The sequence below is a fragment of the Frankia canadensis genome (assembly GCF_900197875.1).
Lineage (GTDB): Bacteria > Actinomycetota > Actinomycetes > Frankiales > Frankiaceae > Frankia > Frankia canadensis.
In genome coordinates this window covers 1-43,644 of sequence record NZ_FZMO01000257.1, presented here as the reverse complement: position 1 = coordinate 43,644, position 43,644 = coordinate 1, and the positions used below count along the sequence as shown (strand labels likewise).

The 43,644-nt window shown below is 72.2% G+C and carries 34 protein-coding genes and 2 pseudogenes; 19 read left to right on the top strand and 17 right to left on the bottom strand.

Annotated features, from left to right (window positions below):
* Positions 1-56 precede the first annotated feature (56 nt).
* Complete coding sequence (locus C1A33_RS19740) at positions 57-755, top strand: NADPH-dependent F420 reductase (protein ID WP_101832926.1); 699 nt, start codon at positions 57-59, stop codon at positions 753-755.
* Positions 756-993: 238 nt separating this feature from the next.
* On the opposite strand, the gene C1A33_RS19735 is transcribed toward C1A33_RS19740, so the two are convergent.
* On the bottom strand, positions 994-1,269 hold the full coding sequence (locus C1A33_RS19735; protein WP_133150742.1) for a hypothetical protein: 276 nt from the start codon (positions 1,267-1,269) through the stop codon (positions 994-996).
* Positions 1,270-1,400: 131 nt separating this feature from the next.
* Between C1A33_RS19735 and C1A33_RS19730 the strand changes: the two genes are divergently transcribed.
* Complete coding sequence (locus tag C1A33_RS19730) at positions 1,401-2,213, top strand: Fpg/Nei family DNA glycosylase (protein ID WP_101832919.1); 813 nt, start codon at positions 1,401-1,403, stop codon at positions 2,211-2,213.
* Positions 2,214-2,375: 162 nt separating this feature from the next.
* Here C1A33_RS19730 and mptB read toward each other — a convergent pair whose 3' ends face one another.
* Positions 2,376-3,941, bottom strand: coding sequence for a polyprenol phosphomannose-dependent alpha 1,6 mannosyltransferase MptB (mptB, locus tag C1A33_RS19725; RefSeq protein ID WP_133150741.1), 1,566 nt, complete (start codon positions 3,939-3,941; stop codon positions 2,376-2,378).
* Positions 3,942-4,391: 450 nt separating this feature from the next.
* Between mptB and C1A33_RS37495 the strand changes: the two genes are divergently transcribed.
* Positions 4,392-4,520 carry a hypothetical protein gene (locus tag C1A33_RS37495; protein WP_279354667.1) on the top strand — a complete coding sequence of 43 codons (129 nt, stop codon included), beginning with the start codon at positions 4,392-4,394 and terminating at the stop codon, positions 4,518-4,520.
* Positions 4,521-4,549: 29 nt separating this feature from the next.
* On the opposite strand, the gene C1A33_RS19720 is transcribed toward C1A33_RS37495, so the two are convergent.
* Positions 4,550-4,942, bottom strand: a complete 393-nt coding sequence (locus C1A33_RS19720) for a hypothetical protein (RefSeq protein WP_101832917.1) — start codon at positions 4,940-4,942, stop codon at positions 4,550-4,552.
* Between the two features lie 572 nt (positions 4,943-5,514).
* Here C1A33_RS19720 and C1A33_RS19715 point away from each other — a divergent pair.
* From C1A33_RS19715 to C1A33_RS19700, 4 genes and pseudogenes are all read left to right on the top strand, one after another.
* Positions 5,515-6,567: pseudogene (locus C1A33_RS19715) on the top strand (ABC transporter substrate-binding protein); the annotation flags it as partial.
* Positions 6,568-6,621: 54 nt separating this feature from the next.
* On the top strand, positions 6,622-7,584 hold the full coding sequence (locus C1A33_RS19710; protein WP_101832915.1) for an LLM class flavin-dependent oxidoreductase: 963 nt from the start codon (positions 6,622-6,624) through the stop codon (positions 7,582-7,584).
* 58 nt (positions 7,585-7,642) lie between these two features.
* A complete protein-coding gene (locus C1A33_RS19705) occupies positions 7,643-9,172 on the top strand; it encodes a class I adenylate-forming enzyme family protein (protein ID WP_101832914.1) in 1,530 nt (509 codons plus the stop codon).
* A 263-nt stretch (positions 9,173-9,435) separates the two neighbouring features.
* Complete coding sequence (locus C1A33_RS19700; protein WP_101832913.1) at positions 9,436-11,220, top strand: serine/threonine-protein kinase; 1,785 nt, start codon at positions 9,436-9,438, stop codon at positions 11,218-11,220.
* A 69-nt stretch (positions 11,221-11,289) separates the two neighbouring features.
* Here the strand turns inward: C1A33_RS19700 and C1A33_RS19695 are convergent, their stop codons facing one another.
* The 3 genes from C1A33_RS19695 to C1A33_RS19685 are packed head-to-tail and all read right to left on the bottom strand — an operon-like array spanning position 11,290 to position 18,197.
* Entirely contained in the window at positions 11,290-12,204 is a 915-nt protein-coding gene (locus tag C1A33_RS19695) for a toll/interleukin-1 receptor domain-containing protein (RefSeq protein ID WP_165818476.1), read from the bottom strand.
* Position 12,205: 1 nt separating this feature from the next.
* The gene (locus C1A33_RS19690) at positions 12,206-15,025 is read right to left on the bottom strand and encodes a CHAT domain-containing protein (protein WP_101832911.1); all 2,820 of its coding nucleotides are present in this window, start codon (positions 15,023-15,025) and stop codon (positions 12,206-12,208) included.
* Positions 15,015-18,197 (bottom strand): hypothetical protein, encoded by a 3,183-nt coding sequence (locus C1A33_RS19685; protein ID WP_101832910.1) that lies wholly within the window; start codon positions 18,195-18,197, stop codon positions 15,015-15,017. The genes C1A33_RS19690 and C1A33_RS19685 overlap by 11 nt, the downstream gene beginning before the upstream one ends.
* Before the next feature lie 522 nt (positions 18,198-18,719).
* On the opposite strand from C1A33_RS19685, the gene C1A33_RS19680 reads away from it, so the two are divergent.
* A complete protein-coding gene (locus C1A33_RS19680; RefSeq protein ID WP_101832909.1) occupies positions 18,720-19,766 on the top strand; it encodes a CobW family GTP-binding protein in 1,047 nt (348 codons plus the stop codon).
* Here the strand turns inward: C1A33_RS19680 and C1A33_RS19675 are convergent.
* A complete protein-coding gene (locus tag C1A33_RS19675) occupies positions 19,736-20,326 on the bottom strand; it encodes a DUF2231 domain-containing protein (protein ID WP_101832908.1) in 591 nt (196 codons plus the stop codon). The two genes, C1A33_RS19680 and C1A33_RS19675, sit on opposite strands and share 31 nt — an antisense overlap.
* 94 nt (positions 20,327-20,420) lie before the next feature.
* Here C1A33_RS19675 and C1A33_RS19670 point away from each other — a divergent pair, with 94 nt between their 5' ends.
* Positions 20,421-20,891 (top strand): BlaI/MecI/CopY family transcriptional regulator, encoded by a 471-nt coding sequence (locus C1A33_RS19670; protein WP_101832907.1) that lies wholly within the window; start codon positions 20,421-20,423, stop codon positions 20,889-20,891.
* Positions 20,892-20,896: 5 nt separating this feature from the next.
* On the top strand, positions 20,897-21,895 hold the full coding sequence (locus C1A33_RS19665; protein ID WP_165818475.1) for a M56 family metallopeptidase: 999 nt from the start codon (positions 20,897-20,899) through the stop codon (positions 21,893-21,895).
* Here the strand turns inward: C1A33_RS19665 and C1A33_RS19660 are convergent.
* The 4 genes from C1A33_RS19660 to C1A33_RS19645 are packed head-to-tail and all read right to left on the bottom strand — an operon-like array spanning position 21,873 to position 26,172.
* Positions 21,873-23,114 carry an ABC transporter ATP-binding protein gene (locus tag C1A33_RS19660; protein WP_243407737.1) on the bottom strand — a complete coding sequence of 414 codons (1,242 nt, stop codon included), beginning with the start codon at positions 23,112-23,114 and terminating at the stop codon, positions 21,873-21,875. The genes C1A33_RS19665 and C1A33_RS19660 overlap by 23 nt on opposite strands.
* A 9-nt stretch (positions 23,115-23,123) precedes the next feature.
* Positions 23,124-24,038 (bottom strand): carbohydrate ABC transporter permease, encoded by a 915-nt coding sequence (locus tag C1A33_RS19655; protein ID WP_279354666.1) that lies wholly within the window; start codon positions 24,036-24,038, stop codon positions 23,124-23,126.
* Positions 24,038-24,934 carry a carbohydrate ABC transporter permease gene (locus C1A33_RS19650; RefSeq protein WP_101832905.1) on the bottom strand — a complete coding sequence of 299 codons (897 nt, stop codon included), beginning with the start codon at positions 24,932-24,934 and terminating at the stop codon, positions 24,038-24,040. Before C1A33_RS19650 ends, C1A33_RS19655 begins: the two co-directional genes overlap by 1 nt.
* The gene (locus tag C1A33_RS19645; RefSeq protein WP_101832924.1) at positions 24,931-26,172 is read right to left on the bottom strand and encodes an ABC transporter substrate-binding protein; all 1,242 of its coding nucleotides are present in this window, start codon (positions 26,170-26,172) and stop codon (positions 24,931-24,933) included. The genes C1A33_RS19650 and C1A33_RS19645 overlap by 4 nt, the downstream gene beginning before the upstream one ends.
* Positions 26,173-26,839: 667 nt before the next feature.
* Between C1A33_RS19645 and C1A33_RS19640 the strand changes: the two genes are divergently transcribed.
* The 4 genes from C1A33_RS19640 (at position 26,840) to C1A33_RS19625 (ending at position 30,740) form a co-directional block, all read left to right on the top strand.
* Positions 26,840-27,364 (top strand): PaaI family thioesterase, encoded by a 525-nt coding sequence (locus C1A33_RS19640; protein WP_243407736.1) that lies wholly within the window; start codon positions 26,840-26,842, stop codon positions 27,362-27,364.
* A 312-nt stretch (positions 27,365-27,676) separates the two neighbouring features.
* The gene (locus tag C1A33_RS19635) at positions 27,677-28,456 is read left to right on the top strand and encodes an SAM-dependent methyltransferase (protein ID WP_101832903.1); all 780 of its coding nucleotides are present in this window, start codon (positions 27,677-27,679) and stop codon (positions 28,454-28,456) included.
* A 539-nt stretch (positions 28,457-28,995) separates the two neighbouring features.
* A complete protein-coding gene (locus tag C1A33_RS19630; protein WP_101832923.1) occupies positions 28,996-29,967 on the top strand; it encodes an epimerase in 972 nt (323 codons plus the stop codon).
* Positions 29,968-30,104: 137 nt separating this feature from the next.
* Positions 30,105-30,740, top strand: a complete 636-nt coding sequence (locus C1A33_RS19625) for a hypothetical protein (protein ID WP_207770390.1) — start codon at positions 30,105-30,107, stop codon at positions 30,738-30,740.
* Between the two features lie 30 nt (positions 30,741-30,770).
* Here the strand turns inward: C1A33_RS19625 and C1A33_RS19620 are convergent, their stop codons facing one another.
* Together C1A33_RS19620 and C1A33_RS19615 are read right to left on the bottom strand one after the other, a co-directional pair.
* Positions 30,771-31,604 (bottom strand): response regulator transcription factor, encoded by an 834-nt coding sequence (locus tag C1A33_RS19620; protein ID WP_101832902.1) that lies wholly within the window; start codon positions 31,602-31,604, stop codon positions 30,771-30,773.
* Entirely contained in the window at positions 31,601-32,680 is a 1,080-nt protein-coding gene (locus tag C1A33_RS19615; RefSeq protein ID WP_243407735.1) for a sensor histidine kinase, read from the bottom strand. Before C1A33_RS19615 ends, C1A33_RS19620 begins: the two co-directional genes overlap by 4 nt.
* Positions 32,681-32,919: 239 nt before the next feature.
* Between C1A33_RS19615 and C1A33_RS19610 the strand changes: the two genes are divergently transcribed.
* The gene (locus C1A33_RS19610; protein WP_207770389.1) at positions 32,920-33,615 is read left to right on the top strand and encodes a hypothetical protein; all 696 of its coding nucleotides are present in this window, start codon (positions 32,920-32,922) and stop codon (positions 33,613-33,615) included.
* 156 nt (positions 33,616-33,771) lie between these two features.
* Here the strand turns inward: C1A33_RS19610 and C1A33_RS34265 are convergent, their stop codons facing one another.
* On the bottom strand, positions 33,772-34,173 hold the full coding sequence (locus C1A33_RS34265) for a hypothetical protein (protein ID WP_133150739.1): 402 nt from the start codon (positions 34,171-34,173) through the stop codon (positions 33,772-33,774).
* A 158-nt stretch (positions 34,174-34,331) separates the two neighbouring features.
* Between C1A33_RS34265 and C1A33_RS19605 the strand changes: the two genes are divergently transcribed.
* Positions 34,332-36,359 (top strand): serine/threonine-protein kinase, encoded by a 2,028-nt coding sequence (locus C1A33_RS19605; protein ID WP_101832901.1) that lies wholly within the window; start codon positions 34,332-34,334, stop codon positions 36,357-36,359.
* 1,384 nt (positions 36,360-37,743) lie between these two features.
* Here the strand turns inward: C1A33_RS19605 and C1A33_RS19590 are convergent.
* From C1A33_RS19590 to C1A33_RS19580, 3 genes are read right to left on the bottom strand one after another with little or no spacing between them, the layout of a single operon-like run.
* Positions 37,744-38,532, bottom strand: coding sequence for a MerR family transcriptional regulator (locus C1A33_RS19590; RefSeq protein ID WP_101832898.1), 789 nt, complete (start codon positions 38,530-38,532; stop codon positions 37,744-37,746).
* A 29-nt stretch (positions 38,533-38,561) separates the two neighbouring features.
* Positions 38,562-39,356: an ABC transporter permease gene (locus C1A33_RS19585; protein ID WP_101832897.1), complete on the bottom strand. Its 795-nt coding sequence runs from the start codon at positions 39,354-39,356 to the stop codon at positions 38,562-38,564.
* Positions 39,353-40,309, bottom strand: coding sequence for an ABC transporter ATP-binding protein (locus C1A33_RS19580; protein ID WP_101832896.1), 957 nt, complete (start codon positions 40,307-40,309; stop codon positions 39,353-39,355). Before C1A33_RS19580 ends, C1A33_RS19585 begins: the two co-directional genes overlap by 4 nt.
* A gap of 893 nt (positions 40,310-41,202) precedes the next feature.
* On the opposite strand from C1A33_RS19580, the pseudogene C1A33_RS36800 reads away from it, so the two are divergent.
* The 3 genes and pseudogenes from C1A33_RS36800 to C1A33_RS19565 all read left to right on the top strand — a co-directional run.
* A pseudogene (locus C1A33_RS36800) lies at positions 41,203-41,528 on the top strand (FtsK/SpoIIIE domain-containing protein); the annotation flags it as partial.
* On the top strand, positions 41,525-41,965 hold the full coding sequence (locus tag C1A33_RS38405; RefSeq protein WP_480014587.1) for a replication initiator: 441 nt from the start codon (positions 41,525-41,527) through the stop codon (positions 41,963-41,965). The pseudogene C1A33_RS36800 and the gene C1A33_RS38405, both read left to right, overlap by 4 nt.
* A gap of 101 nt (positions 41,966-42,066) precedes the next feature.
* Positions 42,067-43,644, top strand: a 1,578-nt coding sequence (locus C1A33_RS19565; protein WP_243407734.1) for an ATP-binding protein, incomplete at its 3' end; no start/stop codon positions are given.

The following is a 43,644-nucleotide window of genomic DNA, read 5'->3' as shown; positions in this document are numbered from 1 at the left end:
GAGCAGGGGAGACGGGGCGGGGAATGTCGACCGTGCCGCTCGGAGTTGTCGACGGCATGACGACCCTTGGACTGATCGGCAGCGGGAACATCGGCGGAACGGTCGCGAAACTCGCCGTCGCCGCCGGATATGACGTCGTGCTGAGCAACTCGCGCGGCCCGGAGACCTTGCAGGATCTGGTGGCGGAGCTGGGGCCGCGGGCCCGGGCCGCCACCGCGGCTCAGGCCGCCGCCGCGGGTGACCTCGTCGTCGTGACCGTGCCGCTGCGCGCCTACCGCGAGGTTCCGGTCGAACCGCTGGTCGGGAAGGTGGTACTCGACACCAACAACTACTACCCGCAGCGGGACGGCGTCTTCCCCGAGCTGGAGAACGAGTCGACCACGACGAGCGAGCTGCTCGCCGCGCACCTGCCAACCTCGAAGGTGGTCAAGGTCTTCAACAACATCTACTACAAGCACCTGCTGTCGCTGGCCCGGCCCGCCGGCGCCCCGGACCGCTCGGCGCTGGCGATCGCCGGTGATGACGCGACCGCCAAGGCAACGGCTACCGACGTTCTCGACGCCCTCGGCTACGACGCCGTCGACGCCGGACCGCTGGCGGAGGGCTGGCGCTACCAGCGAGACACCGCCGCCTACGCCAACCTGTACTTCGGCGCCGATGGCACCGCCGGGGACGCCGGTGCGCAGGTGGACGCCGCGACCCTGCGCGCCGCGCTCGCCTCCGCCCGCCGCTACGCCGACACCCCGGCCGGCTGACCTACCTGCCCACCCGCCGTTCGCTGGCAGGGCGGTCCGTCGGCGCCGGCGGGTCATGACCGTCATCCGACCTTTGTTCCGCCAGGAGCATGCCTGTCGGCGCGGCGCCTCGCGGCGTCATCGTGAGCCACTCCCGGACTGGGCCTTCCGGGGCACAGGAGGCGACCACGATGTCGACCGACCAACACCAGCACCAGCACCAGCACCAGCACGCAGACGACATCCCGCCGGCCGCGCGTCAGAACCGCCAGCAGGCGCCGTGGCTGCGCCCCTCGCGGGGCGCCGGGAAGGTCAGCAGGCTCTCTCCGACCGCGTCCAGGTTGAGGGATGGCAGGCCGGCGGGGTCGTCGTCGGCAGTGCGGGGCGGTACGCCGTCAAGCAGCCAGACGCCGGCGGGCGGCCGCGTCGGCGAGAACCGCAGCCGCAGGTGGAACAGCTCGCATCGGGTCAACGGGATGAAGCCGTAGTGGTCGGCCATCACCTGGCCGGCGCCGAGGGTGAGCCGTAAGGCCATCCGATGCCGGCCCCCCGCACGCAGCGGCGCCGGCGGCCGCACGACGAAGCGGAACAGACTCTCGCTCGGCCGCTCCCGGGCCTGATCCCTGCGATCTCGCGATGCCGGGCCGCCGGTATGATCGGCCCACCATGCCCGAGGGTCACACCGTGCACCGGCTGGCCGCCGCACACGGGCGCATGTTCGGCGGCGTCGCGGTCGGCGCGTCAAGCCCGCAGGGCCGGTTCGCCGACGGCGCCCGGCGCCTGGACGGGCGGGTGCTGACCACCGCCGAGGCGCACGGCAAGCACCTGCTGCTCGGCTTCGACGACGACCAGATGCTGCACGTCCATCTCGGTATCTACGGGACAAGCACGCTCGCGGCCGGTCCGCCGCCCGCGCCGACGGGTGCCGTCCGGTTGCGGCTGACCGCCCCCGCCGGCTACGCCGACCTGCGCGGGCCTAGCGCCTGCGAGCTGCTGGGTCCCGGCGAGGTGAAAGCGCTGCGCGACCGGCTGGGCCCCGACCCGCTGCGCGCCGACGCCGATCCGGAGCTGGCCCGGCGGCGCGTGGGCCGCAGCCGCACGACGATCGCCGCGCTGCTGATGGACCAGGCGGTGGTCGCCGGCCCGGGCAACATCTACCGGGCCGAGGTGCTCTTCCGCGCAGGCATCGACCCGATGCTGCCCGGCCGCGACCTGACCGACGAGCAGTGGGCCATCCTGTGGGCCGATCTGGCCGCGCTGATGGCCGACGGGGTGCGCACAGGCCGGATCGACACCGTCCGCCCCGCGCACACTCCCGAGGCGATGGGCCGTCCGCCCCGCGTCGACGACCATGGCGGCGAGGTCTACGTCTACCGCCGTGCCGGCCTGCCCTGCCTTGTCTGCGCGACCGAGGTCCGCTCGACCACCCTGGCGGGCCGCAACCTGTTCTGGTGCCCCACCTGCCAGCCCACCCGCTGAACCCGCCCGCCACCCCGACGCCCAGGCCTGGCGCGTGCGGGCGCTTGCGAGTGGAAGCTCCGGCGGCGAGTGGAAGCTCCGACCGCGAGTGCAGGCTCCGACCGCGAGTGCGCAGGCCGCGGCCGCGAGTGGAGACTCCGGCGGGGGCCGGTAGATGGGCCGTCAGGCGCGTCGGGACGCGGCGACGGCAGCCCGCCTGGACGCGGTGACAGCCGCCCCACGGCTCACCGCCGCGCACAGGGCCGCGGCCGCCACGTAACCCGCCAGGGCCACGAGGCCGCCATGTTCGCGCAGCCACCGCAGCGCGGCGGGATGGTCGGCGACGAGCAGGGAGCAGTGCTGCAGGCCGAGGAACGAGCCGGCCGAGGCGATCGCCAGGACGGCCATCCGTGCCGGGCCGCCGGGCCGCACCGCCAGCGGCACGAGACCCCAGGTGAGGTACCAGGGGTGCAGCACGGGCCCGAGGGCGGCGAGCGCGAGCAGCATGGCCCCCGCGCTGGCGGTGAGTGGCCGGGCCCGGATGGTGGCCAGTGTCCACAGGCACACGGCGCCTGTCGCCGCGAGCCCCGCGTGCTGGGTGAAGGTCAGGATGCCGGCGGGTGAGGGATCGAGATCGAGCAGGCCCGCGCCCCAGCCGAGCAGATCGGCGGCGATGCTGGTCGGCGTGTAACCCGTCAGCACGGTCGCGGGAGTCGTCGCCGTGCGTACCCACCCGAGCCCGTCCGGGACGAGCGCCGCCAGCCCCGCGAAGGCCGCCCCGGCGACGATCGCATCGCGTGCGGCCCCAGCGACCCGGGCCGGCGCCCGCCGCCGCCAGCCCGCCGCGAGCTCGCCACCACCATGCCCGTCACCGCGCGATGCGTTGCGAGCGTCTTCGCAGCTCGGCCGGGACGGTGCGCCGGCACGCCAGGCGATGGCGGCGGCGACGGCGAGGACGGCCGGCCATTTGATCGCCGCGGCCGCGGTCAGCAGAACGAGTCCCGTCACCGCCCGGCCACGCTGGACGGCGAGCAGGCCCGCGACCACCAGGCCCATCATGATCGCCTCAAGGTGGGCGGCGCCGAGGAGCTGGAACAGCACGATCGGGTTGAGCGCGGCGAGCACGAGGGCGTCGGCACGCCGATGCCTGGGGGCGCCGGCGACCGCGCAGGCGGCGATCAGCACCACGCCCGCGAGCGCCAGCAACCGCAGCAGCACGATCACCCCGATGAGGCTTCCCCCGGCGACCAGGTGAGCCAGCCGGAACAAGGTCACCGCCAGCGGGCCGTACGGCGCGTTCGCTGACCGCCAGAGCGGGTCGACCGCGGCGAGCTGCGGACTTCCGGCGGCGAGCGCGGTGGGGGCGGCGTGGTAAGGATCGAAGCCGGTGGCCAGCAGCATCCCCTGCGCCGCGTAGCTGTAGACGTCGAGGCTGAGGATCGGCGGCCCCAGGCAGACGGGTATCGACCACACGGCGAGCAGCCCGACGGCCTGCCGCGGCGACAGGATGCCGCGGTGGGCACGCATGCCGGCGCGCAGCCACGCGAGCAGCGTCAGTGCCACCCCGCCGACCAGCAGGGCCGGCAGGCCGGAGGACTCGGTGAGGTTCACCGGGTTGAGCAGGCCCAGCCAGGACGTCGGCGGGCTGGCGAGGGACTGCCGGGCAAGCCGCCCGCCGGTGGCCACCACCAGAACCACGCCGACGAACCCGGCGGCACCGATCAGCACCACCTCAGGTGGCGTCCACATCCGCCGGAACCGGCCGGAAGGGAGGTACATGCCAGGAGAACGGGACAGGCCGGGAAGTCGGATGCCTGGAAAGCGCGCGGCCACGAGCAACGGAGGCTATGGGCCGGCGGATCGCGCATCTCCCCCGGCAAGCCGAATATCCGATGAACATCCCCGGGAATCCGGCGACGCCTGGGACGCCAGCGGGCTTGGGCCGTCGCCTGGTCCGAGAAGATCGACTGTGACCGGGAGATCCGCCGGGGCCAGGGAAGCGCCGAGGCCACGTCGGCGGAGCGGGCAGGGGGAAACTGGGGCATGGAGCTGCGGACGTTCGAGGCGGTCGCCCGGACGGGCAGTGTCACACAGGCGGCCCAGGAATTGGGCCACGCTGACCGTCGGCGCGTTGGAGACGGTGAGCGTGCATGTCCTGCCCGCGGTGCTCGCCGTGCGCCCGCATGCCGACGAGGCGAGGTGGCCGCCGTCGAGGTGACGGATGCCGATCTGCACACGGCGCTCGCCATGACCTGGCTCGACCGCGGCTCCGAGGATCCGCGCCTGACCGGCTTCCAGTCGGCGCTGCGTCAGCACCTGGCGGCCTGACGCGAGGCGTCCGCCAGCGCGGCCTCGGCTCAGCGCACAGCCACACGCACCGCGGCCGGCCGGTTCGTGCTGAACTCGGTGCGGTGTGCGCCGACCCGCTGCCGACGGCGGGCGAGCAGGACGTCCGCGAGGGCGTCCGCGCGCTCCATGTCGTCGAGAGTGGCGCGGGAGCGGCCGTCCACCGTGAGGATGGCCGCGAGCAGTTCCGCGGACAGCCTCGTGCGCGCGGCGACACGGGCTACGCTCGGCGGCAGGCACGGTGCCCCCGAAGCGGATGACGAGGCCGGCGCGGTGGAAGCCGCCGGAACGGGCCGAGGACGCGCCTCGGCACCACCCAGCGGCGAATGGACCTGCGTGCGCGACGCATGATGGTCCTGATGCGCGATCCGCGGGTGGGGTCGGAGACCGAGGAGATCGAACATACATTCGATCCTGCCGGCTCCGGATCAACCTGTCAAGGGAGCGCCCCGCCCGCGCCGCATCACCCCGGCCCGCCGGCACACCACATCACCGACCATCCGTGCCGGTGGGCGGCGCGAGGCGGTCGAGGAAGCGGTCGAGCTGGGCCAGTCCGACAATCAGGGGGATCACCCTTGCTCGGATGCCAGACCAAAGGACGAAGCTGCGTGAATCGGCGGTGACGTTCGTGGCGACGTTCGCGGCCAGGACTCCTGGGATGGCCTCCCGGTAGATCGGGTTCGCGCATCCGGAAGGATCAAGTACTTCCCGTCGCGCATCCCTCCGGGACGGATACGCGAGCAGTACGAATCGGTGGTGGGCACGGCTCGCGAGGTGCCGGTCTCCGGCGGCCAGGCGTAGGTATCGGGCGGCGGACACCGCCCGATACCGCGCCGGGCGGCGGGCGGCGGCTACGCGGAGGTGGCCTGACGGTCCCTGGTGGTGGGGGTGAGGCCGCGTTCGCGGAGCTGGTACTTCTGGACGCGGCCAGTGGCCGTGAACTGCTGGCCTAGCGGCGCTCGAGAACCTCGCCGCCGCCAAGGCCGCCGCACGCGCCATCAACGCGTCGGGCGGCGTGGGCGGCAAGCAGATCGAGATCCGCTGGTGCGAGGACAACAACAACCCCAACGACGCGGTCAAGTGCGCCCGGGCCGCCACCCGTGACGGCACCGTCGCGGTCGTCGGGTCGAACTCGCAGTTCTCGCAGCCGCTGACCGAGGTCCTGGCCGCGGCCAAGGTGCCCTGTGTCGGCTCGGTCGGCGCGACCGCGGCGGAGAGCAAGTGCGCCGTCTGCTACCGCTTCGACGCCGGCGCCCAGCTGATCTTCGGCGGTCTGGCTCCGCAGATGAAGGCCGACGGCGTGAAGTCGGTGTCCATGATCCGCCGTGACATCGCCATCGCCGCCGAGACCTCGAAGAGCGCCAGCACCGCGGCCCGCGCCAGCGGTCTCGATGTCAAGGAGGACATCAAGATCGGTGCGTCCACCACGGACCTCGCCCCCGCCGTCGCGACCCTGGAAGCCTCCGGCGCCGACGGCGGAATGCTGCTCGTTCCGAACGAGGCCGCGCTCGCCTTCATCAAGGCCGCCGGCCAGGCCGGCTACAAGGGCCCGCTCGGCGCGGTCGACTCGCAGATCCAGACCGGCCTCGCCGACCTCGGCCCGGCCGCGCCCCAGTTGCGCGTGGTGAGCGCCCAGCCGCCGGTCACGGCGGTCAAGGAGTACCCGGGCCTCGCGCGTTACGCGAAGGAGCTCGACGCCGAGAAGGCCAGCGGCGACAGCGCCGCCGGCATCCGCAACTCGACCAGCCTGCGGGCCTGGCTGTCCGTGCACGTCGCGGCCCAGGTCGCGGCCAAGGTCACCGGCAAGCTGACCGCGACAAGCATGAACGACTTCTTCGGCACCGCGACGAACATCGACCTGTTCGGGATCCTGCCGACGTGGACGCCGTCCGCGAAGGGCACGGTCAAGGGCTTCGAGCGGCTCAGCAACGCGCAGGTCTTCTTCCTGCGCGTCGAGAACGGCCAGTTCGTCCTCGCGCCCGGCGCCATGCACGGACTCGACCTGAACACCCGCAGGCCGCTGACGTAAGACGTACACGGAGCGCGCCCGCGCGCGAAGTCATGACAGAACAAGGAGCGACAGGTGACGGTGAACGGCGACATTCCTGCGGCGGGACGGCCCGGGATCGGCTTTCTCGCCGCGCCGGGAGAATCCGGGAGTCTGTCGGACTTCGCGCGCACGCTCGAGGACGCCGGTGCCGACTCGCTGTGGGCGTCCGGGCACATCACGATCGGCCGGCCGGTCCCGGAGCCGCTGACCAGCCTGGCCCACATCGCGGCCGTCACCACCCGGGTCCGGGTGGGGTCGGCCGTGTTCCCTCTGCCGCTCTACAACCCGATGGTGCTTGCCAAACAGCTCGCCGAGATCGACCGCCTGTCCGGGGGACGGGTCAGCGTCGGGGTCGGCACCGGCGGCGAGTACCAGCGGGAGTTCGACGCCGTCGGCGTTCCCCGGACGGGGCTCGGCCCCCGCCTCGACGAGCAGATCGGTCTTCTGCGCGCCGCCTGGGCGGACCGGTCGACCCCGTTCCGCGGCGCGCTGTGGCAGGTCGACGACGCGCGGGTGGAGCCGTCGCCGGCCCACCCGCAGGGCCCGCCGATCCTCGTCGCGGGCCGCAAGAACCCGGCGATGCGGCGCGCCGCCCGGCTCGGCGACGGCTGGATGCCGTTCCTTTACACCCCGGAGCAGTACGCCCGCTCGGTCGCCGCGATCCACCGGCTGGCCGGGCCGGACCGCGATCTGACCAGCGGATTCGAGTGGCTGGTCTTCGTCTACGTGAGCCTCGACGACGACGCCGAGACGGCGCTGTCACGCGCGATCAGCTACGTCGGCGCCGGTCAGGCCGGTGATCCGGAGCGGTTCACGACCTTCGTCGAACGGGTGGCCGCGTTCGGGCCGCCGAAGCTGGTCGCCGCCCGGCTGCAGGAGTTCCTCGACGCCGGCGCCCGCCACCTGATCCTCGCCCCGACCGACGGCGTCGACCCGGCGGCGATGGCCGCCGACGTCCTGTCCCGGGTCGCGCCGCTGCTCCGCGTCCCCGCCTGACCCGCGCGTCGGCGTCCTGACCGTGCCAGAAGGCCTGACCGTGCCAGAAAGGAAGTCCATGTTGTTCGACCTGCTGCTTCGCAACGCGCGGCTCGCCCCTGATGCGGAGGCGCTCGTCGACGGCGACCGAGTGCTGACCTTCGGCGACCTCCTCGGCCGGGTCAGCCGTCTCGGCGGCGCGCTCGACGGCGTGAGCGCTCCCGGCGACCGGGTCGCCCTGCTCTCGACGAACCGCGCCGAGTTCGTCGAGGCGCAGTACGCGGTCCCCTGCGCCGGACGGACCCTCGTCCTGCTCAACTACCGGCTACATCCCCGGGAGTGGGCGGGCATCCTGCGGGACTGCGGCGCCGGCGTGCTGATCGCCGAGCCGGCGCTGTGGTCGACCCTCTCGCCCCTGGCCGACGAGCTCCCCGCCACCACAACTGTCCTGTTCCTCGACGACCCGGCCGCCGCCGACGCCCACTCCACCACCCCGCCGTCCCCCTACGCCTGGCCGACCCTGGCCGACGACGACCCGGCGTTCATCATCTACACCAGCGGCACGACCGGCTTCCCCAAGGGCGCCGTACTCACCCACCGCAACGTCGTGTCCGCCGCGATGATGTCGGCGCTCGACTGGGACCTGCGCGACGACGAGCGTTTCCTCATGGCGCTGCCGATGTGCCACGCCTCCGGCCTGCAGACCTTCTGCTACCACCTGCGCGGCGCCCTCATCGTGCTGATGCCGCGTTACGATTCCGGCCCCTTCCTCGACCTGGTCGACCGCCACCAGATCACCCAGATCTCGCTCGCGCCGACCATGCTCGCCTTCCTGCTCGACGACCCGTCCCTGCCCGACCGGGATCTCAGCCGCATCCGCCGCGTCGGCTACGGCGGCATGATCATGTCCCCGGACCTGGCCCGTCGCGTCATGCGCCGTATCCCGAAGCCGACCTCGGGCTTCGGCCAGTCCGAGTCGACCATGATGTTCACCCGGCTGTCCGCCGAGGACCACCAGCGGGCACTGGACGGCGAGGAGAAGCTGCTCACCTCCGTCGGCCGGCCGTCCCCGACCGTCCGGGTCGAGATCCTCGACGAGGACGACCGCCCCTGCCCGCCGGGCGAGATCGGCGAACTGTGCCTCGCCGGCGACACCGTGATGCGCGGCTACTGGAAGGACGAGGAACGCACCGCCCAGGCGCTGCGCGGCGGCTGGCTGCACACCGGCGACCTCGCCCGCCAGGAGGACGGTTACATCTACCTGGTCGACCGCAAGAAGGACATGCTCATCTCCGGCGGCCAGAACATCTACCCTCGCGAGCTGGAACTGGTGATGCTGTCCCATCCCGCCATCCGGGACGTCGCGGTCATCGGCGTGCCGGACGACGTGTGGGGCGAGAGCGTCGCCGCCTACATCGTCCCCGAGCCCGGCGCCGCGCTGACCGAGGCCGACGTCATCGCGCACACCCAGGCCTCGCTCGCCGGCTACAAGAAGCCCAAGCACGTGGTCATCGTCAACGACCTCCCCCGCAACCAGATGGGCAAGGTCGTCAAGAACACCCTCCGCCAGGCCTTCGCCGACCAGTCCACCCCGCCCAGCCCGCGCTAGCCCGGGTATGGACCGCGACGTCGCCGGCGGGAGTCGGGCAGACGACCCGCGAGCCGCGGCACACCGGAGGGATACGGCATCGACACGACTGGACTGACCAGCGCCTTTTCGCCGCGCAACAATGCCCGCAGAGCACGTTGCTGTTTCACGATGAGCCGGTAGGGCGCCCTCAGATCATCCCAGGCCCGGCTTGGGACACCGCGACACTGGATACAATCGCCGCACCCATCAGATGATCAACGTTGAGGTGGCGGAAGATCACGGTGTCGAGACGGCTGGGAAGCTCATACACCCTGGATACCAGGGTCGGCCGGGGCAGTATGGGGGAGGTCTGGTCCGGCCACGACGGCGACGGGAATGTCTTCGCCTTCAAGATGCTGCTACCGGAGTTCGCCGCGAATCCGGTAATCATCACCCGGTTCATGCGGGAACGCGACATCCTGCTGCGGGTGCGGTCCCCGTTCGTCGTCGCCCTGCATGACCTGGTCGCCGAGGGCGGCGATCTGGCCATTGTGATGGATTTCGTTTCCGGTCCCAACCTGCGGGCCGAACTGACCCGGCGCGGCACCCTTCCGCCGGCCGAGGCGGCCACCCTGATCCTGGAGATCATGACCGGGCTCGCCAGCGCGCACGCGCTCGGCGTGGTGCATCGTGATCTGAAGCCGGAGAACGTGCTGCTGGCCCACGGCGACGGAACCCACGGCAGCGGCACCGGCGCGGGCGAGGGCGGCCTCTACCGGCCCAAGGTCTCGGACTTCGGCATCGCCTCCGTCGTGGAGGCCGGCACGCGGCTGACGGAGCCGATGAGCATCCTCGGCACGCCGCACTACATGGCTCCCGAGGTGATCGAGGGCCGGTCCGTCAGTCCGGCGACGGACACCTACGCGGCCGGCATCATGCTCTACGAGATGCTGTGCGGCGTCACGCCGTTCACCGGACGCCCGCCGCTGTCCGTCCTGCACGCCCACCTCAACCAGCGTCCGGGCCGGCCGGCGGGCCTGCGCGACGAGGTGTGGGCCGTCGTGGCGTCGATGCTCGCCAAGGATCCGGTCGAGCGGCCCGGCATGGACAGCCTGCGTGCCCTCCTGCCGAGTCTGGCCGGCCAGAAGGCGCTGCCGCGGCTCACCCGGCCGCCCTTCGCCGGGGACGGCCAGGTCGACCTGCCGACCGTGCTCAGCACCCGCCCCGACGACGATGCCGCCACAGCCCACGCGGCAGCGGTCCACAGCGCCGCTGCCGCCGCGGCGGCCGGGCCGACACAGGTCCTCTCCGGCCTGACGCCCCCACCAGCACAGGTCCACCCCTCGGCGCCGTCTCTCGGACCGCCGTCCGCCGGCCGTCTCCCGTTCACCGACGCGGCCCACCCGGCCAGCACGCGCGGCGCGGGCGGCGCGGGCGGCGCGGGCGGCGCGGGCGGCGCGGGCGGCGCGGGCGGCGGAGGTCAGCGCGGGCGGCGGACCTGGGCCGTCGCGGGCCTGGTGGCCGCCGCCGTCATCGGCATCGTCGTCGCCGTCTCCCTCGTGGTGACGGGCGGCTCGGGCGCGGCGGGATCGCCGTCGGCCGTGGCCTCGCTGACGGGCGTTCTGTCACGTCCACCGGCGACGCCGTCGGCGCGGCCCACCCCCAGCCAGTCCCCGGCCGGCCCGAGCACCTATGTCAACACGTCCACGCTGCTCTGCCTGGACGGCAACGAGGACGGCTCGGCGTACACGCTGGGCTGCAACAACGGCCTCTACCAGCACTGGCGTGCGGTGCCGGCCGCCACCGGCGCCGGCTACCGGCTCCGGAACGTACAGACGGGCCGCTGTCTGGGCGCGAAGGCAAATCCGGCTCCGGACGGAACCAGGTACCGCGGCTCCGTGTTCACCAGGACCTGCTCGGACGCCGTGGACCAGGTGTGGCTCCCGACGCGCTCGCCGAACTTCGGCTGGCAGTTCGAGAACCGTTCGACCACCGAGTGCCTGGACAGCAACCCCGACGGCGACGTCTACACCCAGGACTGCAACGGCGGGAACTTCCAGCACTGGCAGCTCACCACCGCCGACTGATCCCTCCCCGGCCGGTCACGCGACCCTGGCCGGTCACGCGACCCTGGCCGGTCACGCGACCTTGGCCGGTCACCTCGTTCCGGCCCGCGAGGACGCGGTCGGCGGCGCGAGATGACGGAAGGCCGAGCGGACGAGAGCCCGCTGTGCCGCCGGCGGCACCGCGGCCTGGACCTGCGCGCCCGAGGTCGCCGGCCGGTAGGACGTGGTTCCGGCCATCGGGCCGACGGGGCCGAAGGGCTCGACCACGACCTCGAGGTCGACGAGGGCTCCGTCGCTCAGATGGAGCAGGGCGGCCGGGTCCTCCGGCAGCGGCTCTCCCGCGATGCCGAGCCGGTACCGGAACCGCAGGCCGACCTGGCCGGCGAACCGGGTCTGCTCGTCGGGCAGCGCGAGCCTGGCGCGGATGAGGCTCAGCAGCTCCCAGCCGGTCATCGTCTCCGCCACCGCGAGCACGACCGCGAAGCCGAGAACCTGGTTGCGGACCCGGATCATCCTGGTCGGAGCGGTCACGCCGGTGGCCTCGGGAGCCACCGGATCGCCCGCGACGGCCGGCGGCGCGCCGCCCGCCCGGTCCCGCCGCCAGATGCCGGCGAGGTCGCGCACGACCTCGCTCCACCGGCCGTGGGTGCCGTCGAGGCTGTGCCGGGGCGCCAGCACCGGGGGCAGCGCGCTGTCGTCGAGGCGGACGACGAGCAGGTAGGAGCTCCGCTCGGCCAGCTCGCGGACCAGCGCCGCCGACCACAGGGCCGCCACCACCGCCTGGTCGCGGGCCGCCGCCGACCACAGCAGTATGTAGAAATCGGCCGCGGCCATCGCATCGTTGATCCACAGCACCCAGTTGGCGCCGGGCGGACACCAGTGGTCGACGGTCGCGTCGATGCCGTGCCGGCCCAGCTCACTCGCCATCCGCTCCGCGACGTCCCGGTCGGATCCGGCGCAGGACAGAAACAGCCGCGGCGCGGCCAGGGGCCCGTGGACCGACATGTCACCTCCGCCTGATCGGGGCATGGTCCGCGGCGCGGCGCAGCCCCCGGCGCGCCACGCCCGCACCGGTCTGCCACCCGGCGTCCCCGTACAGGGTCCAGCATGCCCACCGGGCCGGATGGTCGGGCGCGCAGTCCAGCACCTGCCGGTCCGGCGCGGCGCGGCACACGTCGAGCTGCGCCTGCCACAGGGCGACGTCGCGTGTCCGACGGCGCAGGTGGTGGTGGAAGCGGTCGAGCACCGCGGCGGCCACCGGGTCCGCCGCCGCCCAACGCGCCGCCACGACGGACGCGGCACCGGCGTGCAGCGCGGCGCGCACGAAACCGAGCCGCTCGTCCCGGCCGGTCCGGGTCGCCATCCCCGACTCGCAGGCACCGAGGACGAGCGTTCCGCAGCCGTGCAGGTCCATGGCCTGCAGCGCCTCGGGCGGGAGGCGGCCGGAGGCGTCCTCGGGCCGCAGCTGCAGCCAGCGCCCGGCCTCGTCGAGTGGGTCGTACCGGCCGTGGCAGTCCAGCCGCACCTGGCGATGGCGGCGCCGCGCGAGCGTGGCGGCCAGTTCGGCGGGGGTGGCCCGGGCGCCGTCCAGCACCTGCGCGTGGATGCCCCGCGCTGGCGTGATCCCCTCCCCCGCCGGGTCGACCAGCAGGCTCCGGTCGCCGCGCACGCGTCGGGAGCGCCGGCTGAGCGGGCTCCGCGCGGACAGGCAGGGGAGGTCGGACAGGGCGAAGCGCAGTCCGAGCGGCATCGCGCGGCCCGCCGTCGCCCCGGCCGACCGGACAGGAACGGCCAGCGGCAGGGCGGCGAACGGGACGTCGGCGAGGACTCCTCCGACGACCAGCGCGATCCGGCGGATGTCCGGCGGAAGATGGCGGACCACCGCGGCGACGTCGAGGCGCGCGGCGATGTCGCGCGTGCCCGCGTCGAACGCGGCGCGGCCCACGGCTGACTCCAGGGTGCCCGCGCTCCACGAACCCATGAGGTCGTCGACGGCGTCGCCCAGCTCGCCCCGCCGGCAGTCGACGGCGATGTGGTGCAGCAGGTTCGGTCCGATGACGGCGTGATGCACGCGCAGCGGTGTCGCGTGCATCATCCAGACGACCTGCGAGCGGGGCAGGCGGTCCGCCGTCGCGCGGATCCACGCCCAGGCGGAGCGGTGGTCGTCGGGCGGGGGCAGGTCGCGGGTCAGGCCGGCCTCGGCGGGCAGGATCCCGCCGAGGATCGCGGCGCCGCGGGCGGCTTCCATCGCGACGACCAGCGCGGCCGTCGCCGCGGCGCCCTCGGCGTTCTCGGCGGTCCGCTCGGCGGCGAAACGCACCCGCTCGTCGTGCTCGTCGGGCACGGGCGCCAGCATGCCGACCCGCACCGCGTCGCTGATCTGACGGCCGGCCAGCCGTTCCTCCAGCTGATGCGCCTGCGCCCACCGGGCGCTCGCCTGGCCGTACTCCGCCCGCCAGTGGTGGGCCTCGCCGAGCAGGCGGGTCGCCAGGATCCTGACCTCGGTCAGCCACGCCCGGCCGGCGGTCGCCCGCACCGCGCGACCGAGGTCGTCGACGGCGGCCTGGAGCAGCTCGGGCCGGCGGAGCTGCCGGTAGCGGGCCAGCTGGAGCTCGCCGGCGACGAGATACCACTCGGCCCGGTCCCGTGCCTCCTGCGCCGCCTCGATGGTGGAGGTCCCCGTCCGGCCGGCACCAGGATCAGTCGCCGGCTCGGCGGCGAGGGGATCGGCGGGCGGCGTGAGACGGGCGAGCCGCGACTCGGCCTCGGTCAGTCGGTCGGCGGCGATCAGGCGCTGCACCTGCCGCACCGCCCGTTCTGGTTCGGGATCGGGAGCGGGATCGGGAGCGGGAGCGGGAGCGGAGGACAGCAGGAGCGCGATCTTCCTGGCGGCGCCCGCCGGATCCGGCCAGCTCGCCGCGGCGGCGTCCAGCAGCGGGCGCAACGCGTGGGCGGCGCGGTCGTCGCGCATCGTCAGAAGCAGCGTGACCAGCTCGTACAGGGCGGGCAGGCGCAGCGCGGGGTCGAGGTCGGGATTGCCGGTGACGGTCGTCATCACCCGGGCCGCCGCCTCGAAGTGCAACTGCCGCTTGAGCGCGAACGCGAGCCGGAACTGGCTCTCGACGGTCTCCGGCCACTCACCGTCGAGCATCTCGGCGAGGGCGCCGCCGACGTCGGGCTCCGCCCCCTGGCGCACCCTGAGCAGCGCCCGGTCCCGGTCGATGATCGAGACGTCGGCGCAGCCGGCGGCGCGCAGCGCCCGTTCCGCGTCGTCGAGCAGGCGGGAGGCTGTGACGGCGTCGCCCGCCGCGGCCGCGGCTGACGCCTCGGCCCGCAGCAGTCGCCCGTCCTGCGCGGCGGAGATCGGGCGCTTCCCGCTCGCCGCGAGCCGGCGCATCGCCGCCGCGTCGGCGGCGGCGCCCCGCGGGTCGGCGGCGCAGTCACGCAGCTGCATCCGCTCCTGCAGGAGCAGCGACGGGTCGACGCCCGCCGCGGCGGCGCGGCCGAGGTAGTCCTCGCAGCGGCGCAGGCCGCGGGTCACGGCGCCGAGTCGCCGCAGCGCGACAAGGTGATCGACGGCCACGGCCATCCACAGGTCGTGCCCGCGACCATCGGAGTCGGTGGTGGTCGTGCCCGGGGCGACCAGGAGGGTCGCGGCCGCGTAGGCGGCGTCGACCGCCGGGGCGTTACGCCGGCCCAGCGCGGCGTCCGCGGCGGCGATCGCGTCGGCGAGTGGGAAGCCCGGCGCCAGCATGATCGGTAGCCGCGGCGCGGCGAACCCGGTCGGCCACCGGGCCGGCGGGACGCCGGGTCGGTCAGTCGCCACAGGCGGTCGCGGCCGAGCCGGTCGCGGGGCAGACGAGCAGGACCGTCCCGGCACCCGGTCGACCCGCCCCGAGCGACGGCGCCGCAGAGGCCTGCGGGGAGGCGGTCGGGGTGGCGGTCTGCGTCTGCTGGCGTGGCAGGGCCTGGGTCTGGTCACGCAGGACGTTGACCTTTGCCGCCCCTCCGCCGCTGTGGATCAGGACATCGGGATGGGCGGCCAGGTCCTGGCCGTGCGCCAGCGTGAGCTCCAGCAGGACCGTGTTGACACCCACCCGCAGGTCCTGGTGCAGCGACTCCGCGACGATCATCCCGGGACCCACCTGCAGGGTCGACCGCAGACTGTCGTGCAGGTACACCGGGGTGGTGCCGGCGCCGTCGAGCACGTCCCGCAGCGGGATGCCGTGCCGCGCGGATCCGGGGACCGCGGTGAACGGGCCGGGATCGATGTGCTCGGCGCGGCCACCGACGATCCGGATGAGCGGCGTCGCGTAGCGGGGATCGGCCGCGACGGCCCGGGCGACCCGCTCCGCCCAGGGATGGTCGGCGGGTAGCAGCTCGATGTGGTCGTCCGCGGCCAGCGCGACACCGTCCCCGCCGAGCGGCACGCCGCGCAGCAGGCCGTCCTTCGTCCTGGCCGCGTCCGCCATCGCCCGGGCGACCCGGGGGAACTCGGCCAGCAGCGCCGCTCCCTGCGCGAGACCGTTCGGTCCGAGGATGGGATCGCCGGCCGGGACGAACACGTGGTCGCCGACGGGAAAGATCGTCGCGGTCGCGCCGTCCGGCGTGGTGACCCGCACGCGCGATCCGGTGCCGTTCGGAGGTGGCGCGAACACCGCCTGGGCGCCGTGGTCACCGGTGGCCGGCCGCACGTCCCACCAGGTCTGCGCGTCGTGCGGCTTCGGCGCGGTCACGAACGCCGCCTGGGCGAAAGTCGGCGTGCCGTGGTTCGGATCCGGCCCGCCGATCCGGAATGCCAGGTCGTCGCCGGGCGGCCGGGTGCCGTTCGTGATCGAGAGCCAGGGGTCACCGGGGCCGCCAGTCTTGGCGAGCAGGGTCCCGATGGGATCACGGTAGGTGGTCAGGCCGACGGACCCGAGGCTCAGGTCGGCGGGAAGACGGGCGCCCCACCGGTCCTGCACGAGCCGCAGGGCCCGCAGGGCCCGGTCGACGGCGCCGCGGCGCCACTGGATCGTGACGACGTCGGCGTCGCTGCGGGCGTCGAGTGTTCCTAGGTCGTGGCCCTGGTAACCGACCTGCTGGGAGACATGGCCCCGACCGGCGGTCACGGTGGTGGTGAGCGTGCGGTCGGCGGCGGCGGAGCGCCAGATCCGCACAGGCCCGAACGGGATGTCCGCGCGGGCCGACGCGTCGATCCTGACCGTCGAACGGTCGCCGGTGGTGGAGATCGTGCGCTGGACCCGCCCGGCGGTCCTGCCGCTGTCGTCGATGGCCAGCTCGGTGATGGAGCCGTCGCCGGTGCGCGGGTCGGCGTGCGACGTCTCGTCGAACAGGCCGGCCCGGCGCAGCGGGTCGGGCAGGTCGGCGTGGTAGTCGCGGCCGCCGGTCCGTTCGGCGAGGTGTCCGAGGGACACGCCGCCCTCGATGCCGACAAGGCCGCAGTCGCCGTAGGTCCTCGTCGGGGTCGGGATGACCGACTCGGCCGTGCCCGCCGCCGCCGGGGAGACGAACGGGATGGGCGACCGTTCCCGCAGCCGGGTGTTGTGCGCGTACCAGGAGTCGAAGGTGAGGTCGGAATGATGGACCTCGCCGTCGGGCACGGCGGGCAGGGCGGCGCCCGTGCCGCGCAGCCATTCCAGCGCGCCGCTCCAGCGCATGATCTGTTCGAGCCGGGCGTACTGCGGTTCGTAGTCGGCGATCGCCTGGTAGTGCTGGTCCCAGTACCGCAGTCCGCGCCCGAAGGAGAAGCTGGGCTCGACCTCGCCGCCGCCGGCGCCGTTCGACCGCGCGAACAGCCGGGTGGCCTGCCCGCCCAGCTCGAACCGGTCTCCAGAACTCGCGAAGGCGGCGTCGTTCTGCCCGAACCACAGCCGCCCGCGCTCCTCGTGAGCATCGGTCGCGGCCGGGCACTGGCTCCACGGCGTCCGCGCCTCGGAATCGGGGACGAATCCGCCGACCGCCCTGCCCGGCACGCCGCTGCCCACCCCGGCGACCCAGTTCTTCGCGACGTAGTCGGTATAGAAAAGGGTCATCCCGACGTTCGTCCGGGCCAGACCGCCCTCATACCGGGCCTGGCTGTAGACGGGGTTTCCCTCGGTGAGGTTGAGCAGCGCCCACAGCTGGGTGCGGTCGGTCGGCAGGCCGTCGCGGCGCAGCGCGTCGCCCGCGGGGGTTCCCTGCAGGAGCGCGTCGCGCACCTGCGTGCGCACGCTGACGCGCACCGCCTGATCGGTGAGGACGGCCCGGACGCGGTTCTGGTCGAGGTCCGGGATCAGGGTGTGCACGGCCGCGAAGCCCTCGTCGTTCGGCTGCGGTCCGGCGGCCGGATCCAGCGAGAACCCGGGTGGCTGACGGCCGGCGGCCACCGGGTAGCCGCCCTGGATCGCCGACACGTCGGCGGCGTCGATCGGCGCCGACGGCACGTCCGGCCAGTGCCAGCCGCTCGCCCAGATCTTCGACCCGTCCTTCCTGAGCTCGGACAGGTCCTGGATCCGGGCCAGGAAGTCCGCGAGACCGCCGGCTGTGTCGACCCGCAGGGTGAGGTAGCCGTGAGCGGCGCGGACGTCCCGCGTCGGCCGGGCAGCGCCGACGGTCACCTCGATCGTGTCGAGGTCGGATCGGAGCTGGTAGCGGTCGATCGCGACCTGATCCGGGTCCGAGCCGTGATCGGTCCGGTACTGGTCGAGCAGGAGGCCGACGGTGCGCGCCTCGTGCGGATCGCCGGCCTGGACGAGGACGTGCGCCGTACCCCGGCCGGCGGCCAGCAGCCGGCCCGGCCCGACCTGCTGGCGCGCCAGGTCCGCGAAACCCGGGTCTCGCACGGGCAGCGTGTCGTAGGCCGAAGCGAGAAAGGTCGCCGTGTCCAGATTCAGGCGCGCGGCGAGCGCGGTGCTCGTCCAGTCCCGCAGCTGCTCGTCGGCATCCGCCGGCGCCAGCCCGCCGAGCAGGTCGGCGGCGGCCGCGTAGGAGATCTCGAATCGCGCCACCGTCGCCACGCGCGTGGACGAATCCCTGGTCGAACCACCATCGCAGCCCGCAAGCGAAAGGGCCAGGGCCACCAGAACCGCGAACGCCGTGACAAGGCTCAGCCGATACCGGCCGATGCGATGTCGGCCGTACTGTCGGGAACCCGACCCGCCAGGTGGAGACATCCGGATGCCAACCCCCGAACCCACTGCCCCTGCGCATTGACAAGAAAAGAAACGGCCACCCCTGTCCATCGAGCGCTCCGGCAGTGGGCGAATGCCGGGCGGCAGCGATGCCCGCGACGCCGGAACAATGGCAAGAGTAAACACGGCCAAGACGCGCCACACCAGAAAAGTACGAGGTTGGTCCGTGGGCAGATTCACAGCCCTGCCGCGGCGTGTCACCGCCCTGCGCACCGTCGCGGTCGCGGGAGCGAAGCCTCGACCGAGCCGGTCCGCGATCTATCTATGCTCGGCAGGTCGGCAGGTCGGCAGGTCGGCAGGTCGGCAGGTCGGCAGGTCGGCAGGTCGGCGGACAGAGGAGGCGGCGCAATGGCAGCTCGGGTGCCGGTGATCGCGGTGACCGGGTATCTGGGCGCGGGCAAGACGACGGTGCTCAACCACCTGCTGCGGGCGCCGGGGGCTCGTCTCGGGGTGGTCGTCAACGACTTCGGGGCGATCAACGTCGACGCGGCGCTGGTCAGCGGCCAGATCGACGAGCCGGCGTCGATCGCGGGCGGCTGCGTCTGCTGCCTGCCGGACACCGACGGGCTCGACGAGGCGCTGGAGAAGCTGAGCCAGCCGCGGCTGCGGCTCGACGCGGTGATCGTGGAGGCCAGCGGGGTGGCCGACCCGCCGAACCTCGCCCGCCTCATCCGCTTCAGCGGCGTGCGCCGCATCCGGCCCGGCGGCCTCGTCGACGTGATCGACGCCGCCGCCTACTTCGACACCGTCGACCCCGGCGGCCTGCCCCCGGCCCGGTTCGCGTCGGCCTCGCTCGTCCTCATCAACAAGGTCGACCGGCTGCCACCCGCGGGCCGCGACGAGACACTCGCGCGGATCACCCACCGGGTGCGCGCGAGCAACCCCCACGCCCACGTCGTCACCACCACCCATGGGCGCATCGACCCCGCCCTCGTCTTCGACGCGGCCACCCCGTACGACCCGATCGACGAGCTACCCTTCGCCGCCGCCGCCCGGGACGAGCACGACCACGCGCACGTCGACGAGGGCGGCCCGCACCACCACGCCGTGTCGGTGACCGTCCCCGCGGCGCACGCGGTCGATCCCGGCCCGCTGGTCGATCTGCTCGAGGATCTGCCGGCCGACGTGTACCGCCTCAAGGGCACCCTGGTCGTCGACACCGGCCGCGGCACCGCCGGTCATGTCGTCAACGTGGTCGGTGGCCAGCTCCACGTCGCTGCCAGAGCGGTCATGGAGGGCCCGCACGGACTGGTCGCCATCGGCATGGGTCTCGACGAGCCGACCGTCCGCGCCCGGCTCGAGGCCGCCCTGCGCCCGTCGCCGGACGGCCGCCCCGATCCGGACGGGATGCGCCGCCTGGCCCGCTACCGCCGCCTCAGCGGCGCGGGCGCCTGACCCTCTCGCGCGGGGGGAACCTGCGGTTCGACGGGAACCTGGGAGGTGTAGGCACCGTGCCAGACGGCCTTCGCGCCGCTGTCACCGATCCGGTAGACCTGCACGACCGAGCCGACGGCGACCACGACGCTGAGCACGGCGATCACGACCATCACCGCGTTGCCTCGCAGGCCGTCGCCCACGCCGGCACGGTGGCCCGAGGCGGGCCTGCCCTGGTCCTGCCCGTCGGGAACGGGACGGCGCGCCCACAGCCAGCCCGCCGCCGCCAGCACGAACAGCCCCGCCGCCCACGGCAGCAGCTGATCCCCGAGCTCCGCGTGACGTGCCACGAGCGGGTCGGGCGGCGTCCGCGCCTCCAGCCACTCCCCGGCGTGCGTGGTCAGCGGCACACTCACCAGCGCCACCAGCGCGACCAGCGGCGTCAGCACGCCCAGCCGCCGACGCGCGGCGGGCCACAGCGCCGAGACGATCGCCATCAGGGCCGCGAGCGGCACCAGCACGACGACCAGGTGGACCAGCAGCGGGTGCGCGGGCAGGCCGTTGATCTGGGTGGGCCCCATCGAGGCTCCCTTCGTCCGTTGACAACTATCGCAGTAGTACTACGCCGATAGTAGCTACTACCACTGTCGTAGTCGGCGGGTAGACTGCTGCGGCATGCGGCGCAGGGAGCCTCACCGCCGGGTCGCCGGGGAGCTGGAGTCCGCGGTGCTCGGCGTGTTGTGGGATGCGGACGGCCCACTCACCCCCGGTCAGACCCAGCTGGCACTCGCCGGCGACGGGCTGGAGCTCGCCTACACGAGCGTCGCGACGACCCTGGCTCGGCTGCACGGCAAGGGCCTGCTCGACCGGACGGCCGCCGGTCGCGGCCACGCCTACGCGCCCGCGGCCGCCGCCGCCGCGGAGATCGCCGACCGGATGCGCGGCCTGCTGGGCGACGGGCGGGGGCGCGCGGTGGTGCTCAGCCACTTCGTCGCCGGCCTGACGCCCGACGACGAGGCCACCCTGCTCTCCCTGCTGGCGGCCGCCGAAAACGCCCCCCACGGGTCCGGCGGGACCGAGTCCGGCGGGAGCCACGAGTCCGGCTGGTCCGGGCCCGGCGGGACCCGCGAGTCCGGTCCGCGATGAGGTACATGGTCTGGGTGCCGCTGCTGATGAACCTGGCCGTCGTGTGCGGCGCACCGGCGCTCGCCCGGCGGATCCCCTACCGGGTGCGGCCGGGGGTGCTGACCGGCACCGCCGCGGTGGCCGCGGTCGGCTGGCTGTGGTCGCTGGCGCTGCTCGCGACGAGCCTGGCGGAACGGCTGCCGTCCCTCGGGCATCGCCTGGATCTGCCGGTGCCAGGGCCGGGGCGGACGGCCGAGCTGCCACCCGCCGCGGTCGGTGCCTGCGCGTCGGCCGTCGTCGCGATCGCGGTCGTGACGCTGGTGGTGGCGACGGTCCGGCTCGCCCGCGAGCTGGCCCGGGCCGAGCGGCTGGTCCGGCGCCTGCCCGCCGGGCGGGTGCACGTGGTTGCCGGCGAGTTGCCCGACGCCTGCGCGATCGGCGGCGTGACGGGTAGCCGCATCATGATCACAACTGGCCTGGTCGACTGCCTCGACGCCGCCGAGCGGGCCGCGGTCCTCGCCCACGAACAGGCTCATCTCGCCGGCCGCCATCACTGGCTGCGCCTGGTGGTCGCGTGCTGCGCGGCGACCGACCCGCTGTTGCGGCGCCTACCCCAGCTCGTCGAGGCGGCGTGCGAACGCTGGGCGGACGAGCGGGCCGCCCAGCCGGCGGGCCAGCGGACCGTGCTCGCCCGGGCCCTGGGCAAGGCCGCGCTCGCGACCCTGCGCGCCTCAGGTACAGCTCCGCGGGCCCACGCGTCTGCCACCGGATCCGCCACCAAGCCCGATTCGATGCCCGATTCGATGCCCGATCGGGAGCTCGCGCCCGGATTCGGTGCGGGACCGACCGCGTGCGGATTCGATCGCGGTGCGGTGCCGGAGCGGATGGCCGCCCTGCTCGCCGGGCCGCCCCGCGCGACCGGCTCCCCGGCCTGGCTCCTCATGTCGACCGTCGTCACAGCCCTGGTACTCGGCTCGTGTGTGCACGCGAGCACGGATTTCCTCACCCTTCTCCGCTGGTATTGAGTCCGTCCCCTGCCGTGCCGTCGCAGTGGTCCGTTTTGCACGCGAGGTTGTGGCCGGTGTCGGGGTCGAACAGGTGCAGCTGGGTGGTGTCCAGCCACAGCTCGGCGTTCTCGCCCTCCCGGATCCGGCTGGCCGCGTCGAGCCGGGCGACGATCTGTTCGGCGCCGCTGGCCAGGTCGACGGTGCCGGCGTCATGGGCCAGTTCGTCGAGGTCAGCGATGCTGGCCCGGCCGCCGTCGAGGGTGAAGTAGGCGTAGCTGTCGGAGCCGAGCCGCTCCAGCACGTCGACCGGAACGGTGAACCGCAGGCCAGGGCGGCCGGTGACCGACTCCAGGGCGGCGTCCTCGAAGTGCTCGGGGCGCGCCCCGACGATCAGTTCCCGGCGCCCGGCGGCGCCCCCCGACCAGCCCTCCAGCAGGCGGCGCTGCCGGTCGTCCGGGCTGATCGTGCCGAGCGGGGTCCGCAGCTCCCCCTCCTCGACGGTGGCCGGGACGAAGTTCATCGCCGGTGAGCCGATGAAGCCGGCGACGAACACGGTCGCCGGCCGGCCGTAGAGCTCGGTCGGCGTCCCGACCTGCTGAATCCGGCCCGAGCGCAGCACCGCGACCCGGTCGCCGAGCGTCATCGCCTCGGTCTGGTCGTGGGTGACGTACACGGTGGTGGTGCCGAGCCGGTTCTGCAGCCGGGACACCTCGGTGCGCATCTGCACCCGCAGCTTGGCGTCCAGGTTGGACAGCGGCTCGTCCATCAGGAACGCCTTCGGCGAGCGGACGATCGCCCGGCCCATGGCGACGCGCTGCCGCTGCCCACCGGACAGCTGCGCCGGCCTGCGGTCCAGGTGCTCGGTGAGGTCGAGGACGCGGGCGGCCTCCTCGACCTTCTGGTTGATCTCGCTCTTCGGTCGTTTTGCCAGTTCAAGAGCGAAGCCCATGTTCCTGCGCACCGACATGTGCGGGTAAAGGGCGTAGCTCTGGAACACCATGGCGATGTCGCGGTCCTTCGGGGCCAGGTCGTTGACCACCGCCCCGCCGATGCGCAGTTCGCCGGAGCTGATGTCCTCCAGGCCGGCGATCATGTTGAGGGTGGTCGATTTCCCGCAGCCGGACGGGCCGACGAGGATGACGAACTCGCCGTCGGCGATGGACAGGCTCGCGTCGTCCACCGCGAGCTGGCCGTCCGCATACCGCTTGGTGACGTGGTCGAGCACGATGTCCGCCATGGCCCGGGCCTATCCCTTCACCGCGCCGGAGGTCAGCCCGGCGACGATCCGACGTTGGAACAACAGCACGAAGATGATGATCGGAATGGTGATGACGACCGCCGCCGCCGCGATCGACCCGATCGGCTGGGCGAACTGCGACGCGCCGGTGAAGAACGCGATGGCCGCGGGGACCGTCCGGGAGCTTTCCGTCGACGTCAGCGAGATCGAGAACAGGAAGTCGTTCCAGCAGAAGATGAACACCAGGATCGCGGTGGTCACCATGCCCGGCGCGGCCAGCGGGGCGATGACCCGCAGGAATGCCTGCGCCGGGGTGGCTCCGTCGACCTGCGCCGCCTTCTCCAGATCCCAGGGGATCTCCCGGAAGAACGCCGACAGCGTGTAGATGGCGAGCGGCAGCGAGAACGTCAGGTACGGGATGATCAGCCCGATCCAGGTGTCGAAGATGCCGATCTGCCGCCACAGGTTGAACAGCGGGCTGACCAGTGAGACCTGCGGGAACATCGCGATGAGCAGGGTCAGTCCGATGAGCACCCGCTTGCCGGGAAAGTCCAGGCGGGCGATCGCGTAGGCGGCCATCGAGCCGAGGATCACCGCGAGTACCGTGGAGATGAGTGCGATGCCCAGGCTGTTCAGCAGCGCCCGGGTGAACAGCGACTCACGGAAGATCCCGCGATAGTTCTCCAGGGTCCAGTGGCGGGGGATGAAGTGGCCGTCGGTGATGCTCGCCGGCGCCTTGAACGACAACGACACCAGCCACAGCAGCGGAACCAGCGACACCGCGATGATGAGCAGGTTCGCGGCGGTCCAGCCGAGCATGGCGTTGCGGTCCCGCTGCGGCCCGCGTGCCCGGATGGTCCTGCCGCCCGCGCCGGCACCGCTGCTGCCGCCGGGGGCGTCGGGTGTGGTGGCGATGGTGGCCATCAGCGGTCCTCCCCACCGGGCGCGGCCGCGCCGAACCCCTTGACGAAGATGAACGCGACGAGCGCCACGACGAGGAAGATCAGTACCGACAACGACGAGCCGACGCCCAGGTTCAGCGCGGTGAACAGGTTGTCGTAGCCCAGGATCGACACGGACCGGGTGTCGTACGCGCCGGCGGTCAGCACGTAGATGCTGTCGAAGATGCGGAAGGAATCGAGCACCCGGAACAGCACCGCGACGAGGATCGCCGGTTTCATCAGCGGCAGCATGATCCGGGTCAGCCGCTGCCAGGCGGTCGCGCCGTCGACCTTCGCCGCCCGCAGCAGTTCCTCCGGCACCAGCGCCAGGCCCGCGAGCAGCAGCAACGCCATGAACGGCGTCGTCTTCCACACCTCGGCCAGAATGATGACCGCGATGCCCCAGACCTGCGATGTCAGCGGGGTCGCGTCGCCGAACAGGCCGGACAGGTAGCCGGTGTCCGGTGTCCACGCGTACCGCCAGCCGAACGCGGCGACCACCGTGACGATCCCATACGGAATGAGGATCACCGTGCGGACCAGGCCGCGGCCGATCAGTGCCCGGTGCATCACCAGGGCCAACGCCATGCCCAGCACGAACTGGATCGCCACGGAGATCACCGTGATGATCGCGGTCACCGCGAGTGCCTGCCACCACAGCGACGACGTCAGCGCGGTGCCGTAGTTCGCCAGCCCGATGAACTTCGAGTCGCCCGGGAAACGCAGGTCGTACCGCTGCAGCGACAGATAGACCGCGTACCCGATCGGATATCCCGTCACCGCCAGGATGACGACGACGGCCGGCGCGCACAGTGCCCACCCGAGCCGCCGCTGCGCCCGCGCCCCGGCCGACAGCGGCGCCTTCGCACCCGCGCTCACGGCACCAGTCCCTTCGAGTCGAGGGCGTCGGAGATCGCCCCGCGCAGGTCCGCGAGCCGCCCGACGCTCACCGAGGTGGGCGGCGACAGAATGTGCGCGATCTGCAGCGACACGCTCTGGTAGGCGGGTGTCCGCGGCCGGACGCTGGCGTTCTGCAGCGCCTCGTGGATGGCCGGGGCGAACGGATAACCGCCGTCGATGAACTTCCTGTCCGTGTACAGATCCTTGAGCGTCGGCGGTAGGCCGCCATCGATGGCGGTGCGGATCTGGTTCTGCCGGCCGGTCAGGCAGCCGATCGCCGCGGCCGCCTCGGCCCGATGATGGCTGTAGGCGCCGACCGCGAGGTTGTAGCCGCCGATCGTGCTGTGTGAATGCTGGCCGGGAACCAGCGTCGGCCACTGCGTCCAGCCGATCTGGGCGGCCAGCTTCGGATTGTTCTGCTTCGCCGACGGATAGATGAACGGGTAGTTGAGCTGGAAGGCGGCCGAGCCGGTCTCGAACGCGAGCCGGTTGTCGTCCTCCCGCTGGTTCGACCAGGACGGGTCCGCGGCCGGCGAATGCGCCAGCGCCCGGATCGCCTCGACGGCCTTCTCCGCCGGCGGGCCGAGCGCCACCCTGGTGCCGTCATCGCTGAGGATCTGGCCACCGGCCGACGCCACCAGCGAGTTGAACAGCACCGTGTAGCCCTCGTACTGCGCGCCCTGTACCTCGACGTAGTGCGGCCTGCCCTGCGCCGCCAGCCGTTTCGCGTCCGCCAGCATCTCGTCCCAGGTCTTCGGCGGCCGCGGCACCAGATCCTTGCGATACCACAGGAGCTGGGCGTTCGTGTTCAGCGGAACGGCGTAGAGCTGGTTGTCCCAGGTGCCGGTCTGGACCGCGACGGGCAGCATTCCGTCGGTGAGCCGGGTCGACTCCGCCTGGTCGAACGGTTCGACCCAGGCGGCCTCGGCGAACTCGGGAGTCCAGGTGACGTCCAGCGTGAGGATGTCCATCGACGAGTCCTGGGCGGCGAGCCGGCGGACCAGCTGCTGGCGCTGCCCGTCGGAATCGTTCGGCAGCACGTTGATGCTGATCCGGTACCGCCCGTTCGACGCCGCCGAACAGTCCGCCGCCGCCTTCGCGAACGACCCCGACGACTCGTTGTAGACGTACCAGTTCAGCGCCGCCGCGCCGCGTCCGTCACCCCCGCCGCCGGAACTCCCGCACCCGGCCAGCGCCGCCCCCGCGACCAGCGCCAGCGCGCCCGCCGCGGCGGGCGATCGGCGGACTCGTCCGCCCGCCCCGCACCTTCCGCCGCGGCCGGGCCGCTCTTCGGGACCGCCATCATGGCCGGGTTCCACCGCTTTCGGCCGGCGACCGAATCGCCTGGATGCCCGATGAGGTTCTCGAGGCCTACGGAACGGTCGGGTTCTCACGGGCCGCACTCACCACCTCATGTCGCGCTACCAGGGGCGACACACAGGCACGAGCCGACGATGGCCAGATGCTGTCCCACTCCGCCACCGACAACCGGGCCACGCCGCCCCGGGGCGTATCTCCCATCGGCCGGGTGACCGATGGTGGCACCGCCATGCCCAAACGCGCGAGAAACTAAACCCGCCATCGAGCATCAATACGGACAGTTCTCAATCTATCGCAATGTGTATATCACACTCTGGCGCGGTAGAACACACACGGCGATCGGTGCCGCGAAGATAGCCGCATCACTGACGGCGTCGCGAGGACGGTCATCCTCCATAGCCTGGCCTTTGGCACGGCAGCGGCGACGGTCGCCGGCTGCGCGCCGGCGGGGAGACGCGGGTGGACGGGACTGTATCGGCCAGGAGCGGCGGGCGGCGGCCGAACTGGTGGAAGCCGCGGGAAAGGCCCGTCCCGCCAGCCGGCTATCCGGAAATGATCGAGGCGATGCGGCTCCTGCAGGACCGGATCACCGCCGCCGTCCCGGATGCCGCGATGGTCGCCGAGGTGACCCGCGGTCTGACCGCGATCGCCGACCGGCTCGAACCGACGGCCCGGGACGAGTGGTCCCAGCTCGCCGGCTCGCTGCGCGAGGTGCCGGGCCGCGGCTCCGCGCTGCTGCCGGTGGTGGAGATTCTGTCGGAGAACGAGACGACGCTTCGCGGTCGCGTCCGGTTCAGCCGCTTTCACCTCGGTGGCAACGGCGCCGCGCACGGGGGCACCATCCCGCTGATGTTCGACGACATCCTCGGGCGTCTCGCGAACTCCGGCGGTCGGCCGGTCGCACGCACGGCCTATCTGCATGTGAACTACCGCTCGATCACGCCGATCGACCGGGACCTGCGGGTGGAGATCCGGTTCGACCGCGAGGAGGGCCGCAAGCGCCTCCTGCGCGGGGAGCTTCGCGACGGCGACGTGCTCTGCGCTGACTGTGAGGGCCTGTTCGTCGAACTACGCCCCGGCCAACCCTGACGCAGACACCTGTCCGCGCCCGTCCACGCGCCGCCCGCCCGGACATGTGAGTCCTGGTCCGCGCTGGGCCGGCGGCCGGACAGCCCGGCGGAGGGCCGCGGTGAGCACCGTTACGGGACGCTCGCCACGGCTCACCGCCCGGCGCACCCGCCAGGCCACGCGTCGATGCGCGATCTTCATGGCCGCCGACGCGACGGGTCGTGGCGGCACCGCCGCCATCGCCCCCGCCAACAAGGGCGATGGCTCCCCGTGTCGACTAGAATGCGCTCAGCACAGACGTCATGCGGATCAACTGCCCCTTGGAGCATCCTGATGGCCGAGCTGTCCACGATTGACACGTCCGTGCCGCATTCGGCCCGGGTGTGGAACTACTGGCTCGGCGGGAAGGACAACTATCCGACGGACCGTGCCGCCGGCGACCAGGTGTACGAGATCTTCCCGGCGATCGTCGAGGTCGCTCGCGCCTCCCGCGCCTTCCTCACCCGCGCGGTCAGCTTCCTGGTCACCGAGGCGGGCGTTCGCCACTTCCTCGACGTCGGCACCGGTCTACCGACCGCCGACAACACCCACGAGGTCGCCCAGAGGCTCGCGCCCGACTCCCGCGTCGTATATGTGGACAACGATCCGATGGTCCTGGCGCATGCCCGCGCCCTGCTGGCCAGCTCTCCCGAGGGGGCGACGGCCTATCTCGACGCGGACGTGCGCCATCCCGAGGCCATCATCGAAGCCGCTGCCCGGACCCTCGATCTGACCGCGCCCGTGGCCCTCATGCTGCTGGGCATCATGGGCCACGTCGCCGAGTTCGACGACGCCATCTCCCTCGTGCGGCGCCTCGTCGACGCCCTGCCGTCCGGCAGCTACCTCGTTCTCAACGACGGCACCTCCAGCCCGGCCCGGGACGAGGCCCTCGACCGTTACAGCGACTCCGGCGCCGACGCCTACCACTCACGCACACCCGAGCAGATCGCCGCCTTCTTCGCCGGGCTCGACCTGGTCGAGCCCGGCGTCGTCTCCACCCCCCTCTGGCGCCCCGGGCCCGCCGCCACCCCACTGCCGCTCGACGTCCACTGCGGGGTAGCGAAGAAGCCCTGATCTCCCTGGCCGCGCGCCGCCACGCGGGCTACGCGGGGACCCGGTCATGCGGGCAATCCTCAGTCGCGGGTCACGCGCCAGCTGTCCCCGCCCACCCGGTTGCCGCCTGCCGAGCTTCTCCAGCTATTCCGGGGACCGCCGATCGGCGTCACGGCGGCAGAGCTCTGTCGCATAGATGCCCATGAGGTTGTCCCATCCAGTGGGGCGCAACCCACCCTGGCCGTGGGAGACTCACGGAGCCCGCGAAACAGATGATCCGGCCTGACCTCCAGCCTCAGGTTGCGTATCTCCGACACCACAACGCCTCCCCCGTGCAGCACGATCCGCCAGGATGAAACGCGGGACGCACGCCTCCGGGCCATGGCTGCCTTTGGGCAGCCTGTGTCGCGAACAGACCCCGGCCGCCGCCCGACCAGCTCCGGTGGGACACCGACCGGCAGCCCGGATCCGCGATTCGCGCGCCGACGAGAACTAGGATTTCGCCGAAGGTCCAGGTCGGCGAAATTCGCTGCCCGGGGCTCTGAGTGGAGGCCGGCGCCGTGAAGATTGTCATGCCGGGTGGTACCGGGCACCTGGGGCTTCTGCTTGCCCGCGCTCTCGACGGCGCGGGGCATGAGGTGGTCGTCGTGAGCCGGCGTCCAGATGTCCGTGTGCCCGGGGCGCGCACCGTGGGGTGGGACGGGCGGACCGCTGGGGACTGGACGGCCGAGGTCGACGGCGCCGACGCTGTGATCAACCTGGCCGGGCGCAGCGTGAGCTGCCGCTACACCGAGGCCAACCTGCGGGAGATGATGGCCTCGCGGGTGGACGCCGCCATCGTTGTGGGCGAGGCAATCGCCCGGGCGGCCAGACCACCCCGGGTGTGGCTACAGATGAGCACCGCCACGATCTACGCGCACAGCCACGACCGGGCCAATGACGAGGTGACGGGGATCATCGGTGGCGCCGAGCCCGGTGTGCCGGCGTACTGGGCCTTCAGCGTCGACATCGCCCGGCGGTGGGAGCGCGCGCAGGCGGACGCGCTGACTCCGCATACTCGCACGGTCGCGCTGCGCACGAGCATCGTGATGGCCCCGGGGCGGGGCGGGGCGTTCGACATGCTGTGGCGCCTGACCCGTCTCGGCCTGGGTGGGCCGGTCGCCGGCGGCCGACAGTACATGTCCTGGATACATGACCGCGACTTCGCGCGCGCGATCGAGTTCCTGCTGGCCGGCGATGAACTCACGGGACCGTTCAACCTCGCGTCGCCCAGTCCCCTGCCCCTGCGCGAGTTCATGGCCGGCCTGCGCAGAGCCTCAGGTGTTCGAGTTGGGCTACCCGCCACACGTTGGATGGCCGAGATCGGCGCCTTCGTGGTGCGCAGCGACACCGAGTTACTGCTCAAGAGCCGCCGCGTCGTGCCGGGACGGCTGCTCGACGCGGGCTTCGTGTTCGAGCTCCCCGACTGGCCCGAGGCCGCCCGCGATCTCGTGGCCCGCACCCGACCTCCGATCGGTAGCCGACCACGGTGATCACCGTGGTCGCCCCGAAGAACTGTCAGCAGGTACCGCTATAAACGGGCCATGCCTTCGACTACTTGTACGAGCACCTCTGGTAACCCGGGGCAGGTCGACACCACCATCCACGCGACACCCGCAGACGTCGCCGCGTGAGTGACCTGGAGAGCGCACCTCGACCCCAGCAACGGGTCACGACCGCACTGGAGAAGATCCTCGACGCCGAGTTCGACGTGGAGGTGTGCCCGCCGTGGCTGCTGCGCCCCGGCCGCGCGGAATGCGCCGCCGCCTGGACGCCCCTGACCACCATCTACCGCGCACTCACCGGCCAGGAGCTACCCGAGACCGCCCCGCCCCGCGAACGTCGACGCCTCGACATCATCGCTCGCTACCCCGACGGCAGCCAGCAGACCATAGAGATCGACGAACGCCAGCACTTCACCGCCGCCCGCGCCGCGACCTTCCCGCACTACCCCGCCGACATCGCCCTCGGCTACGACCCCCACCGCTGGCTGCGACGGTCACAGGAACTCACCGGCCGCGAACCGGGCGGTGGATTCGCCAGGCCATGCCCACCGCTGTTCCCCGGCCCCGGGGGACGACACCGGCAACGCGCCTTCCGCGACGCCCTCGCCGACCTCGTCCCTCCCCAGCACGGCTGGCTACCCACCGTACGCATCGCCGACTTCCAAATCCCCACCACCAGCCAAGACGACGAACTGACGGCGGCGACCGTCCGCGGGCTCCTGCAACGCCCCGGCGGGCCCCCAACCCGATTCCTCCGATAGACAGCACGAACGCCAACAACGGCGAGCAGGTCAGAGCAGGTCGTGGTCACGGGCGTAGAGGGCGGCCTGGGTACGGTCACGCAGGCCGAGACGGTCGAGGATGCGCGAGACGTGATTCTTCACGGTCCCCTCGCTCAGATGGAGCCGGGCCGCGATCTCCCGGTTGTTCAGCCCGGTCGCGACCTGCCGGAGGACATCGATCTCCCGGGGAGTCAGACCCAGGACCGTCGGCCCGGTGGCCGGCCAGCCAGCCGCGGATGACATGCCAGGGACCCCGGCGGCGGTGGGCGTTTCCTTCTCCGCGTGGTCTCGCGGAAGGGGAGAACCGCGGTCCAGGGCCGCGGTGAGACGGGCGGCGGCGGCCGGATCGAACTGGACAACGCCGGCCCGGGCCAGCCGGACGGCGGCGGCGAGCTCGGCGGCCGGCCGGTCCTTGAGCAGGTAGCCGGTGGCGCCCGCACGCAGGGCACGCACCACGTATTCCTCGTCGTCGAAGGTCGTCAACATCACCACCCGGCAGTCCGGCGCCCGCCCGGCCAGCTCTGTAGCCGCCGCGACGCCGTCCAGCCCCGGCATCCGCACGTCCATGAGCACCACGTCCGGGTCGAGGTCAAGCGCGCGCTCCACCGCCTCCCGGCCGTCGGCCGCGGTGCCGACGACCTCGATGCCAGGCTGGATGTCGAGCAGCGCGGCGATGCTCTCCCGGATCAGCCGCTGGTCGTCGACGACCAGCACCCGCACGGGCGGCGGCCCGGAGGATGGCGTGGACGAGACGGGGAGGTTGGCGTCTCGTCCGGAGCCGGAGCTGGAGGCCGAGGCGGAGCCGGAGTCGGAGCCGGAGTCGGAGCCGGAGGCGTCGATCATGGCGCCGGCTCGGCCTGGTGGGGGATCGCGACGGCGAGGCGGGTGCCTCGGCCCGGCCCGCTGTCGACCGTGACCGAGCCGCCGACGAGTGCCACGCGCTCCCGCATGCCCCGCAGGCCGAACCCCAGCTCGCCAGGCCCGGATCCGGGGCCCGTCACGAACCCGTTTCCGTCGTCGGTGACGACGAGCCGGGCCTCGGTCGGCGCGCAGTGGACCGTCACCGACGCGCAGGTGGCGTTCGCGTGTCGGCGAACATTGGTGAGGCCTTCCTGCGCCGCCCGATAGAGCGTCATCAGCACCGCCGGCCGGTACCGGAGCTCGTCCCCGAACGTCTGCACCGTCACGGCCAGCCGGCCGTCGTCGGTGCGCCGAGTCTGCCTCGCCAGCTCGGCCAACGCCGCGGCGAGCCCGAACGGTGCCTCGCGCAGCGCTCCGACGGAGCGACGGACGTCCTCGAGTGCGAGCCGCGCCGACCGGTGGGCGTCCTCGATCGCGGCGGCCGCGGCCACCGGGTCACGCTCGCGGAAGGCGGCCGCGCGTTCCAGCAGCACCGAGATCGCGGTCAGATGGTGTCCGAGCCCGTCATGGATGTCGCGGGCGACCCGGTTGCGTTCCGCCGCCGCGGACAGCTCGGCCACCCGCTCCGACGACGCCCGCAGCCTCTCGTTCGTGTCCTGCGCGCGTGCCCGCGCTCGCCGTTCCTCGGCGGCGACGGCGGCCGTCGCGATCGTCAGCACCAACCCGAGGATGAACATCAGCAGGTCCGAGACGTGTTCCGGCGACCGGTGCCAGTGCGGTTCGGTCACCTGGAACGCCGCGATGACAGCCGCGGCGCAGCAGGTACCGACGCCGATGCTCACCGCGCGGCCGAACGCGAAGTACGCGGTGAACGGCAGCAGCAGGAACAGTACTCGGGCGAAGCCGGCGCCGTCACCGGACGCGACCAGCGTGAACAACGCGGCCCGCCCGACCAGCAGCCCGGCCGCCACCCGCCGTGATGCCCCCCACGGGAACCGTCGTCGCTCCGCGTGGTCCAGCACCGCCGCCGCGGCGAGCCCGCCGACGAAGGGCACCACGCGCGTATCACCCAGGTCCGCGAGGCGCGCGTACCCGCCAGCGACCAGTACGCCGGCGTATAGGACGGGTGCGACCCACGGAACCGGCGGCGACACGGCGTCAGGGTACGACGGCGACGCGGCGCACCGAAACATGCGAAACGGCACCGTGCCCAACGGCACGGTCGTGACCTCGGGTGCCGCAGGTCCGCGGTCCGCGGGCACTGTCGGCACGGTCCCCGGCTTCCTACGGTCCTGGCATGGTCTTCCTTCTGCGCTTTGGCGCTGTCAGTGGTCTGGCGGCCGGGTTGTTCATCGGCGTACCCGGCCTGATCGAAGCGTTCACCGGCGAGACCCTCGCCACCAGTCTCGTCATCGGCATTTCGCCGGCGCTGGCGGTTCCGCTGCTGCTGGCGCTGCGCCTCAGCCTGCCGACCACGGACAGACAGCGTCGCGGGACCGTGGCGCGCCGGCCGGGAGCGGACACCTGGCCCTCACCGGCGGACCACCGGGGCGGGGGCGCGGGGGCGTTCGCCGACACCGCGTTCGCGGTCAATCTGCTCGGGCTCGGGCTGTTCGGTGGGGCCGCCTACGCCCTCAACGTCGTCATCTACCCGCTCGGCGACGACACCGACCTCGCCACGGCGAGCCGCGCCGCACTGCTGGTAAGCGCCGCCGTCTTCGCTGTCGGCAGCGTACTGTTCGGGATCGCCATGCTGCGCGCGGGCGCCCATCCGCGCACACCGGTGTGGCTCTATCTGCTGGCCCTCCCGCCGTTCGCGGTCGCGGCGCGCCTGCCGGACACTGCGCTGACCAGCGTGTTGCACATGCTCGTCGGGCTCGCCGTCGGCTGGCTCGGGGCCTCCTGCTGGCAGTCCGCCCGCGAAGGGCACCCGACGCTGGCGCCACACGCCCCCTCACCGGCCGCGCGTACTGGCGTCATTGCGTCGTCCTGACCGAGACGCGTCCTCGCGGACCGTCGGCGGCCGCCCGCGGCGACGCACCCGGCCCCGCGGTCGAGAACGCCACGCCCGCCCGGAATGCCCGCTCGGAGACCGCCGACGCCTACCGACGCACGCCGTTCCCGCCGTCAGCTGTCATGCGACACATGTTCACCCATTAGCGAGGAGCCAGGCGGCCTTCTTCCAGGTATCGGTACCGCACTTGCCGTCGACGTGCAGCCGACGGTACTGCGGGCAATTTTGCAGAACGCCGACGCGGGCGGCCGTTGTCGCCAGATAGGCCAGGCCGGGATACAGATACTTCGGATTCCGCGAAGTCGAACATCCGAAAATCTGTTTCAGCACGATATACAATATCTGGACCTGGCCACAGTAATTCCCTTCCAGCAGCAACGGCATACCATCAAAGATGGTCACCGTGGCGGGTGACGGCAGCGAAGGGTTCTCCGGCGACGGCGGGCCAGCCCCGTCAGGGCCCAGATGCGGGTTGCGTCCAGCGTCCGCCTGAACGCCGCGGACGGCCGTCTTCTCATCTCCGACGCCGGCAACCACCGGCTGCGCGCCGTGACACCGGGCCGACAGATCCTGACCCTCGCGGGAACCGGGAATCCCGCCTTCTCCGGCGACAGTGCTTTGTCCCGAGATGGTTAGACTGATGGCACTATGGTTGGGGCGGCGGATGTGTGGCGGCAGGCCAGCGGGGACGCCCGGTGATCGTCGACCGGGAGCGGGTGGAGAAGGCCCTGCCCGGCTACACCGTCGCCGAACGGTTGGGGTCGGGCGCGTTCGGGCTCGTGCTGGCCGGCGAGCATCGGCGGATGGGTCGCCCGGTGGCGATCAAGGTGATGGAAGCCGCGGGGCCCGAGGGCACCACGGGCGGCTTCGCCGACGAGGCGCGGGTGCTGGCAGGGCTGGACCATCCGCATGTGCTCCGCGTTCACGACTATGTCGAGGCCGAAGGTCTGTGCCTGGTGGTGATGGAGCTGCTGGCGGGGGGCACGCTCGCTCGCCGGCAGGCGGGGATGAGGCCGGAGGAGGCGTGCGCCGTCGGGTTGGCGGTGGCGGCGGCGTTGGGACACGCACACGACCACGGAGTCCTGCACCGGGATATCAAGGCAGACAACGTCCTGTTCGCCACGGATGGGACACCCAAGGTCAGCGACTTCGGGATCGCAAAACTGTTCGAGGGGACGGCGGTCACCGCCAGCAACATGGCCGGCACGCCGATGTATATGGCCCCGGAGCAGATCCAGGGCGGTCGGTTGGGGCCGAGTACCGACCTGTACGCGCTCGGCGCGCTGCTCTACCGGCTGCTGGCCGGCCGGCCACCGTTCGACCCGAAACAGCCGTTGCCGGTGCTGTGGAACCAACATCTGACCGCGCCACCACCCCCGATGGCCGGTGTGGCACCGCCGCTGGCCGCAGTGGTGCTACGCGCGTTGGAAAAAGCCGCCGCCGACCGCCATCCGGATGCCGCCGGGTTCGCGCTCGACCTCGCTCACGCCGCCACCGAGGCATTTGGCACTGGTTGGACGGCACGGGCCGGGCTGCCGCTACGCCTCGACGACGTCGTCCGCCGCGTCACCGACGCCCCTGTCTCTGCCCCTTCGCGGATCCCGACCGACGTCGCCGACGTCGCCCGCGGCCTGCCATCCGGCCAGACCAGCGTCACCCTGAACGGACGAGCGAACCCCACGACCAGCACGAGCAGGCCCGTTCTTTCCGTCACGGCTCCGCCCCTCGTGACACCGATGGCCGAGTCCGCGGTGACCGAGTCCAAGGCGGCCGAGTCCGCGTCGCTGGTGGCGCCCCAGCGGCCGCCGGCAGCCGTCGCGCCGTCGTCTTCCTTCGCCGCTGCCGCCGGGTCGGTCGTTGAGGCGGCACCCGACTCCGCCGTTACAGCCACGCCATCCGGACCGGGCACGCAATCGCCGCCGCCCTCGCTCGTGGACCGCTCCGCGGAACCTGGCCCCCCCGGCGGCCGACCCCGACGCCACGCGGTCCGCCTGGCCGTTGTCGGCGCCGTCGTGGTCATTGTCCTGGCGATCATGATGGGAGTCCTCGGCTCCGACATCCTGGCTGGAGAGGATCGTAGATCGGCAGGAGGCAACAACGGCCTGATGGCGAGCAAGGAATCTCAGGGCACGGTGACGACGCCCGCCTCGGCCGAGACACAGGCTGCCGCCACCCCTACGGCTGTTGGCTCGTCAGCCGCCGTCTCCTCTGACAGCCCGACGACCGCGGGTCCCTCAGCCGGCCCCCGGCAGTCAGGCTTCTCGGCCGTCGCGTCGGGGCCAGCCGCGACCACGGCAGGACCGGCTGCCGCCAGGCCGGCTGATACCGGGCCGGGCGCGGCCGCGCCGCCAGCCAACCCGGGTCAACAAGGCCCCGCGGGGCCTGGCGGCGACCCGAACTACGTCTCCGGTTCAGAGACCAGCGTCCCCGGCTGCGCCGGTTGGGTGGACTTCAACGGGCCCCTCTACGGAACGCTTTCCGCCGGAAATGCATCATGCTCGGCCCAGGTCACCACCGTCGACCAGGCGCACGACGCCGCCCCCGGAAACGTCAGCCTCAATGCGGCGAACTACGCACGGGTGAACTCGAAGCCACCCTCCTACTTCGCCTTCGGCTATTACAGGTATGCGGTACGGATCTGTATCTGGAACCAAAACGAACCCAGTCACAAAGAATGCTCTCCGACGTACATCAATACCCAGGGCAAAGTCACTCGCGGTTGACCCCCCGGCATGCCCGACCCGAATGCCCTTACCCGCTGGTGCACCGGTTTGTGGACCGCACGCAGATGTCGCGTCCCACCCGCGTGTTCCCGACATACAGGTCGACGTACACGGTCACGATCCCGCCCCGCACCTCGGACGCGTCCAACGTTTCGCTGACGGCCGTCGAGCCACACCGCACTGCCGTCTGGTAGCGAGCCAGTTGCTGGGCGGGGGAGCCATATCCCGTGTAGACGGTGTGGGTGCAGGCCGATCCGCTCTGCATGGTCCCGGACACCCGGACTGACCGGTTGAACCAGGTCACAGAACCACGCACCTGGGGAGACGGGCCCGAAGCCGACGCGACGTCATAGCCCGCCGAAGGCCATTGAGGACTGGCGGCCGTCGACGGGGCTGGAACAGGAGCCGGCGGTGCCGGCGCGCCCGGCTGGGTCCGTATCGGCGCTGTCACTCCGCCCGGCTGAGTCTGTACCGGCGCTGCCGGCGCGCCCGGCTGGGTCCGTCCCTGCGCCGTCGTCTCGCCTGGCGTCGCGACGACCGGTTCGGTACCGGGCCCGGTCCGGCCTGTGGGCTGCGTGGAGGGCAGGGTGGCCTCGGGGGTCCCTTTCAACCGGTCGGAGGCGAGTGTCGGGGACGCTGGCAGGTCGTCGCGCGTATGCCCTTCGCCGAGCTGCCCGTCGCGGGAGCCCGAGCCGCCTGGCCCCGCGTTCGTGTTCCGCGCCGGGTCGCGGTGGCCGCCCGCGACCCAGATGATGATCGGGACCGCTACGAGCACGGCGACGGCGCCGGCCAGGACGGCGATCACGACCCTCCGGCGGGATCTCGGGCCCGGGACAGGAGTCCCCGTCGCCGGCTCCTGCTGCCCCAGGTGCGGTTGGTGATCTCCCCCGGGAAGTGCGGGCGAGCCGTCCTCGCCCGCGGCGTGGGAACCGTCACCGGTCGGCGGTGGTAAGACCGCTGCGCCCTGACCGCCGGGCAGGGTGTCGGCGTCCGGGTCGTGCGGCCCGATGATTGCTGGCTGCATGAAATCCTTCCGCGGTGCGCGCCCCGGTGGACGGGAGTCAGCGGGTCCGCACCAGAAGGTCGAGATCATGCCTGGCACGGACCTGGACACCCTCTTACCAGCACTGTACGTGGAGGTCCACGACGCATCGAAGACACCCGCCGGACCTCACGCCGCCCCACCCGGCCGCTACCAGCGCAGTTTCTGGAGCCGGTAGACGTCAGCGGCGAGCTGGCGGAAATCTCCTTCAACGCCGACCCGACCAGACCCTTCCGGCTCCTGGCGCGGGGCTTCACCAGCGGAATGCTCATCCAGAAAGCGGAGTCGCCACCCTGCCGGCGTCACCGCATCGGCGTCGCCGAATTCGTGACAGGTTGGACGCTAGGTTGGACGGATCCGCTCCAGATTGGTCCAGCCGCGCCAGCCGCGCTCCTCGAGCAGGTCCAGAAGCCGGCGGGCGATCGGCACCAGGTCAAGGAATACAGCGTCAAGGAGCTGCGCAAGCTCGGCGGGCATCACCCCTTGATGCTCCCCCCGTCCCTCAGCCTGATGATCCTCCCATCCCTCGGCGTCGGCCTCGAAGAGCGCTACGAGCCGGTCGGCTACAGCCGCCACCCGCGGGTCGTCCGCCTCCCAGCTGGCCGCGGCGACGAGATCGCGGAGGAGCTGGAGCGTGGCCGGGTCGTCGAGCTGCTGCTGCTTCGCCTTCATGTAAAGCGGCATGTGCTCCGGGAGCTGGGCGGCGACCAGGATCCAGGCGTCCCGCTCTCCTTCGACCATCAGGTCGGAAAATTCGAGCTTACGCAGCCGGTCGAGGTAGGCCACCGCCTCTGGAGGCAGGGCCAGGCTGTCTCCGGCCGCGAGCCGCGCGATCCGTTCGCGGTGCCGTTGCCGCTCCCTGATCTCCGCGCGCAGGCGGCGGTCGATGTCGGCGACGGCGGCGGTGAACTCCTCCTCGCTCGCGGCGAGAAGCTCGTGGACGCGTGCGAGCGGGACGCCGGCGTCGGCGAGCGTACGGATCTTGATGAGCTCGACGGCGGCGAAGGCGTCGTAGCGCCGATAGCCGGAACGGTCACGCTTCGGCTCCGGCAGCAGGCCCTTGGCGTGGTAGTGCCGCACCGCGCGCACGGTGACGCCGGCGAACGACGCCAGCTGGCTGATCGTGAGCACCGCGCCAGTCTCCTCTTTTCGTCGGTCTCCTATTTCGCGGGCACGCGCAGGAACAGCCGACGCGACCAGAGGTAGCCGAGCAGCGCGATCAGTGCGCACCAGCCGATCGCGAGCCACAGGTCGGAGCCCGGCCGCGCGCCTGTGACGAGTGCGCGCAGCGTGTCGATCATCGGAGTGAACGGCTGGTGCTCGGCGAACTGGCGCAGCCCGGCCGGCATCGCGTCGGTCGGGACGAAGGCGCTGCTGATGAACGGCAGGATCACGAGGAACAGCGGGGTGTTGCTGGCCGTCTCGACACTGTCCGCCGCCAGCCCCATGCCGACGGTCAGCCAGGTGAGCGAGAACGCGATGAGGACCAGCAGCCCGATCACGCCGAGCCAGTCGAGCGGGCCGGCGTCGGAGCGGAACCCGAGCAGGAACGCGAACCCTGTCACGATCACCACGGCGCCGGCGGTCTTGAGGACGGCGCCCAGCACGTGGCCGGTGAGCACCGACACCCGGGCGATGTTCATCGTGCGGAACCGGGCGATGATCCCGGTGGTCATGTCGCTCGCGGTCGAGATCGCGGTGCCGAGCGCGACGCTGGCGACCGTCATGATCAGGATGCCCGGCGTGATGAACATCAGGTAGTCGCCGCGGTCTCCGCCGCCATGCTGGCCCGGAAGGCCCGCGCCCATGGTCCCGCCGAACACGTACACGAACAGCAGCAGGAACAGGATCGGCTGCGCGACCAGCATGACCGACAATGAGGGGTAGCGACGGATGTGCAGCAGGTTGCGCCGCAGCATCGTCACCGAGTCATGAACGGTGTAGGCGGTGCTCATGCGGGGATCTCCCTGGCGGCGGGCGCCTCGGCCGCGTGGCCGGTGAGCGCGAGGAACACGTCGTCGAGGTCGGCGGACTCGACGGTCACGCCGGCGACGCGGTCGTTGTCGAGGCCGTCGAGGACGCGGCGCAGCCCGGCGATGCTGCCGTCGCTGGGCACCTGCAGGGTGAGCGCCTCGGCGTCGGAAGTGGCCTCCGGGTGTGCCGCCGCCGCCGCGGCCAGTCCCACGGCGTCGGTGAACTGCACCGACACGTGCCCGCCGGGCACCCGCCGCTTCAGCTGGGCCGCCGTGCCCTCGGCGACCAGGCGCCCCCCGTCGAGGACCCCGATGCGGTCGGCCAGCTGGTCGGCCTCCTCGAGATACTGCGTCGTCAGCAGCACCGTCACCCCGTCGGCGACCTGCTCGCGCACGATCGCCCACAGGTCGCGACGGCTGCGCGGGTCGAGCCCGGCCGTCGGCTCGTCGAGGAAGATCAGTCGGGGCCGGGCGATGAGGGTCATCGCCAGGTCGAGGCGCCGCTTCATACCACCCGAGTAGGTCTGCGCGCGCCGGTCGGCCGCGCCGACGAGGTCGAAGCGCTCCAGCATCACGGTCACGGCGGTGGTCGCCGTCGTCCGGTCCAGGTGCGCCAGGTCGGCCATCAGCCGCAGGTTCTCCCGGCCGGTCAGCAACTCGTCGATCGCCGAGAACTGCCCGGTGACACCGATCGCGGCCCGCACCCCGGCGGGCTCGCGGCGTACGTCGAAGCCGGCGACGCGGATCTCGCCGTCACCGGGGGCCAGCAGGGTGGACAGGATGTTGACGGTGGTCGTCTTGCCGGCGCCGTTGGGTCCGAGGAGCGCATAGACGGTGCCCGCCGGGACAGTCAGGTCTACGCCGTCCAGCACGACGTGGTCGCCGTAGGACTTGGTAAGTCCGGCGACCTCGATCGCGGGGGTGGTAGCGGTCATGCCGCCATGCTGAAACCCTGACGCAGGGTCAAGGTCAAGTCCCTGTCTACGAAGGCTTCGGCAACTCCGACGAGCTCATTGAGCCAGCGCGCAGCTCTTGATCTTGACGCTCCGCCACCTAACCTCGCGGCTCGGCAGGCGAACCAGCGGAAAGCAGGCGAGCGTCCGCCGTTGAAACGGACGGTCCGCCGGTCTGTTCAGCATGTCGGGGCAGGTCAGAGGGCTACGCGAGCGGCCTCTGCCAGAGGTCCCCGGCTTCCCTGTGTCTGTCGGATCAGAGCCAGCGCTTCCTGCTGAAGACGTACAGGAGGGCGAGACGAGGCCGATCAGAGCGATCGCGAACGGATATCCCACGGTGCCGTCAGCCCCATCGCCGCCTAACCCCGGAGGAACACAGCGGTTCAGTAGGGCTCGGGGGAGGTACAGCCGCGCAGGCGGTGCACGAGGTGATAGTGCCAGGGCCGGTCTCCTCTTGACTGGCGCCGATTGTAGTCGCCGTCGCCGGCAATTACGTCCCGGGCTCTGCTTATTCGCCGACTCGCCGGAGGGGTGCAAGCAAGGAAACAGCCGTCGTTCCAGAGTCATTGCCCATGGGTCGACCTCAGGCTTCCGGGCAGAAGCGCCGGCAAATCGGTGTGGCTGCGTCGGCGGTACCTGGGGGCGACCAGAGCGCGCGGGAGCAGGGCTTGCTACACCGGGCTCGCGCTGAGGATGTCCTGCATTGGCCCGGAGGTAACCTCGTACAGCATCCACGCGGCCTTCAGCCACGGCGAGCTTGGTCGTCTCACCTCGTGTACCTGCTCTTATCGCGCCCAGTGATGGTGGCCAGTCGGGAGTGGCGCGGGCGCCGATCAAGGCGGGTGCCTGATGGCTACAGGCGGTACCGCCGTGATAGGCGACTGTCGGCGTCGCTGCCGCTGTTCCTGTCCCAGGGCCGCGCGCCGGGCGTGGTCGTGGTGGCGGCGGTGCAGCACCCGCGCAAGGAGACGTTGCCGTTCCGGGACCTGTTCCCGGTCCGGGGTGCGCGCTGCGCTTGGTGGAGATCCTCCGCGAACGTGGCTTCGGCTACGTCCTGGGACTCGACCCGCCCGTCCGGCGCCGGCGGCGGCTGGCGTGGCCATGGCACCGAGCAGGCGGCCGACGTCCCAGCACTGGCAGGCGGGCGGATGGCTGGGTTCCCGACCTCACTGAATATGGCGACCCGCGGGGCGACCAGTGAGCCCCGTGGACCAGGACGGCGCCGACCTCGGCCCGGCCCATTCTGGCGCCGAGGAGTCTCGGCCTGGTTCACGGCTGGCCCGGATGCGTCAGCCCCTGGCTCGCCACGTCGTAGAGGCGGTCGCGGTCGAGGAGGGCGCGTGCATCCGGCCGGTGGCGCTGCGCCGGGTCGACCTCGACACCGGTGAGACGACGATCATTCCGGCGCCGTGTGGGGCCACGCTGGCGTCGAAGTGCCTGCCGTGTGCGGCGCGGGACGCGATCCACCTCCCGAACCAGGTCGCCACACCCGCAGGCATACCCGCTGTATCGCCGCTTCAGGACGCGAGCCGACGGGTCCCGGTTTCATCTTGTCAGCCTCTCAGCTACGATTCGGAGCAGCCTTCTACGACATACTCCGCCCACTGTTTACAAAGCCTGAGCGTTTACAAAAAGTGATGATTCGGCCGATGGTTCGTGGGTCAGCCCGTGGTGGCCCCAGCCGTTCTGGCGGGCCAGCCGCCGGTCGCTGTCCCGTACCCGACTGTTATCAGGTGATCATGACTGACCCCTCATCGCCAGCGACGCCCCGCGCGTCGATGTCCGGGCGGTACCTCGCCGGGTTGGCGGCCCGTCTCGCCGACCGGCACGGGAAGGAGACCGCGGAGGTGGCCGCCGCCCGCGGCCACGCCGATCAGCTTCGTGCGCAGCTGGCCCAACGGGACACCCAGCTGGTGGAGTCTCAGCTGCAGCTCGGGCGCCTCCAGGAGCGGACCGAGGGACTGACCGCGGACCTCGCGCGACGAGATCAGCGCGTCGCCGAGCAGGCCGAGACCATCGGTCAGCTGGGGAAGCGGCTGCAGGTCGCCGAGCAGGCGTTGGCGTTCATCTCCCACGAGGCGCTCCCCGCGTTGATCGAGGGCACCCTTACGCCCGCGTTGCCGGCGGTCCTCGACGGCGACGCCGACATCGTGGCCCGCTACGACGGCATCGTCGGCCAGGTCGTCGAGCTGCGCGACGCACTGCGACAGGCACGGGACGCGCTGCGATCCGTGGAACGACGGATCGTCGCCTGGGAGGAGGGTGCGCGATTCGTCATAGATCACCAGCTACCCGCTCTGGCGGCCGGTGATCTGGTTCCCGCACTGCCGGACGCCGCCGGTGACGAGGCGGTCGTCGGGGTGCTGGACGGGATCGGCGCGGTCGTCGCGAAGCTGGTGGAGCAGGTCCACGATCGTTTCCGGGACCGCGAGGAGGCCCTGCGGGCCGCGACGGTCGGGCTCGCGCGCAACGTGCAGGCCGTGTCCCACCGGGTGCAGGAAGAAGCCACGGCCATGGTGCTGGCGCATCCGACGACACCGGATGTGCTCGAGAGCGGCTACCGCGTGGACCATGCGGCCGCGCAGCAGGCCCGGTACGCGCAGAACCTCGCGGTGCTGTGCGGCGAGTCGCCGGGCCAGCAGTGGCAGGAGCCAGTGGCCGTGGCCGACATCGTGACCGCGGCCGCCTCACGGATCATCGCCTATCAGCGGGTGCACGCATCCGGCGACCCGGACATCGCGGTTGTCGCGCACGCCGCCGAACCGATCATCAGCGTCATCGCCGAGCTGTTGGCCAACGCGGCGCAGTCCTCGCCGTCGACGAGCGAGGTGCTGGTCGCGATCCGGTCGGTGCAGCGTGGAGTGGTCTACGAGATCGACGACGGTGGCGTGGGCATGGAGGAGTTCCGCCTGAACCAGGCGCGGGAGATCGCCTCAGGGCGCCGGCCCGTGCGGGTGGCGGATCTCGGCCAGACGCCGCAGACCGGCCTGGCGGTGGTCGGCGAGTACGTGCGCCGGCACGGGCTACGGGTCGATCTCAGCGAGTCGGTCTACGGCGGCGTCCGGGCGGTGGTCTTCGTGCCCGACGAGCTGACCGAGCTGTTGAATCCCACCGCGCGTCGTGCGCGCGGCCGCCACCGGGCCGGGTCTGCGGCCGTCGGCACGCCCCCGATACCCGGCGCTGTCTCCCCGCCCCCCCCGGCTTCGGCCTCCGCGTGCGACCCGGCGCTTCTCCGCGCCGCCGCGCGCGCCCCTTCCGCAGGGGCCTTCCCTGCCAGGGGCCACCCTCCGCCGCGACCGAGACGGGGTCGCCAGCGG

Coding starts and splice junctions, on each gene's coding strand:
- C1A33_RS19580 (WP_101832896.1), bottom strand. CDS start 40,309: ATGACCGCTACCACCCCCGCGATCGAGGTCGCCGGACTTACCAAGTCC.
- C1A33_RS19670 (WP_101832907.1), top strand. CDS start 20,421: ATGCGGCGCAGGGAGCCTCACCGCCGGGTCGCCGGGGAGCTGGAGTCC.
- C1A33_RS19720 (WP_101832917.1), bottom strand. CDS start 4,942: ATGTTCGATCTCCTCGGTCTCCGACCCCACCCGCGGATCGCGCATCAG.
- C1A33_RS19740 (WP_101832926.1), top strand. CDS start 57: ATGACGACCCTTGGACTGATCGGCAGCGGGAACATCGGCGGAACGGTC.
- C1A33_RS19660 (WP_243407737.1), bottom strand. CDS start 23,114: ATGGCGGACATCGTGCTCGACCACGTCACCAAGCGGTATGCGGACGGC.
- C1A33_RS19640 (WP_243407736.1), top strand. CDS start 26,840: ATGCGGCTCCTGCAGGACCGGATCACCGCCGCCGTCCCGGATGCCGCG.
- C1A33_RS19735 (WP_133150742.1), bottom strand. CDS start 1,269: ATGGCCTTACGGCTCACCCTCGGCGCCGGCCAGGTGATGGCCGACCAC.
- C1A33_RS19620 (WP_101832902.1), bottom strand. CDS start 31,604: ATGATCGACGCCTCCGGCTCCGACTCCGGCTCCGACTCCGGCTCCGCC.
- C1A33_RS19635 (WP_101832903.1), top strand. CDS start 27,677: ATGGCCGAGCTGTCCACGATTGACACGTCCGTGCCGCATTCGGCCCGG.
- C1A33_RS19585 (WP_101832897.1), bottom strand. CDS start 39,356: ATGAGCACCGCCTACACCGTTCATGACTCGGTGACGATGCTGCGGCGC.
- C1A33_RS19730 (WP_101832919.1), top strand. CDS start 1,401: ATGCCCGAGGGTCACACCGTGCACCGGCTGGCCGCCGCACACGGGCGC.
- C1A33_RS19705 (WP_101832914.1), top strand. CDS start 7,643: ATGTTGTTCGACCTGCTGCTTCGCAACGCGCGGCTCGCCCCTGATGCG.
- C1A33_RS19610 (WP_207770389.1), top strand. CDS start 32,920: ATGGTCTTCCTTCTGCGCTTTGGCGCTGTCAGTGGTCTGGCGGCCGGG.
- mptB (WP_133150741.1), bottom strand. CDS start 3,941: ATGTGGACGCCACCTGAGGTGGTGCTGATCGGTGCCGCCGGGTTCGTC.
- C1A33_RS19665 (WP_165818475.1), top strand. CDS start 20,897: ATGGTCTGGGTGCCGCTGCTGATGAACCTGGCCGTCGTGTGCGGCGCA.
- C1A33_RS19655 (WP_279354666.1), bottom strand. CDS start 24,038: ATGGCCACCATCGCCACCACACCCGACGCCCCCGGCGGCAGCAGCGGT.
- C1A33_RS19695 (WP_165818476.1), bottom strand. CDS start 12,204: ATGTCGGTCCACGGGCCCCTGGCCGCGCCGCGGCTGTTTCTGTCCTGC.
- C1A33_RS19675 (WP_101832908.1), bottom strand. CDS start 20,326: ATGGGGCCCACCCAGATCAACGGCCTGCCCGCGCACCCGCTGCTGGTC.
- C1A33_RS19680 (WP_101832909.1), top strand. CDS start 18,720: ATGGCAGCTCGGGTGCCGGTGATCGCGGTGACCGGGTATCTGGGCGCG.